Annotated in this window: 61 protein-coding genes and 1 pseudogene (1 of these 62 cut by a window edge); 13 read left to right on the plus strand and 49 right to left on the minus strand. The window is 42.8% G+C overall.

Annotated features, from left to right (window positions below; all coding sequences use genetic code 11):
• The 16 genes from SGLY_RS09640 to SGLY_RS09715 form a co-directional block, all read right to left on the minus strand.
• Positions 1 to 31, minus strand: partial view of a hypothetical protein gene (locus SGLY_RS09640; protein ID WP_013625102.1) — the start only. The gene continues 512 nt to the left of window position 1, outside the view; 31 of the gene's 543 nt are visible here — the first part of the coding sequence; its start codon is at positions 29 to 31; its stop codon lies beyond the left edge, outside the window.
• Positions 28 to 1,173, minus strand: coding sequence for a type IV pilus biogenesis protein PilM (gene pilM / locus SGLY_RS09645; protein ID WP_013625103.1), 1,146 nt, complete (start codon positions 1,171 to 1,173; stop codon positions 28 to 30). The genes SGLY_RS09640 and pilM overlap by 4 nt, the downstream gene beginning before the upstream one ends.
• 44 nt (positions 1,174 to 1,217) lie before the next feature.
• On the minus strand, positions 1,218 to 1,514 hold the full coding sequence (locus SGLY_RS09650; protein ID WP_013625104.1) for a DUF4911 domain-containing protein: 297 nt from the start codon (positions 1,512 to 1,514) through the stop codon (positions 1,218 to 1,220).
• 3 nt (positions 1,515 to 1,517) lie between these two features.
• A complete protein-coding gene (locus SGLY_RS09655) occupies positions 1,518 to 2,768 on the minus strand; it encodes a peptidase U32 family protein (protein ID WP_013625105.1) in 1,251 nt (416 codons plus the stop codon).
• 20 nt (positions 2,769 to 2,788) lie between these two features.
• The gene (mltG, locus tag SGLY_RS09660) at positions 2,789 to 3,817 is read right to left on the minus strand and encodes an endolytic transglycosylase MltG (RefSeq protein WP_041444769.1); all 1,029 of its coding nucleotides are present in this window, start codon (positions 3,815 to 3,817) and stop codon (positions 2,789 to 2,791) included.
• Positions 3,818 to 3,996: 179 nt separating this feature from the next.
• Positions 3,997 to 4,308 (minus strand): DUF1292 domain-containing protein, encoded by a 312-nt coding sequence (locus tag SGLY_RS09665; RefSeq protein ID WP_013625107.1) that lies wholly within the window; start codon positions 4,306 to 4,308, stop codon positions 3,997 to 3,999.
• 80 nt (positions 4,309 to 4,388) lie between these two features.
• Positions 4,389 to 4,793 carry a Holliday junction resolvase RuvX gene (gene ruvX / locus SGLY_RS09670; protein WP_013625108.1) on the minus strand — a complete coding sequence of 135 codons (405 nt, stop codon included), beginning with the start codon at positions 4,791 to 4,793 and terminating at the stop codon, positions 4,389 to 4,391.
• A gap of 38 nt (positions 4,794 to 4,831) precedes the next feature.
• Entirely contained in the window at positions 4,832 to 5,776 is a 945-nt protein-coding gene (locus tag SGLY_RS09675; protein ID WP_013625109.1) for an aldo/keto reductase, read from the minus strand.
• 68 nt (positions 5,777 to 5,844) lie between these two features.
• Positions 5,845 to 6,099, minus strand: a complete 255-nt coding sequence (locus tag SGLY_RS09680) for an IreB family regulatory phosphoprotein (protein WP_013625110.1) — start codon at positions 6,097 to 6,099, stop codon at positions 5,845 to 5,847.
• A gap of 158 nt (positions 6,100 to 6,257) precedes the next feature.
• Positions 6,258 to 8,885 (minus strand): alanine--tRNA ligase, encoded by a 2,628-nt coding sequence (gene alaS / locus SGLY_RS09685; RefSeq protein WP_013625111.1) that lies wholly within the window; start codon positions 8,883 to 8,885, stop codon positions 6,258 to 6,260.
• A gap of 125 nt (positions 8,886 to 9,010) precedes the next feature.
• A complete protein-coding gene (locus SGLY_RS09690; RefSeq protein ID WP_013625112.1) occupies positions 9,011 to 10,060 on the minus strand; it encodes an AI-2E family transporter in 1,050 nt (349 codons plus the stop codon).
• 90 nt (positions 10,061 to 10,150) lie between these two features.
• On the minus strand, positions 10,151 to 10,360 hold the full coding sequence (locus SGLY_RS09695; RefSeq protein ID WP_013625113.1) for a hypothetical protein: 210 nt from the start codon (positions 10,358 to 10,360) through the stop codon (positions 10,151 to 10,153).
• Between the two features lie 5 nt (positions 10,361 to 10,365).
• On the minus strand, positions 10,366 to 10,821 hold the full coding sequence (locus tag SGLY_RS09700) for a PRC-barrel domain-containing protein (RefSeq protein ID WP_013625114.1): 456 nt from the start codon (positions 10,819 to 10,821) through the stop codon (positions 10,366 to 10,368).
• Between the two features lie 71 nt (positions 10,822 to 10,892).
• Complete coding sequence (gene nifU, locus SGLY_RS09705) at positions 10,893 to 11,267, minus strand: Fe-S cluster assembly scaffold protein NifU (RefSeq protein ID WP_013625115.1); 375 nt, start codon at positions 11,265 to 11,267, stop codon at positions 10,893 to 10,895.
• Positions 11,268 to 11,362: 95 nt separating this feature from the next.
• Positions 11,363 to 12,532, minus strand: a complete 1,170-nt coding sequence (gene nifS / locus SGLY_RS09710; RefSeq protein WP_013625116.1) for a cysteine desulfurase NifS — start codon at positions 12,530 to 12,532, stop codon at positions 11,363 to 11,365.
• 16 nt (positions 12,533 to 12,548) lie between these two features.
• Positions 12,549 to 13,046 carry an RrF2 family transcriptional regulator gene (locus SGLY_RS09715; protein ID WP_013625117.1) on the minus strand — a complete coding sequence of 166 codons (498 nt, stop codon included), beginning with the start codon at positions 13,044 to 13,046 and terminating at the stop codon, positions 12,549 to 12,551.
• A 170-nt stretch (positions 13,047 to 13,216) separates the two neighbouring features.
• Here SGLY_RS09715 and SGLY_RS09720 point away from each other — a divergent pair, with 170 nt between their 5' ends.
• On the plus strand, positions 13,217 to 14,521 hold the full coding sequence (locus SGLY_RS09720; RefSeq protein WP_013625118.1) for a replication-associated recombination protein A: 1,305 nt from the start codon (positions 13,217 to 13,219) through the stop codon (positions 14,519 to 14,521).
• 180 nt (positions 14,522 to 14,701) lie between these two features.
• Here the strand turns inward: SGLY_RS09720 and SGLY_RS09725 are convergent, their stop codons facing one another.
• The 3 genes from SGLY_RS09725 to SGLY_RS09735 all read right to left on the minus strand — a co-directional run bounded on the left by SGLY_RS09725 (position 14,702) and on the right by SGLY_RS09735 (position 16,353).
• Positions 14,702 to 15,388, minus strand: coding sequence for a DUF2103 domain-containing protein (locus SGLY_RS09725; protein WP_013625119.1), 687 nt, complete (start codon positions 15,386 to 15,388; stop codon positions 14,702 to 14,704).
• A gap of 6 nt (positions 15,389 to 15,394) precedes the next feature.
• Entirely contained in the window at positions 15,395 to 15,904 is a 510-nt protein-coding gene (locus SGLY_RS09730) for a metallophosphoesterase family protein (RefSeq protein WP_013625120.1), read from the minus strand.
• 98 nt (positions 15,905 to 16,002) lie between these two features.
• Positions 16,003 to 16,353: a hypothetical protein gene (locus SGLY_RS09735; RefSeq protein WP_013625121.1), complete on the minus strand. Its 351-nt coding sequence runs from the start codon at positions 16,351 to 16,353 to the stop codon at positions 16,003 to 16,005.
• A 162-nt stretch (positions 16,354 to 16,515) separates the two neighbouring features.
• Here SGLY_RS09735 and SGLY_RS09740 point away from each other — a divergent pair, with 162 nt between their 5' ends.
• Positions 16,516 to 16,959 (plus strand): DMT family transporter, encoded by a 444-nt coding sequence (locus SGLY_RS09740; RefSeq protein ID WP_013625122.1) that lies wholly within the window; start codon positions 16,516 to 16,518, stop codon positions 16,957 to 16,959.
• On the opposite strand, the gene SGLY_RS09745 is transcribed toward SGLY_RS09740, so the two are convergent.
• Positions 16,956 to 17,450 (minus strand): hypothetical protein, encoded by a 495-nt coding sequence (locus SGLY_RS09745; RefSeq protein ID WP_013625123.1) that lies wholly within the window; start codon positions 17,448 to 17,450, stop codon positions 16,956 to 16,958. The genes SGLY_RS09740 and SGLY_RS09745 overlap by 4 nt on opposite strands.
• A gap of 158 nt (positions 17,451 to 17,608) precedes the next feature.
• Here SGLY_RS09745 and uvrC point away from each other — a divergent pair, with 158 nt between their 5' ends.
• The 3 genes from uvrC (at position 17,609) to SGLY_RS09760 (ending at position 20,815) form a co-directional block, all read left to right on the plus strand.
• On the plus strand, positions 17,609 to 19,372 hold the full coding sequence (uvrC, locus tag SGLY_RS09750) for an excinuclease ABC subunit UvrC (protein WP_013625124.1): 1,764 nt from the start codon (positions 17,609 to 17,611) through the stop codon (positions 19,370 to 19,372).
• Between the two features lie 73 nt (positions 19,373 to 19,445).
• Positions 19,446 to 20,360, plus strand: coding sequence for a M23 family metallopeptidase (locus SGLY_RS09755; protein ID WP_013625125.1), 915 nt, complete (start codon positions 19,446 to 19,448; stop codon positions 20,358 to 20,360).
• Positions 20,361 to 20,362: 2 nt separating this feature from the next.
• Complete coding sequence (locus SGLY_RS09760; protein ID WP_013625126.1) at positions 20,363 to 20,815, plus strand: bactofilin family protein; 453 nt, start codon at positions 20,363 to 20,365, stop codon at positions 20,813 to 20,815.
• Positions 20,816 to 20,882: 67 nt separating this feature from the next.
• On the opposite strand, the gene SGLY_RS09765 is transcribed toward SGLY_RS09760, so the two are convergent.
• From SGLY_RS09765 to thrC, 5 genes are all read right to left on the minus strand, one after another.
• On the minus strand, positions 20,883 to 22,133 hold the full coding sequence (locus SGLY_RS09765; protein ID WP_013625127.1) for an adenosylhomocysteinase: 1,251 nt from the start codon (positions 22,131 to 22,133) through the stop codon (positions 20,883 to 20,885).
• A gap of 88 nt (positions 22,134 to 22,221) precedes the next feature.
• Positions 22,222 to 23,064 (minus strand): Mrp/NBP35 family ATP-binding protein, encoded by an 843-nt coding sequence (locus SGLY_RS09770; protein ID WP_013625128.1) that lies wholly within the window; start codon positions 23,062 to 23,064, stop codon positions 22,222 to 22,224.
• 110 nt (positions 23,065 to 23,174) lie between these two features.
• A complete protein-coding gene (gene pepF / locus SGLY_RS09775) occupies positions 23,175 to 24,977 on the minus strand; it encodes an oligoendopeptidase F (protein WP_013625129.1) in 1,803 nt (600 codons plus the stop codon).
• Positions 24,978 to 25,034: 57 nt separating this feature from the next.
• A complete protein-coding gene (locus tag SGLY_RS09780) occupies positions 25,035 to 25,607 on the minus strand; it encodes a CYTH domain-containing protein (protein WP_242822943.1) in 573 nt (190 codons plus the stop codon).
• A 110-nt stretch (positions 25,608 to 25,717) separates the two neighbouring features.
• A complete protein-coding gene (gene thrC, locus SGLY_RS09785; RefSeq protein ID WP_013625131.1) occupies positions 25,718 to 27,205 on the minus strand; it encodes a threonine synthase in 1,488 nt (495 codons plus the stop codon).
• Between the two features lie 171 nt (positions 27,206 to 27,376).
• On the opposite strand from thrC, the pseudogene SGLY_RS09790 reads away from it, so the two are divergent.
• Positions 27,377 to 28,777, plus strand: a pseudogene (locus SGLY_RS09790) (uridine kinase family protein).
• A 28-nt stretch (positions 28,778 to 28,805) separates the two neighbouring features.
• Positions 28,806 to 29,435 (plus strand): endonuclease III, encoded by a 630-nt coding sequence (gene nth, locus SGLY_RS09795; protein WP_013625132.1) that lies wholly within the window; start codon positions 28,806 to 28,808, stop codon positions 29,433 to 29,435.
• Between the two features lie 10 nt (positions 29,436 to 29,445).
• On the opposite strand, the gene SGLY_RS09800 is transcribed toward nth, so the two are convergent.
• Positions 29,446 to 29,907 carry a hypothetical protein gene (locus SGLY_RS09800; RefSeq protein WP_013625133.1) on the minus strand — a complete coding sequence of 154 codons (462 nt, stop codon included), beginning with the start codon at positions 29,905 to 29,907 and terminating at the stop codon, positions 29,446 to 29,448.
• 394 nt (positions 29,908 to 30,301) lie between these two features.
• Here SGLY_RS09800 and SGLY_RS09810 point away from each other — a divergent pair, with 394 nt between their 5' ends.
• Entirely contained in the window at positions 30,302 to 31,093 is a 792-nt protein-coding gene (locus SGLY_RS09810; protein ID WP_013625134.1) for a C40 family peptidase, read from the plus strand.
• A gap of 220 nt (positions 31,094 to 31,313) precedes the next feature.
• Here SGLY_RS09810 and SGLY_RS09815 read toward each other — a convergent pair whose 3' ends face one another.
• The 7 genes from SGLY_RS09815 to tnpA form a co-directional block, all read right to left on the minus strand.
• Positions 31,314 to 33,374 carry an LTA synthase family protein gene (locus SGLY_RS09815; RefSeq protein WP_013625135.1) on the minus strand — a complete coding sequence of 687 codons (2,061 nt, stop codon included), beginning with the start codon at positions 33,372 to 33,374 and terminating at the stop codon, positions 31,314 to 31,316.
• 539 nt (positions 33,375 to 33,913) lie between these two features.
• Positions 33,914 to 35,068 carry a glycosyltransferase family 4 protein gene (locus SGLY_RS09820; RefSeq protein WP_013625136.1) on the minus strand — a complete coding sequence of 385 codons (1,155 nt, stop codon included), beginning with the start codon at positions 35,066 to 35,068 and terminating at the stop codon, positions 33,914 to 33,916.
• A complete protein-coding gene (locus tag SGLY_RS09825; RefSeq protein ID WP_013625137.1) occupies positions 35,016 to 35,651 on the minus strand; it encodes a zinc dependent phospholipase C family protein in 636 nt (211 codons plus the stop codon). The genes SGLY_RS09820 and SGLY_RS09825 overlap by 53 nt, the downstream gene beginning before the upstream one ends.
• 4 nt (positions 35,652 to 35,655) lie before the next feature.
• Positions 35,656 to 35,838: a hypothetical protein gene (locus SGLY_RS09830; RefSeq protein ID WP_013625138.1), complete on the minus strand. Its 183-nt coding sequence runs from the start codon at positions 35,836 to 35,838 to the stop codon at positions 35,656 to 35,658.
• On the minus strand, positions 35,817 to 36,023 hold the full coding sequence (locus tag SGLY_RS17575; protein ID WP_083811224.1) for a hypothetical protein: 207 nt from the start codon (positions 36,021 to 36,023) through the stop codon (positions 35,817 to 35,819). The genes SGLY_RS09830 and SGLY_RS17575 overlap by 22 nt, the downstream gene beginning before the upstream one ends.
• 35 nt (positions 36,024 to 36,058) lie before the next feature.
• On the minus strand, positions 36,059 to 36,175 hold the full coding sequence (gene tnpB, locus SGLY_RS18645; protein WP_083811225.1) for an IS66 family insertion sequence element accessory protein TnpB: 117 nt from the start codon (positions 36,173 to 36,175) through the stop codon (positions 36,059 to 36,061).
• A 189-nt stretch (positions 36,176 to 36,364) separates the two neighbouring features.
• Positions 36,365 to 36,535, minus strand: coding sequence for an IS66 family insertion sequence element accessory protein TnpA (gene tnpA / locus SGLY_RS18650; protein WP_427916597.1), 171 nt, complete (start codon positions 36,533 to 36,535; stop codon positions 36,365 to 36,367).
• On the opposite strand from tnpA, the gene SGLY_RS18155 reads away from it, so the two are divergent.
• Entirely contained in the window at positions 36,513 to 36,737 is a 225-nt protein-coding gene (locus SGLY_RS18155; RefSeq protein WP_169312024.1) for a hypothetical protein, read from the plus strand. The two genes, tnpA and SGLY_RS18155, sit on opposite strands and share 23 nt — an antisense overlap.
• A gap of 73 nt (positions 36,738 to 36,810) precedes the next feature.
• Here SGLY_RS18155 and SGLY_RS09845 read toward each other — a convergent pair whose 3' ends face one another.
• From SGLY_RS09845 to SGLY_RS09910, 14 genes are all read right to left on the minus strand, one after another.
• Positions 36,811 to 38,001: an IS256 family transposase gene (locus SGLY_RS09845; protein WP_013623695.1), complete on the minus strand. Its 1,191-nt coding sequence runs from the start codon at positions 37,999 to 38,001 to the stop codon at positions 36,811 to 36,813.
• A gap of 632 nt (positions 38,002 to 38,633) precedes the next feature.
• Positions 38,634 to 39,356, minus strand: coding sequence for a hypothetical protein (locus SGLY_RS09855; RefSeq protein ID WP_013625140.1), 723 nt, complete (start codon positions 39,354 to 39,356; stop codon positions 38,634 to 38,636).
• Positions 39,357 to 39,740: 384 nt separating this feature from the next.
• Positions 39,741 to 40,199, minus strand: coding sequence for a DUF6544 family protein (locus tag SGLY_RS09860; protein ID WP_013625141.1), 459 nt, complete (start codon positions 40,197 to 40,199; stop codon positions 39,741 to 39,743).
• A gap of 48 nt (positions 40,200 to 40,247) precedes the next feature.
• Entirely contained in the window at positions 40,248 to 40,661 is a 414-nt protein-coding gene (locus SGLY_RS09865; RefSeq protein WP_013625142.1) for a MerR family transcriptional regulator, read from the minus strand.
• 65 nt (positions 40,662 to 40,726) lie between these two features.
• Positions 40,727 to 41,860, minus strand: a complete 1,134-nt coding sequence (locus SGLY_RS09870) for an aldo/keto reductase (RefSeq protein ID WP_013625143.1) — start codon at positions 41,858 to 41,860, stop codon at positions 40,727 to 40,729.
• Positions 41,861 to 42,046: 186 nt separating this feature from the next.
• Positions 42,047 to 43,531: a DUF4153 domain-containing protein gene (locus SGLY_RS09875; RefSeq protein ID WP_013625144.1), complete on the minus strand. Its 1,485-nt coding sequence runs from the start codon at positions 43,529 to 43,531 to the stop codon at positions 42,047 to 42,049.
• Positions 43,528 to 43,743: a helix-turn-helix domain-containing protein gene (locus tag SGLY_RS09880; protein WP_013625145.1), complete on the minus strand. Its 216-nt coding sequence runs from the start codon at positions 43,741 to 43,743 to the stop codon at positions 43,528 to 43,530. The genes SGLY_RS09875 and SGLY_RS09880 overlap by 4 nt, the downstream gene beginning before the upstream one ends.
• A 13-nt stretch (positions 43,744 to 43,756) precedes the next feature.
• Positions 43,757 to 44,203, minus strand: coding sequence for a DUF2975 domain-containing protein (locus SGLY_RS09885; protein WP_013625146.1), 447 nt, complete (start codon positions 44,201 to 44,203; stop codon positions 43,757 to 43,759).
• A 477-nt stretch (positions 44,204 to 44,680) separates the two neighbouring features.
• The gene (locus SGLY_RS09890) at positions 44,681 to 44,944 is read right to left on the minus strand and encodes a metal-sensing transcriptional repressor (RefSeq protein ID WP_013625147.1); all 264 of its coding nucleotides are present in this window, start codon (positions 44,942 to 44,944) and stop codon (positions 44,681 to 44,683) included.
• A gap of 31 nt (positions 44,945 to 44,975) precedes the next feature.
• Positions 44,976 to 45,203 (minus strand): heavy-metal-associated domain-containing protein, encoded by a 228-nt coding sequence (locus SGLY_RS18565; RefSeq protein WP_013625148.1) that lies wholly within the window; start codon positions 45,201 to 45,203, stop codon positions 44,976 to 44,978.
• Between the two features lie 26 nt (positions 45,204 to 45,229).
• Complete coding sequence (locus tag SGLY_RS09895) at positions 45,230 to 47,560, minus strand: heavy metal translocating P-type ATPase (RefSeq protein ID WP_013625149.1); 2,331 nt, start codon at positions 47,558 to 47,560, stop codon at positions 45,230 to 45,232.
• 104 nt (positions 47,561 to 47,664) lie between these two features.
• The gene (gene abc-f / locus SGLY_RS09900; protein WP_013625150.1) at positions 47,665 to 49,143 is read right to left on the minus strand and encodes a ribosomal protection-like ABC-F family protein; all 1,479 of its coding nucleotides are present in this window, start codon (positions 49,141 to 49,143) and stop codon (positions 47,665 to 47,667) included.
• Between the two features lie 282 nt (positions 49,144 to 49,425).
• Positions 49,426 to 50,307 carry a GNAT family N-acetyltransferase gene (locus SGLY_RS09905; protein ID WP_041445321.1) on the minus strand — a complete coding sequence of 294 codons (882 nt, stop codon included), beginning with the start codon at positions 50,305 to 50,307 and terminating at the stop codon, positions 49,426 to 49,428.
• A gap of 38 nt (positions 50,308 to 50,345) precedes the next feature.
• Positions 50,346 to 51,248, minus strand: coding sequence for a DUF2156 domain-containing protein (locus SGLY_RS09910; RefSeq protein ID WP_013625152.1), 903 nt, complete (start codon positions 51,246 to 51,248; stop codon positions 50,346 to 50,348).
• A 348-nt stretch (positions 51,249 to 51,596) separates the two neighbouring features.
• Here SGLY_RS09910 and SGLY_RS09915 point away from each other — a divergent pair, with 348 nt between their 5' ends.
• The gene (locus SGLY_RS09915; RefSeq protein WP_041444773.1) at positions 51,597 to 52,037 is read left to right on the plus strand and encodes a CHAP domain-containing protein; all 441 of its coding nucleotides are present in this window, start codon (positions 51,597 to 51,599) and stop codon (positions 52,035 to 52,037) included.
• 265 nt (positions 52,038 to 52,302) lie between these two features.
• Here SGLY_RS09915 and SGLY_RS09920 read toward each other — a convergent pair whose 3' ends face one another.
• Entirely contained in the window at positions 52,303 to 52,584 is a 282-nt protein-coding gene (locus SGLY_RS09920; RefSeq protein WP_013625153.1) for a GlsB/YeaQ/YmgE family stress response membrane protein, read from the minus strand.
• 257 nt (positions 52,585 to 52,841) lie between these two features.
• On the opposite strand from SGLY_RS09920, the gene SGLY_RS09925 reads away from it, so the two are divergent.
• From SGLY_RS09925 to SGLY_RS09935, 3 genes are read left to right on the plus strand one after another with little or no spacing between them, the layout of a single operon-like run.
• Positions 52,842 to 53,765 carry an efflux RND transporter periplasmic adaptor subunit gene (locus SGLY_RS09925; RefSeq protein WP_013625154.1) on the plus strand — a complete coding sequence of 308 codons (924 nt, stop codon included), beginning with the start codon at positions 52,842 to 52,844 and terminating at the stop codon, positions 53,763 to 53,765.
• On the plus strand, positions 53,749 to 54,429 hold the full coding sequence (locus tag SGLY_RS09930; RefSeq protein WP_013625155.1) for an ABC transporter ATP-binding protein: 681 nt from the start codon (positions 53,749 to 53,751) through the stop codon (positions 54,427 to 54,429). Before SGLY_RS09925 ends, SGLY_RS09930 begins: the two co-directional genes overlap by 17 nt.
• Positions 54,430 to 54,432: 3 nt before the next feature.
• The gene (locus SGLY_RS09935; protein ID WP_013625156.1) at positions 54,433 to 55,605 is read left to right on the plus strand and encodes an ABC transporter permease; all 1,173 of its coding nucleotides are present in this window, start codon (positions 54,433 to 54,435) and stop codon (positions 55,603 to 55,605) included.
• Here SGLY_RS09935 and SGLY_RS09940 read toward each other — a convergent pair.
• Entirely contained in the window at positions 55,600 to 57,447 is a 1,848-nt protein-coding gene (locus tag SGLY_RS09940) for an EAL domain-containing protein (RefSeq protein WP_013625157.1), read from the minus strand. The genes SGLY_RS09935 and SGLY_RS09940 overlap by 6 nt on opposite strands.
• Positions 57,448 to 57,671: the final 224 nt, after the last annotated feature.

The raw sequence follows: 57,671 nt of genomic DNA on the forward strand, positions 1-57,671 counted from the left end.
CAGCGAAATTAAAATTGACTTTCCTGTTCATTTCATCCCCCTCAACGCCAAACCGCACAGCCCGGTGAAGCTGAGCCAGTCCTTTTCCCACAACAGGCTTGGTTCCCTGAATTCCGGCTTCCATTTACCCGGATAACCTAAAACTGTACTAACTTGGAGCTCCTTGTGGATCAACCCCTGGAATCCGGGAAAATCCGCATATTCCCCAAGCAAGTAGACCTTTTTAATTTGCTGTCCGCCATGATTGGTCCTAAACGTGTTCAATGCTGCCGACAACTCTTCGATTACGGCAGTGAAAGCACTCTCATATTGCTGAGCAGAAGGAAAATAAGGGATAAACAGCTCTTCCAAAATAAATTCGTGTTCCTGTCTTTTCCTTTTTATTTGTAAGTTCCCTTTGGGGATCATCCCCCGAAATGCATATTCTGCCGACCCTTCAGGAGGTGTATCCGGTTCTTTCGGACAAGCAGCGGCGGCGGTTTCCTCAGCTGTCTTGCTGATTTGAGGCAAATGAACCGCTACAGAGGAATAATGATCCAACTGCCCTTCGGCAAGCACAATGAAGTCTGCCTTATCGTGCCTGAAATCAACGATGACAATATGATCGGGAGAATGACCTTCTTCACTGATCAAAGCCTGGCTGTTGATTTTGGCTTCCCTCTCAAACAAGACCTTAAACAGCCGGATGATACAATCCAGCCCCAAATCAATTGTTTGCGGCTGAATGCCCGCCTCTTTCCAGAGTTTATTTACGTTTTCCACATCAGAGCGGGGAACCGCAGCCAGAAGAATGCTGATTCTCTCTTGTCCCAGAGTTTTAAATCTGCGGATCATTCGATAATCGATCAGATAATCTGTCAAATCAAAAGAGAAGCATTGGTCAAATTCATGATAAATAAATTGATCAAGACTACCGGAACTCATTTTCGGTACCGAGACCATTCTGAACATTACCCCGGGACAAACCAGGCTGATTTTAAGGTTTTTTGTTGTCAGCTTTTCTCTCTTAACCAGTTCACGCAGTTTTTCGGCAATATCCTGCTGATCACCATTGGGGATATGGATCTGCTCAATCTTATTCATGATGATCCTGAGGTCCTTTTTCTTTTCCCATACGACCTCAGCCAAGATCATTTTATGGTGATTTATTTCCGCTAACCAACCCTTTTTCATAAAGCTTTCTCCCCGGTTCAGATAGAAATAAAATATTCTTTGTTTTAGATTTGCTGATTCAGGATTTTAATATTGATCGGCATCTTCTCCAGGAGAACCTTTAATTCCGGCCAGAGGTATTTCGTTGTCTGGATCACGACCCTGCCCTCAAGCTTGTCTATGGTGGTGACCACTCCCAGGTGTCCCAGACCCTCCACAAATTTAGCCAATAACTGGATCTCCGGTCTTGCTACCTGAGCCTGCACCAGAAAGTCGGCCTCTGCATATTCTTCCCGACTTGGCATTTTTTCTTTCCAGTCCTTTCCGTCTTGACTTATTCCTTTATTATTCTTTGATTTCATTCATTATTCCTGCTTTTGCGGTTTTCTGAGAATGCTGAACGGTTCCATGGGCCTGGGGAGTTCTAACTTGAGCAATTGTTTGGCATGTCTGGCCACATCCAATTTCCGGCCATCCGCATCATAAATACCCCTGACCGGGAAAGTCCAGGGATCACCTTCAGGTGTCAGCACCTCCAGTTTATCCCCTTGTTTAAAATAATTGCGCTGTTCAATCCAATATCCCTGATCTGCTTCTCCGGCGGCGGGACATTCCTCTGTGGTTAAGACTTTTCCGATAAAGCTGTATTCGCGGATATAATCGGAGCTTTCTGTATTCTGGGATTCTGCTCCCGGGTTACCCAGAAAAAAACCCGGAGAATAATGACGGTGACTGACCTTATCCATCTCTTCCAGCCAGGACCCTAATTTATTTTGAAATTCCATTTGGTCTTTTTCCCACAACGTATCAATAGCCTGCCGGTATACTTTGACCGTGCTGGCAACATAATGAGCGCTTTTCATGCGTCCTTCAATTTTCCAGCTCTCAATTCCCAGGTCTTTCAGCTGAGGAAGGTAAGGAAGGATACAAAGATCATGAGAGTTGAACAGATAAGTCCCTCTTTCGTCCTCTTCAATGGGAAAATAACGGTCGGGTCTGTTTTCGACCACCAGGGAATACCCCCAGCGGCAAGGCTGGGTACATTGACCGCGGTTGGCATCCCGTCCGGTCAGGTAATTGCTTAATAGACAGCGTCCGGAATATGACATGCACATGGCGCCATGGATAAATATTTCCAGCTCAACTCCTGTCTTTTTCCGAATCTCCGCTATTTCATTGATCGCCAGTTCTCTTGCCAGAATGACCCTCTTGGCTCCCTGCTCACGCCAAAAAACAGCACTTTCCGAATTTGTGCAGTTGGCCTGAGTGCTGATATGAATATCCATATCAGGGATCACCCGCCGGGCTACCCGGAAAATACCGGGATCTGAAACAATAATGCCGTCTACACCCAAATCCTGAAGAACCTGAAGGTACTCGGGCAATAAGGAAAAATCCTGCTCGTGCGCAAAAATATTTACTGTAACATAGAGCCTGCGTTTCCGTTCATGCGCAAACATTAAACCCTCCCGCAGCTCATCTTCGTCGAGATTTCCGGCATAAGCCCGCAAACCGAACATGGTCCCTCCCACATAGACGGCATCCGCTCCATAAGCAAGGGCAAATTTAAGTTTTTCCAGGTCTCCGGCGGGAGCCAGGAGTTCAGGTTTTGACATAGTATCCCCCTTGGTACGCTCTACTGATATTTCCGGATATTCTGCATATGCTCTTCATTCGTTTTGGCAAAAGCATGGCTTCCGTCGCTTTTGGCAACAAAATACAGGTACTCTGTCTTTTCATGATCAAGTACTGCTTGCAATGAAGCTCTTCCCGGATTGGCAATCGGTCCCGGCGGAAGACCGGTGTGCTTGTAAGTATTGTACGGAGAGTCGATCTCTAAATCTTTGAGGCTCAACACTCTTTTATTTTCTTTGAGTAAATATTGGATCGTTGCACAGGATTGCAAGGGCATCCCGATTTGAAGGCGTTTTTCAAATATGGCTGCGATAACCGGCCTATCTTCACTTTTGGCCGCTTCTCTTTCGACCAGCGATCCCATCGTTACCCATTGAAAAACGCTCAGATTTTTCTCAGCTAATCTGGTCCTGACCTCAGTCGTCAGTTCGACGGAGAATCTTTGCAGCATTCGGTTAATGATGCTGTGTTCACCTTCCTCGACACTAAAATAATAAGTGTCAGGAAACAAAAATCCTTCCAGTCTGTTCTCTCCATTAGGAATATCATTTAAAAACGAGTATTGAGCTGAAGTAAAGCTTTGCATTTCCGCATTGAAGCGTTCCCTGGTTCCGAAACCGTTCTTGACTAAAACATCAATAATTTGACTGGTATGATATCCTTCGGGAATCGTGATCTTTTTTTCGTCCTTTTCCGGACCCTGCAAAAGTTTTTCAATCATCTGCTCAGGAGTCATGGATGGAGAAAAATAATAAATTCCGGCTTTGAGTTTTGCTTCCACTCCTTTGATTCTGCACAAAAGAGTAAAAATACTGTCCTCACGGATCAGTCCGCTGCTCTCCAGCTGCTTGGCCAATTGTTTAGCGGAAGTCCCCTGCTCAATAACAAAAGGCGCCTTTTCCTGGGAAGCGGAAACAGGCCTCAAATTGCTGATCCACCATGAGATGGAGGTAAGTGCTGCCACCAACAAAATCAGGACCAGGATTTTATTATTTTTTTTTCGGAAAAGATTCATTCTTTTTCTCGCCATATTTTTCGTTGTTTCCTTATCTCTTCATTCAGCCGAAGCGGTTTTTTGACCTGTTCTGCTTCTTGCGCAAAATTTATTTTTTCCGCTAACATTATATCCTTTTTTAGAAAATAAAGAAACTCACGATTTCGTGAGTTTCCGGAAAACACTTGGTCCTTGCTCTGATCACTGTGTAATTACTATTCTTCGTCTTCCTCTATTTCTTCCCAGGCATCAGCAACCTTTTCCCACTCTTCATCATCTTCGATGTCAAAGAGCATATCTTCACCGTTTTCATCCTTGCCAAGCTTCAGGATTATTGCTTCTGCTTCTTCCTCATCTTCGTCCTCCGCTTCATCAACAGGCAACAGGACATAGTAGGTATTTCCGTCAACTTCAAGGGATGCCAGGTGCATAAATTCGTGTTCTTTACCCTCATCATCGTTCAGGACGACAATGTCAAAGGTCTCTTCTTCCTCAACTGCCTCAGTTACCTTGATCTCATCTGTCATTTATGGATCACCTCATTTCATGTTCGTTCCAAGGCTAATGTAATAATTTTACCTGCCAAGGTAATGATTGTCAAACAACTTCAGTGTTTACTGTCAAGGAAACCTTGCAAAATAAAGACCGCAGCCATTTTATCAATCACTTTTTTCCTTTTTGCTCTGGATACGTCAGCCTGGATCAGGGATTTTTGCGCGGCTACCGTACTTAAACGTTCATCCCAGAGCTTAATGGGGAGTCGAAAAGCCGCCTGCAATTCTTGAGCAAAGGCTTCGGTGGCCAAAGCCCTTTCCCCAATCGTTCCATTCATATTCTTAGGATAGCCTACCACAATTGTATCGACTTCATACTCTTTTATGATCCCTGCCAGCTCTTCTTGCTCTTTTTCGGAGCGTTTAATCACCAACAAAGGCTGGGCGGTTAACATGAGCAGATCACTGACCGCAACCCCTATTGTCTTTTCCCCCAAATCAAGTCCCATCACCCTCAAAGCCTCACCCCTTAATATGATCTCTAAAAATATCTTTTTTAAACGATTTTCAGACAAAAGTGCGGGCAGCTTCTGCCGCAATATCCGCACAGGATGCATCTTTCCCTGATCACCTCAGCAATGTTTTTCTTGAGATACAACGCCTTTTGGGAGCATTTTTCAACACATTGACCACAGCCCTGGCACCAGTCCGCAATATACAGCTTGCGTTTTATTGTGCTGATGCTTCGGGCAAGTTCCGGACAGGGTTCTTTCCCTGCCAGAACCATCAAGTTATAATCGATTTCAGCCTTCGATGACATCCCCAAAGCCATGGCCTGAACAGTCGGCAGTTTTTGAATGAATCTCAGGGCCTTGACCGGATCTGTTCCCAGATGGCCCCCGCCAAAAACCTTCATCGCATAGATCCCGATTCCCAAACTGGAAGCAAAATTCAGGGCTGCCAGCATCTCCGCCAAGGTACCGTCTATTATGCCCAAGCCCGCATAATTAATCAGGGGATGAATAATATCCAGCCCCGGCTGCAATGCTCCGTCCCTGACTCCGCGCACGGCATGAGTTGAAATGCCGATATAATTGACGATACCCTTCTCTTTGGCCTTTCTCAACGCATCCCAGGCTTCAGCATGTCCCTTTAAGGTCAGTCCGCTCTCCTGCTCATGTAAAAGAAAAAAGTCAATCATATCCCGGCCTAAAGCCCGCCGGGCCTTTTCGATACTCTTGTCCATCTGTTCTGCCGTAACAGCATAGCTTTTCGAAACAACCCTGACATGATGATTCTCTTTTAGTACCGGAGCAATCTGCTCATAGTTATCGTATATCTCGGCCGTATCCACCCAATCAATCCCGCTGGCGACCGCGTAGCGCAGGACTTCTGTTCCTTCGGACATGCTGACCCGCCCCTGAAGGGGAGATACAGCCAAGCTGCCAAAACAGATCTCCGATACCTCAGGTCCCAAAAGACCAAGCTTGATTTTGCGCACAGGCTGCTCTCCCCTCCAGGAAATCATACAAAAACAAACCCCCACCTGATGTGAGGGTGTTGTTCAAATCATTCTTTTTCATCTAAATATGACCGTACAAGCTCTTCCAACAGTTCATGACGTTCTATTTTCCGGATTTTTGTTCTGGCCTGGTTATGACTTGTGATATAAACCGGGTCCCCTGACATCAGGTACCCTACGAGCTGATTGATCGGGTCGTATCCCTTCTCCTGCAATGCGGTATAAACCTGTTGTAAAATCTCATGTGCAGAAACCTCCCCTACTTGAGATTTAAACATCATAGTTTCTTCCATTTTATCCAAGGTCAACCCTCCTTTCGAAACGGTCCGATGCCATTATTATATTTAATCTTCGGGGAATTTTACAGTCATTCTTCGTTTTTTTCTAAAAAAACTTTAAATGTTTCCGATATCCCCAGATGATTACCGGGAAATGCTCCAACATGACGAGGAAAAAGTTTTCAGCCCAGCATGCCTTTAATGATCGCAGGCACCTTAGCCAAAGCCTCTTCAATCTTGGAAGGGTCCTTTCCGCCCGCTTGCGCCATATCGGGGCGTCCGCCACCGCTGCCGCCGGTAAAGGCAGCCACCTCTTTAATAATTTTACCTGCATGAAGCCCATTTAAACCTGAAGGACTGACAACACTGACAAAATGAACTTTACCTTCGGCAGAAGCGCCCAGAATAATCACTCCTTCTTTCAGCCTGTCCTTTAACGTATCAGACATTTTCCTCAGGGCATCCATGTCCGGAGCCTGAACTTTGGCTGCTAAGACTTTGACCCCTTGAATCTCCTGAACTTTGTCCAAAATATTTTCTGCTTCGTATTTTGACAGGCGGGCATTTAATTTTTCAATTTCTCTTTCCGCATCTTTCAGCTGGCCAGCCATTTGCCCAGCCTTCTTTAGAGACTCCCCGGGAGCCGCTTTCAGAATAACCGCGATTTCTTCCAAACTCTCTTCCAGGGAATGGATATAGGCCAGAGCCTGCTTGCCGGCAACCGCCTCAATCCTTCTTAAACCGGCGCCAATCCCGCTTTCGGATAATATTTTCACGATCCCTATTTCCCCTGTATTTTGCACGTGTGTCCCTCCGCAGAGTTCCGTGCTGAACTCTCCCATCCGGACTACCCGCACCTCATCGCCGTATTTCTCCCCAAACAGGGCGATGGCTCCCTGGGCTTTAGCGTCTTCCATGCACATCTCAGCAATATTTACGGACAGGGCACCCCTGATCTGCCGGTTAATCTCCTCTTCCACTGTGTTTAATTCTTCGGTCGACATGGCCGAGAAATGAGAAAAGTCAAACCTTAGCCTCTCTTCAGAAACCAGAGAACCGGCTTGTTGGACATGCTGACCAAGAACCTTGCGCAAGGCGGTATGCAAAAGATGGGTTGAGCTGTGATGAGCGGCAATACTTTTTCTGATTTCCCCGTCTACTTCAGCGACAACCGTATCCTGAACCTTTAATACCCCACTGGTAATCCTTAACCTGTGGCAGAAGCTGCCGTCAGGAAGCTTGCGTACCTCCATGACCTGGGCTTCCGCTCTCTCCGACCGGATCCACCCTTTATCCGCAACCTGACCACCGCTTTCCGCATAAAATGGCGTACGCGGGAGCAAACACAGTACTTCTTCCCCTTCACCGGCACTGGCCACCTCTTCCTCGCCGCTGAAAAGGGCCGCAACAAATGTTTCCGTACTCAGTTGGCGATAGCCGACAAATTCTGTTTTGCCCAGTTCTCTCGCTTTGTTGATCAGGGCCATGTTCTCCGCGGAAGAGACCATTTGGCGTGATTGCTCCTTGGCAGCCTTCCGGTGTTCTTCAAAAGCCAGCTGATAATTTTCCATGTCCACGGTGATCCCCTCTTCAGCCAGGATTTCCTCGGTCAGTTCGACAGGGAAGCCGTAGGTCTCATAGAGATGAAAAGCATCTGTTCCGTTTATTTCTTGAAGGCCCTGCTTTTTCAGGCTCTCCACTTTATCCTGGAGAATTTGGGTACCCTGCTCCAAGGTGGCCTGAAAATTCTTCTCTTCAAGCTTCAAATGATTGAGAATAAAATTTTCATTCTCTTTTAATTCCGGATAAGCATGAGCATATTTACTCTGAATCACTGCAAAAATCTGCTCCAGGAATGGCTTTTCAATCCCGATCAAACGGGCATATCTGACCGCCCGGCGCAAAATCCGGCGCAGGACATAGCCCCGGCCGTCGCTGCTTGGACGGATTCCATCACCCAGCATAAAGGCAATCGCCCGGGTATGATCGGAAATCACTTTGAGGGCAGTATCCTTTTTAGGGTCGTCTTTATAGTTAATCCCTGCGATCTCAGCGATCTTATTAATAATCGGTATAAATAAATCTGTATCAAAATTCGAAACGACACCTTGCATGACTGAGGTAATCCGCTCTAATCCCATACCTGTATCAATATTTTGTCTGGGCAGAGGAGTAAGTGTTCCACTTTCGTCCCGGGTATATTGCATAAATACCAGGTTCCAGATCTCCAGAAAGCGGTCACAGTCACAGCCTATGGCGCAATCCGGCTTACCGCAGCCCCTGGCTTCGCCAAGATCAACGTAAATCTCCGAGCAAGGCCCACAGGGTCCAACCGGTCCGGCAGCCCAGAAGTTTTCTTCATCATCTAACAGCCTGTCCGGTGAGACTCCGGCCTTATTGATCCAGATTTCTCTGGCTTCATGATCTTCCGGGTGAACAGTTATCCATAATTGGTCCGCAGGAAGCTTGATGACCTCGGTAACATATTCCCAGGCCCAGGTTATGGCTTCTTCCTTAAAATAATCTCCAAAGGAGAAGTTACCCAGCATTTCAAAAAAAGTATGATGCCGGGCTGTCTTACCCACACGTTCCAAATCAGGTGTCCGTACACATTTTTGGCAAGTGGTGGCCCGTGGAAAAGGCGGTTCAACCTGCCGCATAAAATATGGTTTAAAAGGAACCATCCCTGCCACGGTCAGGAGCAGAGTAGGATCGTTTTTCGGAATTAAAGAAGCGCTGGCCTGCAAACGATGTCCTTTTTCCTGAAAAAAATTCAGGAACATTTCACGAAGTTGGTCTCCGGTATACATTTTCTTCCTCCTCGATCATTAAGGTTCAATAAAATAAGTAATTCAATTGGAATAAAAAACCATGAAATAAAAAATAAACATACTTCTTTAGTATATCTGTTTCCAAACTTTACTGTCAATAAAACTCATCTTTGCGAACTGTCAGGAAGCTCCGGCGCGACCAGGAACAAATATGTTTTTAACAGGACATTTTTCATAATGGCCGTCAGGGGAATGGCAACCAGCATTCCCAGCAAGCCGGCAAGCTTTTCCCCTGCCAGCAGAGAAAAGACAACTGTCAGTGGACGCAGCCCGACCTTATCGCTCATCAGCTTAGGATTAATGAGATTTCCGTCAATTTGTTGGACAATGAGGATCAGGACCAGGATCTTTACCGCCATTATTGGCGAATTGCTTAAGGCCAGCATCAAAGAAGGAACCGCTCCGATTAAAGGGCCAAAATAAGGAATAATATTGGTAATCCCGCAAATGATGCCGATGAGAAGCGCATATTCCGTCCCCAGCAAAGCAGCCCCTATCCCGATGATCACACCGACCAGGACAGCATCAATGAGATTACCGTGAATATAATTGACAATAATCAAATTGATCTCTTTTAAGAGATGGCGCCAGCTGTTTCGGTATTTTCTTGGGACCAGCCAAATCATGGTTTGCGTCATTCTTCTCCAGTCTGCCAGGAAATAAATCGCCAGAACCGGAGAAAGGACAAGGTAGGTCAGGGAAACAAGTATTCCCGGAATATCATTTAAAAAATTCACCAGCCATCTGGTGGCAAAACCCTGAGCATAAATGATTTTTTCATCATAAAGCTTAATGACCTCCCCAGGAAGGCCTGCCTGCAAAAAACTCAGCTTGATGCTCTCCATATATTTGAATAAATTGTCCATCATCTTGGGAAGCATAGCCGATAGTCTGCTCAATTCCAGGTATAACGCGGGCAATAAAACGAAAAAAACGAAAGCAAAAAAAACAATGATCGCGATAAAGACCAAAGCAATAGCATACTTTCGTCCAATTTTCTTTGCTTCCAGCCAGCATACCAGCGGGTTCAACAGGTAAGCCAAAACAAGGCCCAAAATAAACGGCCACATCATCTCCGTAAGCTGACTAAAAAGATATATCCCTAAAAACAACGTGAGAAGGATGAAAATCAGACGAATTCTTTTTCTGCGCATTGTTCCTCCCAATAAAAAAAGGTTGGTGTTATAATTACCCAACCTTTTGCACAATATCCCACTTGTTTTGAAAATCTATCCGGATCTGTTCTATTCCGCCGTAGTCTGCACTGTCCGATCAAGATATGCGTCATTTTCAAGATAAAAATCTTCCCAAGCCACAAGGCCGCCTTCCTCGTCCAAGTCATACACTACGATTTTGTCTGTATGGCTGTTAAATTCCACACAACAATTCCAGCAGTAGTACTGATCGACACCCACTTTTCCTATGGAACGGCCTCCACAAACAGGACAAGTCATTGGGCTTACCCCCCTTCAATGACGATGACATCCTTTCCTTCCAGTAAAATATTCTTTTCTAAAATCGCTTGTCTGCCATTAAGTAAATCGGCAAATAACCCGTCGGAGAGCTCATAGCCAAGGATTTCCTGCCAGCCTTCATCCAAAAAAACATCAACGATACAGCCCTTGACCGTGCCATCACAGTTATATACTGTGCCACCGGATTTTTCCAACCAGCTGTTTCCTCTCAATTCCGGTGAGCCGGAGCAATCGGCGACAATGAAGTCGTCATTAATCTGAACCAGATCCTGCCTGAGAATACCTGGAGAACCTCCGCTAAACAGAGAATCTGTTTCCAAGATTATGCCGATCAATCTGTTGGCCTGGTCATCTATGATGAGATCCTTGACATGTCCCATTTGAGCCCCGGTTTTCTGATTTAAGACTGGTGTCCCCATAATTTCACGGATTCTACGCATAATCATCCTGCCTAAAATATTCACTACAAGATAATTTTCCCAATTGGACGGTTTTTATTCATCAGATACCTTTATACTTTGGTTTTTTTTTCATAGTAATCTTTAATCGCCGCATGAACAGCATCTGCCGCCAGATTGGAGCAGTGCATTTTTACTGGCGGCAGGCCGTCCAATGCTTCGGCAACAGCCGCATTTGTAACGTTCATCGCTTCTTCAACTGTTTTTCCTTTTACCATTTCCGTCACCATACTGCTGGTGGCGACCGCAGCACCACAACCAAAAGTTTTAAATTTAACATCCTTAATAATATCGTCCTCAATGTCCAGAAAAATCTGCATGATATCTCCACATTTGGCATTACCGACTGTGCCTACACCATTGGCATTTTCCAGTTCACCGACATTTCTGGGATTGCTAAAATGATCCAATACTTTATCAGAATACATATGATTATCGCTCCTTATTCCATTATCCAATATTATGATTTGAATATACTTTGAAAATATGAATCTTAAAAAAAATTTTTATATCCCGATCCAAATCAGTTGGCCTGATTAAAGAGAGGGGACATCTGCCTCAACCGATTGACAATTTTAGGCAATTCCGCAATCAAATAATCAATTTCTTCTTCCGTATTTTGCCTTCCCAGGGAAAATCTCAGTGATCCATGGGCAATTTCATGGGATAAACCCATGGCCAGCAAAACATGAGAAGGATCCAGGGAGCCGGATGTACAGGCTGAACCGCTGGAAGCGGCAATCCCCAGCATATCCAGACTAAGCAAGAGGGATTCCCCTTCAACAAAAAAGATACTGACATTGACATTATGGGGCAGGCGTCTTTCCCCTATGGGACCATTCACTTTTACATCAGGAATCGTTGAAGTAATCCCTGCTAAAAGCTTGTCCCTGAGATAAACCATCCTGTCATGTTCTTCCTTCATCCTTAAACCGGCCAATTCGCAGGCTTTGCCAAAACCGACAATACCGGGAGCGTTTTCTGTTCCCGAGCGGATTTTTCTTTCCTGCCCTCCACCCAAAACCAGTGGAGAAATTCTTATTCCTTTCCGAATATAAAGAGCCCCAACACCCTTCGGACCATAAATTTTGTGGCTGGAAATCGTCAGTAAGTCAATGTTCATTTCCTTGACATTGATCGGAACTTTACCTAAAGATTGTACGGCGTCAACGTGGAAGAGAATATCTTTCTCCCTGGCTATTTGACCGATCTCAGAAATAGGCTGGATCGTACCGACTTCGTTATTGGCATGCATTATACTGATCAGAATCGTATCCGGCCTTATGGCTTCAGATACAGCCTCAACGGAAACAAATCCTTCAGAATCGACAGGGATAATCGTAAGCTCAAAACCATTTTTAGCCAGGTGTTCGCAGGTATCCAAAACTGCGTGGTGTTCAACGGCGGAAGTAATGATATGCCTGCCTTTATTGGAACGGGTCTTTGCCGCCCCCTGAATCGCCAGATTGTCCGCCTCCGTACCGCCGCTGGTAAAAATTATTTCTTTGAAGTCTGCCCCGACCAAAGCGGCTACCTGGTTTCTGGCCTCTTCAATCCCTTTCCGAACCTCCCGGCCAAAAGAATGGACACTGGAAGGATTCCCATAGTATTCTACATAATACTTCATCATCAGTTCTGCTACTTCAGGATCCGTTGGCGTGGTTGCGCTGTGATCCAGATATATTCTATTCATCCGTCAATACCTCCATTTATTTTTTGCTGTCTTTATCCTTTATCTTATAATCTTGATTGGCTTCTATTTTAAAGATCTCGTCCAGATTGGCCATCGATCCCTTTTCAGCTTCCTGCACCAAATCAGCAAGGGAAATGGAATCAACCAAGTCATTGATTGAATCACTGACTCTTACCCATACTTCTCTGGTCAGACAGAAATTGGTTTTTTCACAGCAGTTCTCGGTTTTTTGGCCGGAACATTCCACTGGGGCAATAGGCCCTTCCAGTGCCCTGATGATATCTCCGACTATGATATCTTCAGTTTTTTTAGCCAGAATATAACCTCCCTGCGCACCGCGGATACTTTTTACCATACCTGCTTTACGCAGATCAGGAACCAACTGTTCTAAGTAATGTTCAGATAACTTCTGTCTGTCTGCTACGCTTTTTAAGGAGATCGGCTCATTGTTGGAGTGTAAGGCCAAATCGACCATTAACTGAACTCCATAGCGGCCTCTTGTCGAAAATCTCACCCTTTTCTTCACCCCGCTCCCATCTGAATAAACTGCCTTTGCCGCAAATCTAATTATATCCTACTAAACCAATCGGAATTTGTCAATAAACTTCTTTAACGTAAACTTTCTTCAACATGTCCTTCTTCTTTGGTATAATATCATTACTTCAAATAAATGAGGGATATCTAATGGATTTATTTTCAGCATCTTTTGATTCAGGTAAAATAGCCCCCCTGGCTGAACGTATGCGTCCACAAGGCTTTGCGGACTTTATCGGTCAGGAAGAAATATTGGGCCCGGGCAAGCTTCTCCGCCGGGCTATCGAGGCCGACCGCATAGGTTCCATTATCCTGTTCGGCCCTCCGGGATCAGGCAAAACATCCATAGCCCAGATCATTGCCAATCATACTTCATCCGATTTTGTCAGAATTAATGCCGTCTCGGCAGGGGCAAAAGAGCTGCGGGCGATCATCGACCAGGCCGAGGAAAAGCTTAAGCTTTACGGTCAGAAGACACTGGTGTTCTGCGACGAAGTTCACCGTTTTAATAAAGGACAGCAGGATATTCTGCTCCCTGCTGTGGAAAAGGGTCTCATCAATTTCATTGGCGCGACTACCGAAAATCCTTATTTCGAGCTGAATTCCGCTCTCCTCAGCCGCTCATCCCTGTTCCGGCTTCGGTCCCTGAATGAGGAGGATATAAAAAGAGGCATTTCCCAGGCCCTGAATGATCCGGTAAAGGGGCTGGGAAACTACAAAACAAATGTCAGTCCGGAAGCACTGGCTTTTTGGGCGGGTTTTGCCAACGGGGATTTGCGCAGGGCCTTAAATGCTTTGGAATTAGCCGTCCTCACAACTCAGCCTGTTGAAGGTATCCGAACAGTAGATTTAGAAACAGCCAAAGAATCGATTCAAGAAAGAGCCTGCCTTTATGATAAAAAAGGCGATAATCATTATGATATGATCTCGGCAATGATCAAAAGCATGCGCGGCTCCGATCCTGATGCCGCCTTATACTGGTTTGCCCTGATCCTGGAATCGGGCGAAGACCCCCGCTTCGTCATGCGCAGAATCATCATCCATGCTTCAGAGGATGTCGGCCTGGCTGATCCGATGGTCATGCTCCAGGCTCACGCTGCGGCCAACGCCCTGGAATGGATCGGTATGCCTGAAGCCAGGATTCCCATGGTTCAGGCTGTTTTAGCAATCGCCAATGCCCCCAAGAGCAATTCCGTCGTCACCGCAATGCATAAGGTCTTTGCTTATGCCAAAGCCAATCCCCAGGCCCAGGTCCCTCTCCATTTAAGGGATTCTCACTATCCTGGGGCTTCCCAGCTTGGTCACGGCACCGGCTATCTTTATCCCCACTCTTATCCGGGCAGCTGGGTAGAACAAGCCTATCTGCCTGAAAGCCATCAACATGTCCAATTTTATGAGCCAACGGGAAAAGGCGCTGATCATAACCGGGGACGGGCAGAGAAAGAGAAGAAATAGAAACTGGTTTTATTCTAAATTACAGGTATCTTTGTTTAACAGCTCTGGTAAACAATCATTCTTATTGTAAGGATATGACGGCATTATCCCTTACGGTGCTTTCAGGAGTAAATCTTTATTCTTTTCTGTTGGTTGAGTGCATATGTCCGACATGCTAACGACCAAACAAGCTGTGATAAACTAACGTTTCTTTTTCTTTTCCGGCTTGCCGCCGGACTCGAGCTTGATCTTTAGCTGATCTAAAGCCTGGAGCTCCGAGCTGTTGAGCGTTTCTTCCAATTTTGGCCCATCCAGATCTGCCATGCTGGCCAAACTTTCCACATAAGAATCTCTCAGACGGGGGTTTATTTCCACTAGCTGATAGCTATCCTTTATTCCGGTACGCAGTTGATCTCTTTTGACCAGGATGTCTTGTTCGTCCTCTTGATTCCTTTGAACAGTATTTTGGGGACTGCCTTTTCCTGAATTTTTTATTTGTCCCGGTTGAGACTTCTTCTTTTGTAAGTGTTTTTTCTTTAAGTCTTCTTGATCATCCAGCTCACTTTTTTCTTTCATCAGTTTTTTGTCGTGAATTAACTCGCTTTTTCTCGGATTAGATCCTCTGGTCTCAATCCACTTTTTTATAGCCTTGGGATTCTTGGTCACGATGAACGCTTCCTGAACAGAACCTCCGCTTTTCAGAAGGATTTTACAGCCGGTTGCGGTTTCATATTTATAGACCGGACCACTTTCCGAAGAATGGGTCACATCAATCACCCCGGGAATAATATCGGTTACTTCCGGCAGCTTGCTTAACTCCTCCAGCCATTCCAGAGCCTTTTCCAAAATGCCATGCTCTCTTTTGACTTTGTTGCGCCTGAATTTCATACACAATTAACCCCGTCCAAAGAAAATATGGTTCATCCGGATCGCTTTTTCTTTATTTTCAGCTTCTTCATTGATGGTTAATATTCCTATGGAATAATACTCTTGTCCCCTTTTTTGGGTAGGGGAACCCGGATTGAAAAGGATCACTCCATTGCGGACTTCCTGATAGGGAATGTGGCTGTGTCCAAAAACAATGATATCCACCTGGTCGCCGTCAAATAGATGATAGGCACGATCAGGGGTGTCTTTTCCTGCACCCAAATGTCCGTGGGTTAAACCGATTTTAAATTTTCCACAACACAGAACGCGCTTGGATGGCAGTCCCTCTATATTCCGGTCACAATTGCCCAGGACGGCATATACTGGGGCAATTAAAGCTAAGTCGCGTAATAAGTCCTCAGTCAAAATATCTCCGGCATGAAGAATGATCTCCGTATCCGCAAGGCTTTCCCAGACCTGGCGCGGTAATATCCCGCCCGCGGACAAATGTGTATCAGATAAAATACCGATCTTCATCTTGTCCCCTGCCTTATTTTTTTATTCACTTACAAAATATTAACATATTTTTTTGTTTTTTTGGAAAAATAAAAACAGGGCGGCTATCCCCTGTTTTTTTAACGATATTGAAATCTAATCGATTTTCTGATTTCATTGGCTACCCGCCACGTCTCCTGTAAGTGAGGGGTCAACAACTCAACTTTGCCACTGTTGCGATCCACTAAAATATCCGGTGAACCGGTATTGTCTATTTTTTTGTTGACATGTCGAATATCTATCGCTATTTTATCCTCATCAAACAATGGCGGTGAAAAATAATTCAGGACTTCTTCGGTGGCCTCAATCAATTCTATAACCTCATCTTCAGGATAACCATCCCTCAGCAATATTTCCTTAACCTGAGACAAAGAATGATCTAACGTGAGAAGCATTTGGGCACGTTGGATCAATTCTGGATTGATATCCATTGTCACACCTCTTTTCAGACTTCTTTACATTTTGACATTTGTTCTATTTCTTTGTTAAGTTATTTTCATTTTCCCCTATTTGTTCCTGTGCGATACTGATACTTTTTTACTTACTTGGTGTTCTTGCCCATAATATATTCTATATTCATCAAAGAGGTTATTATGGAAAAAATATTTCAGCTGCCCTTTATCCTCGCTGCCTTATCCGGAGCCATCATGGCCGGACAAGGCACCTTAAATTCTCAGCTCAGCCAAAAGACATCCCTTATTTCTTCGACTTTGGCGATTCATCTCGTTGGCACAATCGGGATATTAATCGCAGTTCTTTTGCTTAAAGAACCGGTACTGACGCATCACTGGCGGCAGATCCCCTGGTACCTCTATCTCGGCGGGATCCTCGGCATCTGTATCATTGTTTTAGTATCTGTCTCAATCTCTAAAATGGGGGTCTGCAATGCGACAACGGCAATTATTATCGGGCAGGTAAGCACTGCGGTAATCATTGACCATCTCGGGCTATTCGGTACGCATAAAATCCCCTGGAGTCCCTGGCAGCTTGCGGGCTTAGCTCTTTTTGCCTTGGGAGCTAAATTACTTTTTCGTTAAATCGATCCCCCGCCCGCATTAATTGTATTTAAATTACTGATGATTGCAAAAACTTCATTACTGACGACATATTTGTGAACTTTACCATTTTCAGCGATAATAATAGTAGCTTTCTTTTCATTTTGTTGATCATTCGCTATAATTTTCATTAGAAAGGTGTATGTTTCCAAAGACATTTTTAGTTGTTTGAATTCTCCGTCGGCGACAAACACCACCCAATAGCCTTCTGTAAATTCACTTTCTCCGTAAACAGAACTGTAGACGTCCGGTAATTGTGGGGTTGTCGGTTCTGTCACTGTTGATGTCGGAAGCGATATTTCGTTGACATCAGCAGACTCTTTTATTGGGCTCGTCAAGGCAGAATAAATGCTTTGGTATAAACTGGGGAACAAAAGATAGCCCACTACTCCCACGATGACTACCCAAATTGCTACCGCCTGGATATCGGTCCATATTTCATTACGTGGGGGACGTCCCCATGAGTTCCGCATTTCACCCACCTCATAGTATTTATACGTGGATATTCAGATGAATATGATGAATAATTGTTTTGTGCGGGCTAAGTTTAATCAGGTTGAAAATGCGATGAGTCACCATTAACAGACTATACTGATGTGTGATTTTTAGATAAAGATCTTTGAGGTGTTTAATGGAACAGATAAAAAACAAGCTCGGACTTCTTCCTGCCAAACCTGGTGTTTACCTCATGAAGAACAACAAAAACAGAATCATTTATGTAGGGAAAGCCAAGATTTTAAAAAACAGAGTAAAATCGTATTTTCACGGTTCCCATGACCAAAAAACCCAACAGCTTGTCAGCCAAATCGCTGATTTTGAATATATTGTCACTTCTTCCGAATTGGAAGCGTTAGTCCTGGAATGCAACCTGATCAAAAAATATTATCCCCGCTATAACATCATGTTAAAAGATGATAAGACCTATCCTTATCTCCTTTTAACTTCTGAGAAACATCCCCGCATTCTTGTGACAAGGAATGTCAACCGTAAAATGGGCAAGTACTTCGGCCCCTATCCCAATGCTACGGCAGCGAAAGAAACTGCCCGTCTTTTGAACAGAGTATTCCCCTTACGCAAATGTACCCATATCCCCCATGAACCTTGTCTCTATTTTCATATCGGCCAATGCCTGGGTCCTTGTATAAATCAGCTCAATCCCGAACAATATCAGGATGTTCTGGATAAGATTACCTCTTTTCTCAAAGGGAACCAGAAAGATATCATTCGCTGGCTGGAAGAAAAAATGAATTCAGCCTCAGCAAACCTGCAATTTGAGAACGCCAAGGAATACCGGGATCTGATTCAGGCCATCCAAACCATTAGTGAAAAACAAAATATCACCTTAAATGATTTTCGAAACAGAGACTTTGTTTCCTATCGTTTTTCTGATGAACTGCTCTGTATTCAAATTTTCTATTTTCGGCAAGGTAAGCTTGTCGCCAGAGATAACTTCCTGTTCCCCTATTATGAAGAACCGGAGGAGGCCTTCGTTTCTTTTCTCCTGCAGTATTATGACAATAAGAATAAAATACCTGATGAAATCTGTCTTCCGGAAAACAAATCTCCTCTTCTCAACCATTTGCTTCCGGTCACTGTCCCTAAAAGAGGAAAGACTCTGGAAATCATCAAACTGGCCACGAATAACGCTGAAACGGTCCTTCAGGAAAGAACCTCTTTAGAAAAAATAAAAACTGAAAAGACATTGCTTGCCTTACAAGGTCTGGGAGAGCTGCTGGATATTGATCCCCCTCAAATCATCGAAGCTTTTGATATTTCTTCCATATCCGGGACAAATATCGTTGGGGGCATGGTACGGTTTGTTCAAGGTAAACCCTGTCGTTCCCATTACCGTAAGTTTAATATTGACTCCTCTTCTGTCAATGATGATACATCGAGTATGAAACAGGTGGTATTCAGAAGATATGACAGGCTTTTAAGCGAAAATCACCAGATCCCGGACCTCATTCTTCTTGACGGAGGAAAAGGACAAATCACGGCGGCCCTGAACAGTCTTGATGTTCTTGGTTTATCCATTCCGCTTGCCGGTATGGTCAAAAACGAGGAGCATACAACCAGAACCCTCATCAATGCTGATGGCGCGGAAATTGATCTGGCCAAATATCCGGATGCCTTTCGTCTGATCCAGCAAATCCAGGAAGAGGTCCACCGTTTTGCCATAACCTTTCACCGGCAAAAAAGAATTAAAGATCTTACCAGTTCTGAGCTGGATTTGATTCCTGGCGTAGGACCGAAACGCAAACGGGATCTTCTGTTAAATTTAGGGTCACTGGCAAACATAAAACAATCTTCAGTCGAGGACTTCAGGAAAATCGGCTTGCCGGAGAATATCGCTCTTGCCATATACAGCTATTTTCATGGTGAAACTGGATCATAAGAGTTTTCAAATTCAGTTTTTTGTCAAAACTTGATATAATATACAAGGATTTAATCTATTCAGGAGTGATTTTTTGAAAAACAAGTATTCAATTATCATTGTTCCACCCGACCACAACAAGCCCACTCGTCAGATCCAGTTTACTTTGCAGGGAAAGAAGAAAGTCGTTTCCGGTCTGATTGCGGCAGGACTCCTGCTTTGCGGTTTAATTGGTCATGATCTTTATCAGTCTGGTTACATCCATAAATATCAGGATAAGTATGCCTATGTTCAACAACTGGAAGCTGAACTTGAACGAAAAGATACGGAAATAGCCAGCCTGAATCAGCAGACTGAAATGATCAATCACAACCTTGAGATCATATCTTCCTTAGAAAATAAAATAGCCGCTGTTCTTAAATTCAGCGGTCAAGGCGATCTGCCCTCAACAGACAAAGGGTCTGCCGCTCTACAGTCCTTCAGCACAGCGGAAACCCTTTCTGATGCCGCTCAAATGTTGGATTCTAAAAAAAATATTTTACAGGAATACTATAATTCCACGTTAACCAATGGGGACAAGGTTGACCATACCCCCAGCCTGCTGCCGGTAGAAGGTGAGATTACCTCCCCTTTCGGCTACCGGAACAATCCCTTTGGCGGGCAGTCTATTGAATTCCACAACGGAATAGATATCGCCTGTAACTATGGCACTCCTGTTCTGGCAACAGCTGACGGAATAGTAACCTATACCGGCTGGGATGTCACATATGGCCGAAAGGTAGACATCAGCCACGGGTTTGGGATCGTAACCTTTTATGGCCATAATTCCAAGCTGGCGGTGAATATAGGGGATCAGATCAAAAAAGGTCAGATTATTGCTTACAGCGGAAACAGCGGCCGCAGTACAGGCTGCCACCTGCATTACGGTGCCTATCTGAACGGTAAGAGTGTAGATCCGCTTATTTTTACCGATTTAAATATTGATTCAAATGATAATAAGGAGCAGTAAATATGTTTGGTTTAAAAGATTCTTCCGGACCCAAAAATGAAACAAAGCATTCGCTGAAAAACTCCAGCTTAAACATTACCGTATTGGCCGAAGAATGTGAACTTAAGGGCAGCATAACCTGTAAAGGAAGTGTACGAATAGACGGTAAGGTGGAGGGAGGTCTCAGCATTGCCGGGGATCTGATTATTGGCCCCACCGCAAATCTCCAAGCCGATATCGAAGCACGTAATGTCAGTATTGCCGGGGAGGTTCAGGGAAATATCAAAGTCTCGGAGCTTTTGGAATTAAGCTCGACAGCCCGGATTCACGGGGATGTTACAGCAAAAAGCTTAAAGATTGAAGAAGGGGCCCGTTTCAATGGACGCAGCACGATCATAGAAGGCACGGGAACATCAGAAGATAGCCGGATAAAGAATACCCCTGAAAAAACAGCTAAAGGGACGCCGCGAAATTAAAGTTTCGTTGCGTCCCTTTCCTTTTTCATTTCATCCGCCGATGTCTTATTGTTTATTCCGACCAGCGTTATTCCTGCCAGTCCGCCAGATATTTTTCCTGTTCCTCGGTTAAGCTGTCGATTTGCAGTCCCAGTGAAGTCAGACGCATCAGGGAAACCTCGTCATCAATCACATCCGGGACTTTATAAAGATGCTTTTTTAAGTCCTTGTTTTTTGTCAGGTATTCCACCATTAGAGCCTGCAAGCCAAATGACATATCCATGACTTCAGCGGGATGCCCGTCACCGGCGGCAAGATTAACAAGCCTGCCTTCGGCCATCAGATAGACTTTCACACCGTTTTCCAGTGTGAATTCTTCAATATTGGACCGTACGGTCCTTCTGCTTACCGCCAGTTCTGCCAGATCCTGTTTGTTGATCTCCACATCGAAATGCCCGGCATTGGCTAATATTGCTCCATTTTTCATTAATGGAAAATGGTTTTTGTTGATCACATTGATATTCCCTGTGACAGTAATAAAATAATCTGCTTCGGGAGCCGCGGCCCTAAGCGTACGTACTTCAAATCCATCCATCCAGGCTTCATTGGCCTTAACCGGGTCAACTTCGCAAATGATCAGTTTGGCGCCAAGACCTCTGGCCCTGAGGGCAACCCCCCGGCCGCACCAGCCATAACCGACAACACATACTGTTTTTCCGGCAACGACCAGATTTGTTGACCGCATAATCCCGTCCCAGACGGATTGGCCGGTCCCATACCTGTTATCAAAGAGGAATTTACTTCTGGCATCATTGACGGCGATCATGGGGAAGGGTAAAAGTCCCTCCTTATCCATGGCTCTCAGTCTTTTGACGCCGGTAGTCGTTTCTTCCGCGCCGCCTTTAACTTTGGAAATGAGCTCTCTTCGGTCTCTGATGATGGTTGAAACCAGATCCCCCCCATCATCAATGATATAATCAGGTTCAAAGTCCAAGGCCTCGTGAAGATGAGCGGTATATTCCTCTTCTGTCGCCCCATACCAGGCATGGGCCCGTACTCCCTGGTCAACTAACGCGGCTACAATATCATCCTGGGTGGATAGTGGATTGCTGGCCACTACCGCCACCTCTGCCCCTCCGGCTTTGACTGTTAAGGCCAGGTAAGCGGTCTTGGCTTCTAAATGGAGGCATAACAAGATCCGCAGGCCTTTAAAAGGCTGCTCTTTACTGAATCTTTCGTGAATGCAATTCAGTACAGGCATATTCGGTTTGACCCAGTCTATTTTCAGCTTACCGCTGGGAGCAAGAGCGATATCTTTTAATGAAGAACAATTTTTCATATGGCACCACCTTCATCAATTTCTCCGGCTCTGAAACCAATCCCTGAAATTGTCTTATTCTTTCAGGGCTCTGCTCTCTTTCCTTTTTTCAGGACTCTATAGCTTCCCGGCTTTTCTGGACAACTTTATCTGCAATTGCCGCGAATCGATCAGATTGATAATCTTCAATTCTGCCGGCATCGGACAATTCTGTCAGAACAGGTTCAATCGGAAGTTCCCCCAGGAAAGGAATTTCATTGAATTCAGCCTCTTCTTTTCCCCTGGCTTTTCCGAATAACTCAATTCTTTTCCCGCAATCCGGACATTCTACAAAAGCAAAGTTTTCCACCATCCCGTAAAAATTCACATCATACATTTGCGCCATTTTGATCGCTTTACGGACGACCATATTCGCTAACTGCTGAGGCGTTGTGACGATCACCACGCCATCAACGGGAATTGACTGAAATACGGAGATCGGCACATCTCCTGTTCCCGGCGGAAGGTCGATCAGCAAATAGTCCAACTCGCCCCAAATCACATCGGTCCAGAATTGCTTTACAAGCTGGGAAATAATCGGCCCCCTCCAGACAACCGGATCATCTTCCTTGGCAATCATGAGATTCAGGGAAATAACCTTGATCCCCGTTGATGTTTCTACTGGAATGATCCCGGTTTCATTGGCATCCGCCATGTTTTTCAAACCAAAAACCTTGGGTATGCTTGGCCCTGTGATATCGGCGTCAAGTATTCCCACTTTATATCCTTTACGCTGTAAGCTCACGGCCAGCATTCCGGTTACTGAAGACTTCCCTACTCCTCCCTTACCACTCATAATCGCAATAACTTTTTTAACGTTACTGGCTTTCTGAGCTTCGGTCATTTCCGGAACAGTAGGGCAACTGCCTGAGCAATCGCTTGCCGAAGAACAGCCACTACAGGGACTCCCCATTTTCGTTACCTCCGTTGTATTTTCTTTTTTCCCAAATACCAGGTAAGAATAATTTCTGGCAAATAATATAGTATCAGGGATCAATCAATTCCGCAAACTCAAAATACCCGTTAATGATTTTCCAGCAAACTTTCCAATTCATTGACCATTGAGGCAAACACCTGCAAGCCTTGTTTGACCGGCTCGGGCTTTTCCATATCTACCCCGGCTTTACGCAGCAATTCAATCGGGTAATCCGATCCGCCGCTCCCCAGAAAATCGAGGTACCTCCTGACTGCAGGCTCTCCTTCGTTTAAAATCTGCTGGGCCAAAGCAGTGGCTGCCGAGAAACCTGTGGCATATTTATAGACATAAAAAGCATTATAAAAATGCGGGATTCTGGACCATTCCATAGCGATTTGCTCGTCGGAGACCACATCCGGTCCATAATATTTTTTATTCAGTTCAAAATACATACCAGAAAGATACTCTGCCGTAAGAGCTTCGTTTTTCTCAACCGCGGCATGAATATCTCTTTCAAATTCCGCAAACATGGTCTGTCTGAAAACCGTACCGCGGAACTGTTCTAAATAATGGTTGATCAGATATGCTTTCATCTTATTGTCGTTCGTGTGCTCGATGAGGTATTTTATTAATAAAGATTCATTCAGGGTAGAGGCAACCTCAGCGACAAAAATCTTATATCCGGCATACAAATGGCTTTGCTTTTGGTTGGAAAAATAGCTGTGTAACGCGTGGCCCATTTCATGGGTAAGGGTAAATACAGAGTCCAAGGTCTCTTGATAATTGAGCAGGACGTAAGGATGGGAACTGTATGTTCCCCAGGAATACGCTCCGCTGGTTTTGCCCAGATTCTCATAAGTATCTATCCATCCGGAGGAATATGCCGAATCCAGGACTTTCAGGTACCCTTCTCCCAGAGGCTGCAGACTTTTATTCACCATATCTCTGGCTTCTGCAAAGTCAATCTTGGTCTCAATCTCCGCCACCATCGGAACATAAATGTCATACATGTGAAGCTCAGACAATTGAAGAACTTTCTTCCGTAATTTTGTATAACGGTACATTTCCGGTAAAAAATCATGTACAGAGCTGATCAGGGAATCATAAACGGAAAGTGGAACCTTATCATCATCTAAGGCGGCCTGGCGCGCCGAATCATAATGTCTGATCCGGGCAAAGAAACAATCCGCTTTGACACTGGCATTGAGCATAGCCGCCCAGGAGTTGATTTGCCGGCCATATGCCGAATAAAGTGTATTGAAAGCATCCTGCCGTACAGCCCGGTCCTTACTCTCCATATATTTTACAAAATTTCCTTTGGTCAGTTCCTGTTCCCTGCCCTCTTCATCCTTAATCCTGCCCAGTTTTAAATCCGCATCATTAGCCATGGAAAAAATTGTGCTGGGCGCATCTGCCATTTCACTGGCTTCAGCCAAAAGCTTTTCCTCGGCCAAAGAGAGAACATGTTCTTTACGGCGCAAAATATGATCAAAATAGTGATCGTAAAGCTCCAGCCTGGAATCTTGGCGCAGTTCCGCAAATCTGTCGTCCGGGATGCTCATCAGTTCGGGAATAAAGAAAGACAAAGCACTTCCCGCTTGAACCGAAAGGGTAGCGGCCCGGTCCGTCATTGCCTGGTAAATGGATACCCTATTATCCTCATCCCGGCGCATTTTGGCATAGGTATAGATATTTTCCACACCAAGGCTTAACTCATCGGTCCATTGCAGGCACTCCACAAGAAGGTCCGCACTTTCGGCAATTTTACCGGCATACTTTTCAGCCTGAGCGATTTTCTTCTCCGTCTCTTTGTATGTCGTTTCCCAATCGTCATCACTTGGGAAAATATCCTCCAGCTTCCATTTGTCTCCCTGAGCAATCTCATCTCTGGTTTTGAGTACCTCAGTCAAATTAATCCCTCCCGGATTTTCTGTTTCCTTTATTATACACACGACCAACTTAAATTTCTAATCGGACCATTGGGAATAAGGGCTTGCCCCCAGATTTTGATTTGAATACTTTTTCTCAAAAGTAATTTCCTGATTTGCATCTACCCAGGACGGGAAGCTCAATGGATAATCCATAGATGGTAATTCCACATCCACGGTGATCAATCCTTCATTTTCCCCACCGTAAACATCAATTTCCCAAATCAGTCCTTTAAATTCAAGACAATATCTGGTTTTCACAACAGGCGCAACGATGGCCAACATCATTAGTTTGGCTTTTTCTTCTTCCGTTATACCGTTTTTTTCTGTTTCTAATTCAAAGCGGCTGCCATTATGATAATATTCCTTAACTGTAAGATAGACGTTTTCTCCAATAATTCTAAAACGGACCGAAGGATCAAGACTGAAATATCCCTGATAAATTGTTGTTCCTCCGCGCAAAGGGGGCAACCGGTCTTTATGGACCAAAAACTTTCTTTCAATTTCCAGACCCATGATCCCTCTCCTTTCTCTGATGGAATGATCGATTAGCCTGATTTTATTATATCTAAAAGCAGGTGGCAAAAGCAAAGCAGGCAGCGTACGTTCCACTGCCTGCTTCGTCCACCTTGTCCACCTTTTCTCCCAGGAAGGTTCCCCATCCTTCCAAAAGATATTTTACTTGATCAAAAAGTCAAATGCAAGTAACCTTTCTAAAAGATTTATAAAAATTTCTTTTTCAACAGATCATTTGTAATCAAGCCGTTGATTTCTTCCGGTGAGCACAATATCTTTTCCCTGATTGCTTTTTCAAACAAATTCTCCAAACAATCCGGTATTTCCCATCCGGTCGTATCCTTCAACCGCTCAACCGCCTCCCCGGCTTTCCCGCTAAAACTTTTTTCCGTCAGGGCTTCCAAAACGCTTTGCGCAAATTTAAAAGGACTGGCCGTGGAAACAATCACAGTAAAAGCGGGATCTCCGGTCTTTTCTCGATAGTCCTGGTACACTTTCATCGCCACTGCGGTATGGGAATCAAGCAAATAAGAAGAATCTGCATAAACCTTTTTTATCGTACTTTTTACAGCCTGCTGGTCGCACCATCCGGCCCACATCCCGTCTCTGCAGGCGGTCAAAACCTCCCTGTCCACCTCGAACCTGCCGGATGAAGCTAACTGTTCATACCATTGCCTGACCTTTTTCCCGTTTCTTCCGGATGCCTCGTAGAGGTATCTTTCAAAATTACTTGATATTAAGATATCCATAGAGGGTGAACTGGTCAAATAGAATGGCCTGTTGCTGTCGTAAATCCCTGTTTGGAAAAAATCAGCCAAAACTTTATTGTCATTGGAAGCGCAAATCAGATTGGCGATTGGCAGCCCCATTTCCCGGGCATAATAAGCTGCCAGGATATTGCCGAAGTTCCCGGTAGGCACAACAATATTGAGTTTTTCGTTTTCTTTGATTTTGCCTTGTTTGAACGCCTGAATATAAGCCCAAAAATAGTAAACAATTTGCGGCAGCAATCTTCCCCAGTTTATGGAATTGGCCGAAGAGAAAACCATTTTATGCTCCAATAACTCATTTCTCAGCTGTTCTGAGGAAAAAATATCTTTAACGGCATTCTGGCACTGGTCAAAGTTCCCTTTAACAGCCACTACTGTTGTATTTTGCGCCTTTGTGGTCAGCATTTGTCTTTCCTGGACCGGACTGACACCGCCTTCCGGGTAGAAAACAATGATCCTTGTCCCCGGGACGTCTTTGAAGCCTTCCAGGGCCGCCTTGCCCGTATCTCCCGAAGTAGCCGTCAGAATAATTACTTCTTGTTCTGTGCCAAGTGTTTTGATACTGGAAGACAACAGATAAGGTAAAACCTGAAGGGCCATGTCTTTAAAGGCTGCTGTCGGGCCATGCCAAAGCTCGAGGACGGAACAATCCGCCAATCCGACAAGCGGGACGGGATTAGCAGATGAAAACCTGCCGTCTTCATATACCTTTACTGCTTTTTCGATATCTGCTGAGGGAATATCCGTTAAAAACAGATTCATCAAGGCTGCTGCCAATTGAGAGTATGTGCTGTTCTGATAATCCTGCCATCTGGCCTTGGGCAGAGCTGTCGGGACAAAAAGCCCTCCCTGTGGCACCATGCCCAAGGCAATCACTTCAGCGGCACTTTTAGTTGAAAAATTTCCCCGCGTACTTTCGTACAAATGATCTCCTCCTATTTATGAAGCAACATTTATGGAGCAACATAAACTAATTTTAAATTATTTATTTTTGAGGTTCAAGTATGACAGGAAATATTGTGATAATTGTTGAATTTTAAGAGATTAAGTATTTGTCATTAATCACTTTACGATAAGCATTAAAGGTGGGTAAACATGGACGAAATTTTATTTACAGACGATAAGTACAGACGCCAATACAGGCAGACTCTCCAATTGGGACTGATTAAAATTGTTCAGGACCTCTTTCCTTTAGAAAAGCTGAAAATACCCTATTCGATTCTGGACGGCATCTACTGTGAATTATCAGAATCCCTCGTTTCCAGCCGGGAAGTAAAACTGATTGAAGAAACTTTAAAAAGATGGGTTTCCGAAGATCATCCTATTGAGTTTATCCGAATCATTAATTGATATTATGAATATCAGGTGGGCGATACCTTAATTCAAAGCATTCACCCTGCTTTTGACCATTCTTCCATCATTAAAAATTTTGAATTAATCCATTTCCCTCCCGGCTTTATTCTGCATTTTTCTGAAAAACCAACCAAGCATCCCTCTTTCCTGCTGCCGGAAAAATTATCAGCTACTTATGCCGAATCCCAGCGCTGGCTGGAAAATATCAATTTAGACGGGGTCAATGACGTCAATAATTATATCTCTTACGGGAGGTCTCTGGAACTGATCAGCATCGCTGAAGCCCTGCATGAAAAAAAGATCTCCAAAATCGCCGATATGATCTATGAACAAAAAAAAGCGATAAAAGTTGTTCTTATCTCAGGTCCTTCCTCATCCGGCAAAACTACTTTTACCCAGCGCCTCTCTACCCAATTGAGGGTGAATGGGCTAAAGCCCGTCTCACTTTCTCTTGACGACTATTTTTTAAACAGAGAGGATACTCCCAGAGACCCTTCCGGTCAATATGATTTTGACGCTTTAGAAGCACTGGATCTGGAGCTCCTCAATAAACAGCTTGAAAAACTGATCAACGGTAAGATTGTCGAAATTCCCATCTTTAACTTTTTAACCGGCAAACGTTCTCCCAAAGGAAGATTCCTGCAGCTGGGGAAAAACGAAATATTACTGGTAGAGGGCATCCATGCCCTAAATCCCAACCTTCTTTCCTTTGAAAAAAAGGATCATTTCTTTAAAATTTATCTGAGTGCCCTCTTTCTTCTGAATATTGACGGCTTGAACCGTGTCCCAACCACAGAGGCCCGTCTGATCAGGCGCATCGTCAGGGACGATAAATTCCGGTCATTCTCTCCGGAACGGACCTTAAAACAATGGGCCAGTGTAAGGCGAGGGGAGAATAACAGTGTGTTCAAATACCAGGAGGAAGCGGATATCATGTTTAATTCCAGTATTCTGTATGAGCTCAATGCCCTCCGTCCTACAGCGGAAGTTCTTTTGCGAAATGTTCCTGAGGATGATGAATATTATGATACGGCAATCAGACTGCTCAATTTGCTTTCCTTTTTCAAGCCCATGGAATTGTCCCAGATCCCGAGCAATTCTATTCTCTGTGAATTTATTGGCGGCAGCATTTACTCAACCTGATTAATGATTAATAACTGGAGATGAATTAATGGATCAGCCCAATGCAAGAACAGCCGAGATCATCACTATTCTGGCTCAAACCTATCCGAAAGCCGGATGCGAGTTAAATTTTTCCAATCCATACCAGCTTCTGATCGCGACAATTCTAAGTGCCCAATGTACCGATATTAAGGTCAATGCTGTGACAAAAAGTTTGTTTGCCGATTATCCTTCAGCTCAGGAAATCATCAAGCTTTCTCAGACAGAGCTTGAAAATATTATCCGTCCCTTGGGTCTGTTTCACAATAAAGCCAGAAATATTCTAAGTACCAGTCAGATCTTATTGGATAGATATCAGGGAGAAGTCCCTTCCGATATGGCAAGCCTGGTCTCTCTTCCAGGTGTTGGGCGCAAAACAGCCAATGTCATCCTGAGCAATGCCTTCAACTTTCCGGCTTTAGCTGTTGATACTCATGTATTTCGGGTATCCAGACGCTTGGACCTGACAAGGGGAAAAACGCCGCATCAGGTGGAGCTTGATTTAACAGCGCAAATCCCCCGGGATTTATGGAGTAAGACCCACCATTTGCTGATTTGGCATGGGAGAAGGATTTGCAAAGCACAAAAACCTGCCTGTCCCAGTTGTCCTTTACTTGACCTGTGTCCGTCTGCGCAATGAATACCCTGGCCTAAATCATTTTCCTTTTCCCCAAATATTTCCAAATGGAAAAACCTTTTTTTACGTACCTTCCAAAAGTTGTGGCTGCTGCAACGGGGTGTCCATCTGTCTTTTGATCAATGATTTCAGCAAACTCAGCCTTAATGTTCTCTGTAATCATTCTTGTATTAAATACCGTGTCTTTCAAATCATCCGCGATATCGGGTAAATTTTCATTTACCGTGTCTAAAGCCTGGTCAATTTTGTTCAGGGTTTCTTCAGCGTGAACGAAAGTCTCCCCGGCCCGAGCAACGGCATCATTGGCAAGGATGATCGCTTTATTGGCCTGTTCTGCAATTTTGCTTGCCTCATGAACGACTTCGTCAAGACGTATAAGGTTTTTGGATACACGATTGAGAAACACAGCAACATAGATACTAAACATGGTCACGACAACCGATATGACTATTGTGCAGACTGATAAAACATCCAAGATTTTCACTCCTTCCGGAAACATTTATTTAGCCGATGCTGCTTTAGCGGAACTTGGCGCAGAATCTTTATTTTGTTTTTCCTTTATTTCTACAAAATTTTGTTTAATTCCTTCCCGCCCGTTTGACTTCTTGATCTGACCATAGTTTCTCCGGACAAAGAGTCAGGCATTCAATTTATTCGCTTTTCTTTCTGTACAACCTGAAACATCATTGAATCATGCCGAAAAAGTATGCATTTTTTATTATATCCTTAATAAACCCCTCTTATCTTATTTTTCCAACCCTGATTACTACATACTTGCAGTGACATTGTCTTCCTTAAACGATATAATAGTGACAACTTGCTTTTGCTTTGAGATTGTTTGTAAAGCGAAGAAGAAAGGACCGTGTCTAATGAACAAACCATTATACATGCTGCTTACTCCTTTTTTAGGCTTAATTTTGCTCGTAAGCATCAATACTGCGACCGCTTATGAAATTCCCAATAATCCCTACCAACAAAAAGATCTTCAAAGTTATTCCGTCTCACAGGTGGCGGACTGGGGACTAACCAGTCAACAAATTGCAGATTCCAATTCCACCGAGACAATTGATCCCACTAAGGCCAAAACCGCGAATAAGACTGAAACAAAAACCGGCAATACAACGGAGAGCAAAGAATCAGCAGAGATCAAAACGGCTTCTTCCCAAAGGGCTACTCCATTATCGACCGCTTCCCGCGGAGAAAGCGATTCCAGAACAACCAAAGCCGCAAAGACTTCCAGTAAGGCTTCCGTTTCGGCTAAAGCCTCTCAAAGCAGTACTACAGTCAAATCTGCGGACCAAAACAAAGTCGACGCGATCATCGGGACAGCAAAAAAATACCTTGGAGTGCCTTATTTATATGGGGGGACTACCCCTTCAGGATTTGACTGTTCAGGATATGTAAGATATGTTTTCAATCAAAACGGCTTATCCTTGCCAAGAACAGCCCGGGAACAATATACCGTCGGGAGCAAAGTCTCCTCCCTTCAGGCCGGAGACCTTGTATTTTTCTCGACCAACAGTAACGGAAAAATCGACCATGTCGGGATTTATTTAGGAGGAGGAAACTTTATCAATTCCACCTCATCCCGCGGAGTAATCATTTCCTCCCTTAACTCATACTGGCAGCCACGTTATGTTGGGGCCAAAAGAGTTCTATAACAAGCACACCACAAAAAACAGCCCCGTTAGGCAGTCCTTAGTAAAACAGTATTTGAACGAAGTATAGCGTAGCATAAAAAGCTACGCTCTTTCTTCATCTATTGGGTTATTCAGTTCTGGCAAAATCCCCACCAAAATCAGAGGGAAATCTGAATAGATTTCATTGTTCTTTCTATGGCTGCCGTTAAAACATCTTTTAATAAGATTATAGCAAAATACATTAATTCTTATAAATATTAGATTTGGAAATTACTTTATTCATGCTATCAGTGAGCTTGACTTGGATCTCTATATTTTCTATCCTCTTCGGCAGGTCAATCCTTAACATGTCCGGACTAGAATACGTCGTATTGACTTCTTTGCCATTGAGATAAACCTTGTCATTTTCCACAAAGCTACTTCCTTGTATGATCAATGAGTTTTCGGAAGACAAAACGCTCGAAATCACCGGCAAGGCATCACCTTGAATATAGTTTACGTTTTGAGATGGTTTATGATCCGGTTCAAGATTATAGCTATATTCTTTACCGAACAGCAAATCATATTGAAGCAATTCATAATCGCTAAACGTATTCTCTGGTATGTTGGCCGCATTCCAGTGATCTTTGCTGATTATCACCTCATTACCCTTTTGCATAAGATTGGAAAGAAGATCGGTGATGGGACTACCCGACTTTTGAGCGGTTTGAAGGGCGTAAGTACCCATGAAATTGGCCGATAATTTAAGATCGTGTTTTACAGTTGTTGAGAAATTGTTCCATGTTACAAAGGGAACACTATGCAAGTTTAAATAATCTTGATAAGAATTTCCATCCTGCTCAATAAATCCTGCCTCTTTATAAACGCTGTAATTATCTCCTAACATCGGTAAGTGATCGCCATAAAAGATTACCAAGGTAGGTTCATTAATATTTTTTAAGCCATCAATCAGTTGCTGAAGAGATTTATCAACATCATTGATTGTATTGGCGTAATTATCCAAAATAGCCTGAGATTGTGAACTTAATTCAGAGTCGGTTGCCTTGATCACATTTTGCGGGTTTTCCGTTGTTGAATAAGGGCCATGCCCTTCCATGGAAACAGCATAGATAAAATCCGGCTCGCTCGTCTTTTTAACCTGATTGAGAATTTGATTTGTCAGCTCTGTATCACTAATATACTGACCGTAATATTGGGGCGAATTGAGAAACTCTTTACTGATGAATTTATCGAATCCCAACTCCTGATAAACTTTTTGCCGGCCATAAAACCAATTGTCGTAAGTATGGATAGCCGAAGTGGCATAACCTTGTTGGCCGAGAATTGCCGGCAAAGCTTCAATCGGCCGATTAATATATTGATCATAGGCAATAGCGCCATTAAGTAAAAACTGTGTTGAGAACCCAGTCAAGGCCTCAAATTCGGTATTGGCGGTACCCCCGCCATACACGGGAGAAAGCATGATACCGCTTGACTGAGATTTTTGAAGAGAATGAAAGAATGGAATGGGATCTTGATTAAATGAAACGTCTTTCATTAAAGTGGGGTCCCAAAAGGCCTCACTCATGACCAAAATAATATTAGGTTTGAGATCGGCATCAACCGGATAAGAAGGAGTACTGTTATTTTGAACAATCTTATTGATCCCATCCTCCTGATAGTTATCCGGTTCGGAAACCTTAAGATATTCCGAATCCATAAGGAAACCAAGCATTGTTCCGTTTTGATCATAATTTAGAGATTGACTATAACTAATTAGTTGAAGGGCAAAAGTATTTTGGATAGGAGCTAAGTAAGAATAAAAAGCAAATACGACTAAGAATGAACAAACAAATACCACAGTCCGATAACGCTGCTTTCTTTGCTTAAAAATATGTTTAAATATCAACGTAATCAGAGCAATCGTGATGATAATAAAAATCCCGATGAAAATAAAAACATTTTGGAAATGGCCTGAAATCCCAAAAGCCTCTTTCGCTAAAAGAAAATCTGTTGGCAGTAAGGGTTCTCCTTTAACTTTCAATTTTTGGTGACTAATAAATCCCAAACAAGAAAATAGAGATAGAAAAATAGTGCTGGTGACTAAGTAAGCCCTTTTAGGCAAGACATAAAATATATTTATGATTCCAAACATTAGAATATAGTTAAGAAAAAACTCCGCTGGGTAGCTTCTAATCCATGTTATCACTTCTTTTAAGTTTCCGTCTGAAAAGCCCTCCAAGGCCAGTATCGCTAATATAGGAACAATAAGAACAAACAGCAGCAGATTTCTAGTTATCCCATCCAGTTTTCGATCAAACACAATTACTCCTCCGTTTAACTAAGATACTGATTTCAATAAGCAATATAGGTCAACTGCCGATTTCCAGCAACCCACGATTTCATATTTAGTAAAAAAATTATTAAGCTAAAGGCTGATTAAGCTTTAGCTTATTCTAAATTGAGTTCAAAGCTTTGACAAACTATACTTTATTCCTTAATACTTATAATTAACTTTGAAAATTGCCTATTGCCTATTTCTAGGAGCGCCTGAAATAAGTAACCTCGTTTTTGGAGGCAAGAAACGATCATTCACAGTTAGTAACAAGGGATTATTACATCATTATCAGCGGCCAGCAGATCTCATTGACTAGCCCGGTCCCCGCTTACTAATTCGCTGTGTATTTTGATATATTCTATATTTTTTCACTGTTTTCCTCTAAATAAATAGAAAAACCCCTTTCCTTATTCTAAAAGGAAAAAGGGTTAACCATTTCTTCATCCTTACTTTTCTACCAATGCCAAATATCTTAAACAATATTATATTTGTGTTTAAGCTCATTAAGAAAGTCCAAATCCTCCTCAGGCTGTTCTGGATAATTTATCCTGATATATTTGTAATACAGAAGAATAATCAGCTACCAATTGATCAAAGATGCTGCTCCAGGATTTCCCCTTAATGTGTTTCAGGGCATTATCCGCCAGAATTTTCAGGAGTATTTTATCTTCAATCAATGTGATTATCGCTTTAGCCAAATTTTCGCTATCCCGCGGGGAACACATCAAACCATTGTATGAATCAAGGACATTATCTTTAACTCCGCCCGCATTTACCGCAATCACCGGTAATCCTGAAGCCATAGCTTCAAGAACAACATTACCGAAAGTCTCTGTGCTGGACGGGAAGACAAAGGCATCACAGGAAGCATAAATCCTGGCTAATTCCTGGCCTTCTAAATAACCGGTTAAAAGGACATTCTTATCAGTGCGTTCCTTCAGAAGCTTGGCATAGGGACCTTCTCCAACAAGGATAAATTGGACCTTATCCGCATAGCTTACATTTACCCTTTCGATACCGGCGATCAGGATATCCAGATCCTTTTCAGCCGCAAGCCTGCCGACATAGAGAAAAGTTGTCTTATTTTCCATCTTAAACTGTTTCCTTATTTCTGAGTCCCGTAATTTCGGGCTAAATGTGTTCATATCAATCCCTCTGGACCATAAACGCAAATTCTTAATTCCCTTGTTTTCTAAAATCTTTAAGGTTTCAATTGAAGGACAAAAGTTTAAATCGCTGAATCGATGAAACCATTTAAAGAGACCCCAAACGACATTTTCTAAATACTCAAGATTGTAATACTTCAGATAATCATCAAAATTGGTATGGAATGAAGAAACGATGGGAATGCCCCTCTCCCTGGCATACCTTAAGCCCGCCAGCCCAATTCCCAAAGGATCTGTCAGATGAACAAGATCCGGCGCGAATTGATCGGCCAGGCGAGACAAGTTCGCATAGAGCGGAAAGGAAAGACGGCACTCCGGATAAAACGGAACACTGATACTTTTAAACCTCACGACAGGAGATGGAACTTGGCTCCTCTCTATTTCCTCATATTGCGGAGCAAAGACCATGTGTTTTATTTCTTTTTCCGCGAGATATTCTCCCAGTCTTTTCAGGGTATTGCTAACTCCATTGATTTGCGGAAGGTAGGTATCGGTAAAATAAGCTATTCTCATCCCACTCACTCCAATCAATCCCTTGATCAAAATATAAAGATAAAATTGAAACACAGACGAGGATATTGACTCCCACTGCATGGACAATATCCTCTTCAAAAGGTGCAGAATCCTCGGTGATCAGATCCAAGTATCTTTCATGCCTCTCAACAATATAGTCCAGTATTTTAGTTGGAGATGTTAATAACTCAGAATGATGAACATTTTGTGTCTTCAGCCTCTTCTTCTTTTTCCAAAAATGGGACATCAGACGGAACTCATAAAGGTAGTGCTCTACGATTTCATCCCGAAAAAATTCCGAGTGAGCATAACAAAAAAAATCTGAAAGATAGTGAGTGATCACACCCATCCTTTCAGATAACTGTTTTGACCATCGCCCGGTTTCCTGATGCTCGGAAAGTTTTTCAATCTCTCCTCGGACAAACTCTACTGCAGCATGTTTATAGTGAGGAACGGAACCAGGCTGTAAATCAGGTTTAATATTTCCGTATAGAAAGCTGATTTTATTGATGTGAATATTAAGTTCTTTTTCAATGGACTTGCAGATTACTCGTGCCAATTGCCAATGCATTAATATATTCATCACTTCACATCCCTACATAAAGGCTAGCATTTGCACAAAAAAAATTTAACACTTCCTTGTAAAGTAAGCGTTTGAATTGAGTAAAGGCAAAATTAAATTTTTCAGGATCTATGATTTGCTCTGTCTGTTTGAGAAAAACCTCATATACAGGCAGCGGAATTTCAATCATTTTCTCTTGTTTTTCCATGCTCTAATCACACCTGAAACCCGCATGAAATCTAGAAAGATCGGCATTTTACCCCAGATATTTTGCGAGATTTTGCGCTCGAAAACTTCGCTGCCTTTGAGCTTTTTTCCAGCCGCGCGATCAATCAGGCAGGATAATTCCTCGCCATTTATACCATTGTGGCTTCGCCGTCCGATTTTGGCCAACGGAAACGCCCGCGCTCCAGCCTTTTAAAATACAGTCAGAGACCGTCTCCGTCCCATTCGAGAATTTTCTGACGGTCGCGGTTTTTTCTGCAGAATACAAACAGGGCGTCGGCGAACGGGTCCAGGGAAAAGCTTTGCTGTACGAGCGCCATTAAGTCCGTTGATCGATTTTCTCATATCCGTGTGTCCGCACAGATACACGGGTTTGTCGCCGAATCGCATCATAGCGACTTGAGGACGCGGCAGACCTTCGCCAGCAGTTTAGGGTCAGTCTCAGCATTCACGTTGATATGACAGCCGCCGGCCTCGATGGTTAGGGTATGCTCGGCGGACTAATAGGCTCAGTCCTTAAGCTGCTCCCATCCGCTTGGCACAAGATTCTCCCCGAGGCTTTGTGTTCTTATAAGCTCGGCACAGGCCGCTTCACGCACTTTCTTCTGTCTGTAATAGTAAGTAGTTTCACTGATTCCCTTTTCTGCGCAGAAGGCGTTGACTGTTAGTCCGCTGGCCATTCGTTCTTTTCCGGCCTCGCCCAGTCCGACAGCCGAAACTGCGTTACGATTTTTTGTCCGTGGTAGTGTCAATGATCTTTCGCAAATTTCTGCTTGGCAGGTTGTTTTCTATTTTGACCCCAGAGCAAGACTTGATATGGGGGTGCTGGATGCTACCCTTAAGATCGGGATGGGGCTTACTCCAAAAGAAGACATCATTTGAGCCACATCCCGCGACCCATTGAAGCATCCGGCGCAGGGTCCCATGTCAAGTCTACCCCAGAGATGATTTGTTTTTATCCGACCACAAGATTGTTGTCTTTATTCATTTCCTCCAGATGTTTCATACTCATATACATCTTGGTTCCCCAGGTTTTACTTGCTACATGCCTAAGCCGGGCGCAAACCAGCATCAGTGCCGAGTTGCCGTCTGGGAAGGCCCCCACAACACGGGTTCTGCGTCTGATCTCCCGATTCAGTCTTTCAATAACATTATTGCTCCGGAGTTTTGACCAGTGCACCTGCGGGAAATCCATGTAAGTCAGGGTTTCCTGGATACTGTCTTCAATCTTCTTGGCTGCTTCTTTCAGCTTCATGTCCCGCAGTTTATTAACGACAGCAACTGCTTTTTCTTTGGCTGCTGCTTTGTCTTCTTGGGCATGGATTGCCTTGAGCATAGCCGCGACTTCTTTCATCTTCGAACGCGGTGTAACGGAGAATACATTTCGGTAAAAATGTACGCTGCAGCGCTGAAATTTGGCGTTAGGGAAGGTTTCATTGACGGCTTCCATCAGCCCCAGGCATTTGTCCCCGATGAATAGCTGCGTTCCAGTGAGTCCTCGTTCTTTTAAGCTTTTCAGGAATTCCTGCCAACTTGCTTTGTCTTCTTTCATGCCTTCGCCGGCGCCGATGACTTCTCTGTATCCGTCTTCGTTAACGGCCATGGCAATAAGTATTGCCACGTTCTCATATTCGCCGCCCCAGTTTCGTTTGAGGTAAATTCCGTCGACGTATACATACGGATATTTGCTCTGCAGAGGTCGGCTGCGCCAAGTATCGATGTGTCCGTATACTTTTTTGTTCAGATTGCTCACGGTCCCGGCCGACACTTTGGTTCCCCATAACGCTTCGGTGATGTCCTCTACCCGGCGAACCGAAACACCGGCTAAGTACATTTCGATCAGGGCTTCTTCCACGGAGCTTTCCCGCCGCCGATAGCGTTCGATGATGGCTGTTTCAAAAGCTACGCCTTTTAGCTTCGGCACTTTTAGCTTCACCTCTCCAGAAGTGGTGATCAGGTTTCTCTGATAGTGGCCAGACCTGTATCCTTTTCGTTCTTCCGAACGTTCATACCGCCCGGCCTCAATCAGCGCGGCGGCTTCCTGGTCGAGCAAGTCGTTCAATGTTTCTTCCACACTATGGCGTACTAATTCCTTCAATTCCTGCTTTATTGCACCTTCGTTTAAGTGTATAATTTTCTCAGACATATTCGCAATTCCTCCTTGGTAGATTTGGTGTGGTAACTTTATCTTACCAAGCAGTTGCGTTTATGTCTTTATTCATAAACACTCATTTTCAATTTGCGAAATTAATTATACCTTATCGACGCTTACGACTAAACCAACGAGAACGCAAAGAAAAAACACACCGACTTATTCAAGTAGGTGCATTCAAGGAATTAAGGATCTAAGACAGAATGAAAAGGGGCAATAAATATCTTTAATAGACAAAATAGTGCGTATCTTTGATTCAACTCGATAGACCATTCCGCAGAGGTTGCTGTGTCCCATAACCGTAGATTCCACTAAAGTATTCTGACTAAAAAAATTACATTTTTGATTTAATAATTTTAATTAAAAATGTAATAATTATTACACCAAATACAATACCATACATAATCATTGCCCTATCAAACATTTGACTAGATATTTTATTTCTGAATGAAACTGTAAGGAGTATAATAGCTATTAAGATACCACCTAGTATGTTATAAAAGAATATTGTCGTGTTTTTCATTTATTACTCCTTAATATTAATTAAACCTCATAATAAGATTAATGATTTTAGAATCCTATTATGAGGTTTTTCTAAGATCATGTATTTTTATTTCACTGATCTATTAATTATTTACGTGAAATTTAAGAGTATAGCCCCTTGTTATAGGTGAAGCCATTGCAACTGGGATAAATGATCCTGAAACCCCTCCATGGTTTGAGGCATACCAAAAATATGCTGAACCTAATCCCATTACGCCCATTGCGATAGTAGATGCAACAGCTACTGGCATTCCAACGCCCGTTAATCCTAATATACCTGCAAGGGTGGCCGCAGAGATTGATCCTCCTGCTAAAATTGCTGCAATATCACTACATTCACTTGCAGACCACCAAAAGTCCCAGCCATACCATCTTGGAGTAACCAAATTTGGTGAAATTTGTCCACTTGTTCCTGAATAATTTTTTGCAACATTGGTAGTATATGCTTCTGTATTTTTATTTGATTGTATATCATAGGTGCCATTCTTGGTTTCTACAATAGATAAACTCTTATTTTGTACCATTTTATTCATTTCAGTATAAGTATTTTTTAAGTTATTAATTTGATCATTTGACAAGCCTACTTTTGACGCTTTATCTACATCAAATATGATTTGAGAATCTGTAATTATAAGGCACTGAGTAATCTTGTCATTCATTGCTTTAACATCAGATACTTGTGCTTTTATTATTGACGCTGAAGGTTGCTCTATAACAGTAGCATTAGCTGGTATAACTCCTCCAGTAACTAGGATAGTCATCATTAATAAAACACATGAAATTACTTTTTTAAATTTATTTTTCATTATTAAATTAACTCCTTTACTACCTTTAATTTTGGTTTTTAATAATACTCGATGGAAAGGACTAAAGTTAGGAAATTGTAACCCAGGGTAACTGTTCTTAACCATATGACCTGTATACTGAATAATATATAACCACAGCCATTGGTCATTTGTTTTTGATCTCACAAACCCAACTTCAAACGCCTTAATTAATAAATTATCCCTATATTAATTTTTTTTCCACCTTTCATGTTAAACCCAAAAGGTGGAATGTTAACAATTCCCCAAAATAGATTATTATTGTATATATTATATATCTTTCTATTTATTCCTTTTCATGGGATATTATTTGTGGTTTTCCGACATTTTTTTATTTTCTTTTGAATCCTCTTTTTTAATGTTTGATCAAAAAAATAAAAGGGTAAAAGTTTTGGCGATGACGCCTCTCATAGAGCCTGAACCCTGCAGAAAACTATCAAAGCCCTGAAAAGGCACCCCATAAATGGAACTGTCTATAAAGGCGATACGATTGGGTATCTTGACCAAGTTGTATTGCATATAGTCTATCTTGAGCGTGTTCTTATTCAGCCCGGTGGAAAACGGAATATCTTTTTCAAATACTGTTTTCATCCAGGACATTTTCGGGGTGCCCAGATAACCGCAGCGAAAAAAACACTTTTGTACTGGAGGGGGCAATTCGGCAATATCCGCCTGGGAAAACACTCCTGTTTCCGACTGGGTTTCAGCAATCATCCAGGCGGATGTTTGCTGAAAATCCGACTTCAAAGGTGAGTATGGTTGAATAAAATAAATAACAATCAGCAAAATAGCTACTGCCATAATACCAATCATGATGCTGAACATATCTATTCTTTACTCCCCCATTTCTTTCTTCTAAAAAGTTTAATCCTGTTATTTTGCTTCCTTTTTTTTATTATCCATTTCTCTGCTTCCCTTTAACTCATTTTCTTTTGGAACCACTGCCTGTTCATAGCTTTCGATCTTAAAGTTCAGCCGCTCCATGGTTTCTTGCATATCTTCCATTTTTGCGATCAGCTGATTACGCTGTTCGGTTAAAAGCTCCTTGCGCGCTTGTATGGTTTCATCGCCCTGTTGAAACAGCAAAACATATTCAATCAATACTTCAATCGGCAGACCGGCGTTTCTCATGCATTTGATAAATTCAATCCACTTGCAGTCTTCTTCGGTGTAATCCCTCATTCCGCTTTTATTGCGGCTGATACGGGGAATCAATCCGATTCGTTCATAATAGCGGAGTGTATCCTGGGAAATATCAAATCTTTTACTCACTTCCGCAATGCTCATTTGAAAATTCATTCCTTTCCGAGGCCAAAAATGCATGCAGGGAACCTTTTACAGCCCCTTTCAGACTATTTTGAGGAAACGGATTCAAACGTATTCGTTACCTCTTTCAAGTATTGAATAATCTCAATATGCTGGGGACAATGCCTTTCACATTGCTTACACTCTATACACTCAGATGCCTTTCCATAAGTTTTCGTATAATTATCATAATATACCCTTTGTATCGAAAACCCGGTCGGCAAGGATTGTTTTTCCGCATTATATAAAGCAAAATACTTGGAAATCGCTATATGTTTCGGACACCCTTCCAGGCAGTACCGGCAGGCTGTACATGGGATGGCAATTGCCTGATTGATCATCTCCACAGCTTGTTCAACAATATTGTATTCATCCTGCACAAATTCTTTAAACTCTTGCATATAGCTTGTATTATCCAGTAACTGCTTCATATCGGTCATCCCGCTTAGGACCATCATCACCCCTTCAAGACTTGCCGCATAACGGATAGCCCATGATGTTACGGACATATCCGGATGGCGGTCCTGAAATAATTTTTCGGCCTGCTCAGGCACTTCAGCCAGTGCCCCGCCCTTGACAGGTTCCATAACAATAATAGGCACATTATATTTTTTTGCCGTTTCGTAACACTTCCGGGACTGAATGCTTTCATTCTCCCAGTCGAGATAATTGATCTGAAGCTGGACAAAATCAATTTCAGGGTGAGCAGCCAGAATTTCTTCTAATAAATCCGCATGATCATGGTAAGAAAAACCGGCCTGTCTGATTTTCCCCTGTTTTTTCTTCTGCTGAATAAATGCGAAACTGTCCAATCTTTTGGCTGTTTTATAGTTCTCTGCGCCGAGGTTATGAAGAAGATAATAATCGAAATAATCCACACCGCATTTTTCTAGCTGCTCCTTAAAAATTCTCTCCTGGTCTTCTCTTGTTTTTAAATACATTGTTGGTAATTTTGTCGCTAAAACGAAGCTGTCTCTTTTGTGACGCTTTACTAAAGATTCTTTTATCGCGATCTCACTTTTACCTGAATGATACATATATGCCGTATCAAAATAGGTAAACCCTTTTTCCAGAAAACTATCCACCATTTGATTTAAGGTATCCAGATCAATGCTTGCCTGATCATTCTGATTTTTTAACGGTAACCGCATAAATCCAAACCCCAGCTTTTTCATTCCCATAGATATCCCTCCGTCTGAGCAAGCTCCATTTTATTCTCTTGCCTAAACTTTAACACTTGAAGTTTACTCTAAGTCAAGAAATTTTATGAAAATTCATTCCAAAATTTCATCTGATCCTGTTCTTTGGGGCGAATCCTGATATATCTGTCCATAATCAGGATAAAATATTGTCTTAACTGCTCGGTTTCAGAGCATGTTTCTGATGCTTTGCGCGTTATGACTCTGAAAATTGAAATCTCGGAATGTGTTTTGCTTTGACACACTATCCTCATCTTCCGGTGTTTTCTCAATAGCCTCTTTAAGCTGAGCCTTCAGACTCTGATCCGCCGTAACCTGATATAAATCATACATATACGGGACTGCCGCATCGGACAGGCCGGATAAAGCCTCGACATCAAGCTTTTCCAAGGTTCCATCTTGATACCTGTCAATATTATAGGCTGCGATGCGCCCGTCAACATTTCCATAACTCAGGATCAGGAATAAGATCACAAATCCCCCAATCATAACCCTGGCTGCATTGAATTTTTTGAACTGCCTGACAGCTGTCACCGTAAAGATTAAGAACAACACAACCATAAACCAGGTCGTATAAACACGCATTTGGGTCAAGCCATAGTAATTGATGTACATCATCATTTTGCTGATGGCCGTGATGATCAACATTAAAGTGAAAAGACATAACGCTGCTGTTTCTATGCCCAGGACTCTCACCTTTTCTCTTTTTACAATGAGATGGGCCAGCATGATCACGGCTAGGTTGATCCCGGCTACCGCACAAAGTTCAAAAAAACCTCTCCGGGCATACTCCGCATACGTCATGAGTTCCGGAAGACGATTATTGAATGCTGAGAAAAGATAGCTGATCTGGGAAAGGAAGAAGAGAATAAAGACAAGATTTAAGGCAGTCAAAGCCGAATATACCGTCACTCCCGGGGCGAAACGGAAGGCTGCCGCCATTTTATCTACCGACTCGATGGTCACTGACCCTGTATTTTTTCCATAACGGTCGCCGTAGATCAAACCGTACAGGTAGCAGGCAACTGGAATACCTAAGATGATTTGGACAATGATATCCATTGACACGTTAAAATGCAGGTCAGCGACGACTCCTGCAAAAGCCGCATCAGCTTTTATTAAAAGATTAACGACGGCAGCCAGGACCGGAATAATCACAAGAATACCGAGCATGCCGGCCAAAAGTGATTTCCCCTTCTGGTTTCCGGAAATAAAGAATTTAAGCGAGCCAAAGCAACTAGAAAAATTCCTGAACGGGATAACCAGTGCCTGGTGATAGAAATCACCCAGAATATAGACGGAAATCTTTTTTTCCAGGGTTCTCCCCGTGGACAGACTGATCCAATAGATTACGGCGATCGTAAGAAAAAGAAAATTCAATCCTTTGATCAGGATATTATCAAAGGCCAGGAAAACCAGAGCAGACATGATAACGACAGCCAAACCCAACAGGCTTCTTCTCGTTTGCTGAATTCCCCCGGGTTTCAGATAAATGACGGTACTCAGGCAGAATATAGAAGCAAATAAAGTTACACCTGCCCCAAGCGCAGGCAGCCGGATCAAATTCCAGTATAAAAAGCCGCAGGCCAGCATGGCCAGGGCAAAAATAATATCGTTTCTGGTATACCTTGTATTATCCGCTCCATTATTCATCTTTTCTCTTCTCCTTCCAGGTATTCTAAAATATCTCCGGGCTGACAGTTTAGAACCTTGCATATTTCTTCCAGGGTCGAAAAACGAATGGCTTTGGCCTTGTTATTTTTCAAAATCGATAGATTGGCCGGAGTGATTCCAATTTTCTCCGCCAGCTCGCCGGCGGAAATTTTTCTTTTTGCCATAATGACGTCCAGATTAACGACAATCAATGAGAATTCCCCCCTAAATCGTGAAATCATTTTCCTGTTTAATGACAATCGCTTGTTCAAAAACATTTTTGATCACACGCAGGATTAACCCTAAAAAAGCAGCGCAGATGGCAATCATCACGAAAAGAATATAGTAAAATCCTGAGATAAATAAAATGGCGGAGACAATGAAACTGCACCATGACAATACCCGTAAAAGCCTGACATTTTTTTCTGCGAAAACCTCTCCCTGTCTGATGTTGGCAAGCAATCTGTTCAGGCAGATCAAAGACAGCAATCCCGGCAAAGCACAGGCATACACCGTCAGGAGTAAAGGACGGATAATTTCAGGATCCTTTCCGGCGAAATTCACATATGTAGGGACCAAATGCGGCATAGCAAAAGCAGTCAAGATAACCAGGACAATCGCTGCCTTTGTACAGATAGAAGACAATATTACGGATTTATTGGGATTCCACATCGTATCATTCCTTTCTCTTATGCTGATTCAATTTTATGAGGATTATTATTATTTGTCAATATAATTTTATTGTTTTTCGATATATTTATATTGTTTATTGATAATAATACTTTGGCTATTACTTTGGCTATTCGTTTTATAAACTAGTCGGTAGTAAGTTGAAAGGCGAGATGCCATTTTGTAGACTGAAAAGCAATCTTTGTAACTGACAACTGAATATTTGAAAACGAAACGCAGTATTTGTATTCGGAATGCATGCTCTGAAAACGAAATGCAACTTTAATAACCGACTTGCAGTTTGATTTATTTATTAGTCGTTTGATAATCGGAAAATCCACCCCTTATTTTTGCGGATAAGAAAATGGTTGGCGGCAATGACAAAAGCTGAACATTTCGTAGAGGCTACGATTGTTCAGCTTTTTCTTTTATGGGAATTGATCTAATCCATCATTTTGACTAACCAATATCCAGCAGCCTCTATTTTGTCAGCTTATCCATAATTTCCATGATCTCCTCTATTTTTTGGCGTTGATCCCCTTTTGCAAAGGCTTCCTGGACACAGCCGTCCAAATGGGCATGCAGAACTTCTTTGTTTACATTACGCAAGATAGCCTGGGTGGCCATCAGCTGGTTGGATATCTCGATACAATAACGGTCTTCCTCGACCATTTTCAGCAGGCCGTCCAGTTGTCCCCTTGCTGTTTTTAAAAGACGGGTAACCTTCGCTTTATCTGCTCTCATAGACTTGTCCTCCGGATGAGATCATTTGGTTTTACCCAAACAGGCCTTTCTTTTCCGTGATGGAAACCGCTTCAAAACCCACTTCGCTCAGAGCATCCTTAAACACCTGGTCATCAACTTCTTGGCTTAAATGAACGATAGCCTGGTTCTTCTCCAAATTGACCTTAGCCTCTACGCCGTGAATTGCATTCAGGGCTTTTTCTGCCGTAGCCTGACAATGCTCGCAATGCAGTCCGTCAATTTTAATTACCTTTTTCATTGTTTTACACTCCTTACTATAGATGATTAATGGTGGGTCATGATATTATCGTTTACCGCGGAAAACCGGGGCTTAAAGAACTTCAGTCGCAGTGAATTGGATACCACGCAAACCGAACTCATACTCATCGCCGCCGCTGCAAACATCGGACTCAGCTTCCAGCCGAGCAAGAAGTAAAATGTTCCGGCCGCCAGCGGAATTCCAATGACATTATAGAAGAATGCCCAAAACAGGTTCTGCTTGATGTTCCTCATGGTAGCCTTGCTCAATTGAATAGCTGTGACAACATCAAGCAGGTCGCTTTTCATCAGGACAATATCCGCCGACTCAATGGCAATATCGGTCCCTGCCCCGATCGCAATCCCCACATCCGCTCTGACCAGAGCTGGGGCATCATTGATCCCGTCCCCAACCATAGCAACTTTTTTATTCTTACTCTGGATTGTTTGGATTTCATTCTCTTTGTCCTGAGGCAGAACTTCAGCCACTGCTTTGTCAATATTAAGCTGCCTTCTGATCGCTTCAGCCGTTCTTTTGTGATCACCGGTCAGCATCACTACCTCAATGCCCATTGCTTTGAACTGTTCGATCGCTTTGTGACTGGTCGGTTTGACCACATCAGCTACGGCGATAACTCCCAAAAGCTCTCGGTCATCAGCAAAATAAAGCGGTGTTTTGCCGTTTTCCGCCAATGTTTCGGAAGTTTCCCTGAGCGCAGTGACATCAATTTGTCTTTCTTCCATCATGGCGATATTGCCGGCCATGTATTGTTTTCCCCCAACGGCGGCTACAATCCCTTTCCCGGCTATGGCAGTAAAGCTCTCGACATTTTCCAGCTCCAAGCCCCTCTTGATCGCCTCCTCCACAATTGCTTCCGCTAAAGGATGCTCGGAGGGCTTTTCAATGGAAGCGGCAATCTCCAAGAGCTGCTGTTCGGATATCCTACCGGTTACAGCGATATCGGTCAATTTAGGTCTGCCTTCCGTAATGGTCCCCGTCTTGTCCAACACCACGGTATCAATGCTATGGGCAGTCTGTAAAGCTTCGGCCGATTTAATTAATATGCCATTGCTCGCCCCTTTGCCTGTCCCAACCATAATCGCTACCGGAGTAGCCAGACCAAGGGCGCAGGGACAGGAGATAACCAATACCGCAACCCCAATTGACAGTGCAAATTCAACGGATTGTCCCAAAAGCAGCCAAACAGCTGCCGCGATAATGGCAATACAGATGACCACGGGAACAAAGATTCCACTGATTTTATCCGCTAGCTTGGCGATAGGCGCTTTGGAGGAACTTGCCTCCTCAACCAGTTCAATAATCTTGGCCAGGCTGGTATCATCCCCCACTTTTTCCGCTCTAAATTTGAAAAAGCCGGTCTTATTGATCGTTGCCGCAATTACTTTATCCCCAACCTGTTTCTCCACTGGAATGCTTTCACCTGTCAAGGCCGACTGGTCGATAGCCGAGCTGCCTTCAATAATCACTCCGTCTACCGGAATACTCTGTCCCGGTTTGACGATAAGCAAATCACCAACAATAACATCTTCTACCGGAATTTCAATTTCCTTCCCCTCCCGGACAACAACAGCGGTCTTAGGCGCCAGGTCCATCAATTTCGTGATGGCCTCCGAAGTCTTTCCTTTGGATCTCGCCTCAAAGAATTTGCCCAGAGTAATCAAGGTGAGGATTGTTCCCGCCGACTCAAAGTAAATATCCATCAGATAATGATCCAGTGTGTGCATATCGCCATGGCCCAGACTGTAGCCGATCTTGAAAATCGCCAGTATCCCGTAAACAATGGCCGCAGCCGATCCTATGGCGATCAGAGAGTCCATATTGGGTGACCTTTTGATCAGGGCCTTAAAGCCGATCCGGAAATATTTCCGGTTGACGTACACTATAGGTAAAAGCAACAAAAACTGAGTGAAGGCAAATGTGACCCCATTGGCATGACCATGAAAGGCAATCATGATAAATTCCGGGATCGGCAGGCCGAACCAGTCATTCAACATGTGATTCATTGCCAGGTACATCAACGGCAGCCAGAAAAGGAACGACACAATAAGCCGGTATTTCATCTCTTTCATTTCATTTTCCAGTGCGTCGGCAGCTTTCTCACCTTTGGCCGGGGTCTCGGCTTTGCGTACAAACATCGAGGCCTGATATCCGGCATCTACTACAGCCTGAACAATTTTCGCACTGTCGGTTACGGACTCATCATATTCTACTCCCATACTGTTGGTGAGCAAATTAACATTGACAGCCCGGACCCCTTCGACTTTTTTAACAGCCTTGTCCACTCTGGCTGAGCAAGCAGAGCAAGTCATCCCTGTTACCTGAAATTTTTGATTCATATATCCACCTTCTTACCTCCCACCCCCGGAGGGGTGTTTATGATGTAACTATAGAGATTTTCCAATCTGTTGTCAATAGCCTTTCCGTTGACGCAAAAAAAAAATCAGATATTGACCTCCTTTGTTGCAATATTGTCACTGAACCTCCTCTCATGCTCTACAAACAAAATCGTAGGCTTGTACTCAAGCAATACTTCTTCAATTTGGACCCGGGAAATGACATCGATATAGTTAAGTGGTTCATCCCAAATATACAGATGAGCTCGTTCAGCCAAGCTTTTGGCGATCAAAACTTTTTTCTTCTGACCGCTGCTGAATGTTGATATCTCTTTTTCAAACTGAACTCTGGAAAAATCAAGCTTCCTTAATATTGTTTTAAAAAGGCTTTCATTCACATTGTTTTTTGCGGCATAGTCGGTTAAATTTCCCTGAAGATGGGATGTGTCCTGCGGAACATAGGATAATTTAAGCTGGCTCCCTCTCATGAAGCTACCTGTATAGCTTATCTTCTCACCGCAGATGAGTTTAAGAATACTTGATTTTCCTGAACCGTTTTTTCCCATAAGAACAATACGGTCTCCCTGCTCTATCCTGAAATTGATATCTTTGCAGATCATCTTATCCTGGTAAAAAATCGAAATATTTTGCAGTTCAGCAAGCCGGCTTTGAACATAACAAAGCTGAGTAATTTTCAGGTTTTCTGTGTCTTCAATATTTTTGAGCAGTTTGGATTTTTCACGGATAGCAGATTGTTGTCTGTTTTCCATTGATTTGGAGCGTTTCATCATTTTAGCCGCTTTATGGCCAATATACCCTTTATCTGCCTTCGAACCAGAATGTTTTGTTCCGTATTTTGTCTTTTCCACTTCATTTGACCAGCCGCCCGTTCGTTTAGCTGCCTCAGCTAAATGAAAAATATCTTTTTTTAGTTTTTCATTTTCTGCAAGTTCAAAGTTATCCTGTCTTTTTTTATTTTCCCACCAGCTGGAGAAATTACCTTTTTGAATATCGATATTTGTTTTATTAATTGAAAGAATATGATCAATACAGCTATCCAAAAACGATCTGTCATGGGACACCAGAATAAAGCCGCTTTTGCTGTTAAGGTAATTCCCGACAAGCTTTCTTGCAGTCATATCGAGGTGATTGGTCGGTTCATCGATCAACAAAAAGCTGTTTTCCTTAAGAAACAAGGTTGCAAGCAGTACTTTGGTCTGTTCTCCGTTAGATAATGTCCGAAATGGCCGGTACAAGGCCTCTTCAGAAACGTCCAGCAATGACAGTTCCCTCAGCAGTTTCCAGTGAACATAGTCAGGGAAAAGTTCGCCGACTGCATCCAGAGTGGCGATTTCCTGATTTGCCACAACGAATGGGAAATACTCAAAGCTGACATTTGTGGAAATATTGCCTTTATATTCATGTTTGCCAAGCAGCAAATTGAGAAGTGTTGTTTTACCTCTGCCGTTTCTTCCCGTAAAACCCAATTTCCAATCGCTATCTATTTGAAAACTCACATTTTCAAATAGATTGTCATAACTTCCTTCATAGGCAAAGGTCAGATTTGTCACATTGATTAAAGACATCCGTTATCCTCCTGTGCAAAAAAATATGAGCTGCAAGAAAGTTCATTCCTGCAGCTCGAAAATACACAGTAAAACCAAATCCTAAGGACATGATCATGTATAATTTGACTGAAAAGAAATCAGCAACTTTCTTGCCTGAGCACAACAAAAAGCAAATTCTGCAGCAGAATTTTTCGTTTTATTATGCTTAAAATCATTAGCAAGAAAATTTGCGCATCTTTTCATCTCCAATCTCTGATTGCTGATTAAATTCTAACCGATAACGATAAAAAATACCACCCTTTAATCAAAAGCCAGTCCCAAATAACCAAAATCCTCAGGTGTCGTTTCCAAATCGGTTTCCCGGGTCGGCCTGATCATGCCATAGGGGCGGATGACGCCCCCCAATTTTTTGCCTATAAATGCCGGTGTTCGTAACAGATATTCCTTGCCCGGAAATAATTGCATAATGGCTTTAACGGCCCGGGGAAGCCATTCCTCTGAAATAAGAAGTTCTTTAATCACTGCTTTATGGGAACCGGGCATTTCAATGATGCAGCAGCCCTGTTCCCCTTCCGCTTCCAGCCCATAAATATCCGCCCCGGACCACTGGGACAACCTTTTCTGGTAAGCGATATCTTCATTGGTATATGCTGTATATCGTTTACCTTTAAGCTGTTTAGCTCTTCTCAGATTATATTCCCGGGGAGAGATACTTTTTATGATACAGGACGAAGCGCCCTCTGAAAGCAAGTCTGCAAACCGGTCCAGCCATACCTCTCGAATATGGAAACCTTCCCGAAAACCTCGATGGCGATAAAAATCAAAAAGCTGTTCATCAGCTGGAACGAGAACAGCGCAATCCTTCCCGTTTTTTGCCAGGTATTGGTGAGCAAACTCCAATATTTGAGCCCCATACCCTCTGTTCCGGTATTGCGGGTGAGTGGCGAGCGCGTACAGCATACAGGAATTTAGGCTTTGCTGATCAGGGGTAATGATTTTGACCGGCAGCATTGTCAGCATCGACAAAATTTCCTTGTCTTCCAGCAGCAGCAGGGTTTCATTTTCTTTGTAACGATTGGCAAAATAAAAATCAATATACCGTTCACTGTCCCCAAAGCAAAGTTTCCACAATTCTTTTTGCCGGGTTATCTCACCTTTTTGCGCCGGTCTGATTTCATTCACCTGAATTTCACACCCCTTCCACTGAATCATGGCTTCACTTAACCTGCAAATTTACCCCAGGATTTTTCCTCCATTCTGACCGGATGATAAGACAACTTGGCCTTTCTCAGTCCTTCCTGACCCATATCCTCCTCCCGATTGACATAGATCAGTTCAGGATGATTTTCCTGAATAAAAATCGCAAACTCATGGTTGATGATTTGATAGGCGCCCTGTATTTCATCAAATGCTTTTTCAATGTGGATGTCATAAGTATCCGAATTCAGTTTTTCTCCCATAGTATAAGCAATTACTCTTCCTCCGGACCGGATAAGGCCGCCTTCTAAGCCTAACTCGAAAAAATGGTCAAAACATTGGCGTACCGCACAACTTTCATTCTCAAGCTGGATATCATACTGACATTTGCGTCTGTTACACCATTCAACGGTCATTTCCCAGCACTCGCCGATATTCTCGGAAGATACCTGCTCAAAGGCCCAGTTGTTATCCCGCTTGAAATGGTTGATATGGTTGCGTTTGGCGCTGAGATTTCTGCCGGATAATGTTACAAGCTTGTCCAATAAGTAAACATAATCATAGCTGTCCCGCACCTTGGCATATTCAAATTTATCCGGGAACAAGGTGTTGATTTCCGCAATATTCTCATCCGACAGTCCTGCCAGCCTGAATTCATTTCCGGAGCTTGCTGCATCTTCGACCATTGCCTCTAAGACTTTTGGATAGTCCCCCTCGCCTGCCGGATATAAATAATACGGCACTCCTTCCAGGCTCCAACCTTTAACCACCAGGCAATTTTCCAGCTTGGCCACACGATATTGATAGATATTCCCCCAGGCAAACATATTTGTAAAATTGTAATGGCAGCCTGGCCTGTCGGCGGCATTAAGAATAGCATCTATCCACCCTTTATCACTGATCTCTATTTCCTTGAACGTTATCATCTTTACTCTCCTCTTGATCATATAAAAGAAAAAGCCGTATCTTCATGCGGCCGGGTACATCCTGAACATCCCAAACATGCTTATTAAGTTTCCCTCTGTTATTTTAGAATAATCTTTTGATTAGTTCAATTGTAAAATGTCTTGGAGTCTAAAATCTTACACCTCATCATTTTGTTATGGACTTATCATTCGCGTTTTTTTTCTCGCAGATGGTTCCTTTCTTTGTCCCTGCCATATGATAACATAAGCAAAAAAACGCTTATCGAATAATTTCATTTTTTGCAAGCTTCTCGTTCCGTTCGCTCACGGAGAGATAAAGCTGAATATGAAATTCAAGGGGGTAGAAAAATGCCAGGTTGGGCCGATTTAGTCGGTACAAAAGTAAAAGGTTATTCCAGTTTTTCAACACCGGTTGGCAACAGAAGCTTTAAAAAAGCCCAATGTACATGGTATTGTTGGAACAGGGCAAGTTATCAGGCAGGAAAAAAGCTGAGCTTTCATTCCAGCGCCAACGCCTATCAATGGCTGGATGCCGTTGATCAGGCAAACTGTCAGGCCATCAAGGGGAAAATAACTCCTGTTCGCAATTCTATTGCGGTCTATAAAGGTGGCAGTCAAGGGCTAGGCCACCTGTTATATATTGAAGCAGTCGATAATGGCAGAGTCTATTTTAGTGAATCGAATTATACTAAAGGCCGGGATGGAATGTACCAAACTGTAAAAACAGCAGATTTCCTTGGAGAATGGAGAACTCCGCACGTCGAATTGCTAGGTTATATTATTTTATAAGGTGTTTTCTTTGTTTGAATATGTCTCTAATGTAAATTGCCAGGATCATAACACCTTATTGGAACGGTATTGATATGACCCATCGGGCTTTAATTCTTTATCTCTTTAGCAAAATTTACTTCTTTTTTGTATTATTCTCCTGAAATATCTCATCTCCTTCTATATTTTAACACAACAAATGAGGCTGCCTTTGGCCTCCTCATTTGTATTATTACGAATTAGATTTTTAAAACAGCTGCCGTTTTAACCGATTAATACTTTTTATCTAAGTATTAGCCCGATACCGTTTCTTTCCTGTAAAAGCATTGACAATGACAAGGAGGATGACCGCACCGGCCAAAGCGACCAGGAAACTCCAGATATTAAATCCACTGACACCCATTGCCCCAAATAGACTTAAAATCCATCCTCCTATGAAAGCACCTATGATGCCGACTAAGATATTCATTCCTACACCCATTGAAGCATCATTGCCGGTTATTTTACTTGCGACCCATCCTGCAAGACCTCCTAAGATAAGCCAACCGATAATACCCATTGTATTCATCAGGTTCTCCCTCCTTTGTTTGAGAAGTTGTTTTATTAATATAATTTACCCTAAAATTTAAATATTATTTTATAGAAGTTCTCTCAGTTTTTTGAAGGTGCCTTTTTCCTTGTTTTCACCAGTCAACTGAAACAAAAATAATTGTTCAATTCAGAACCTGATATCGGTTATCCCAGCATAAGATCATCCAATTCAGCCATAATACATAACAGCAAGATGTTTATTGGAGGAATCAATATGGTTCTTAGGAGGGATTCATGATGGGTACAAAAAAAAGATCCAGGATAAGAAAATGGATACCTTTGATTATTCTAATCGTGATCCTCTTAGGAATTATTGCGGCCCTGCTTCTGCGTAAAACATCTGTTTCTTATGAAAATGCCCAGGCAAAAGCTGGGGATATCACAACTTACTATTCTTTCTCCGGCAATATCGACACCAAAAACCGTCAGACTGTCTTGGCGGGAAAAATTATGCAGATTTCGGAAATCAGCGTGACAAAAGGCCAAAGCGTAGAAAAGGATGCCCTCCTCCTGAAATCAACTGCCGGAGATCAAATCAAGGCAAAGATCAGCGGTGAAATCGTCAGTATAGATGTTCAAGAAAATGAACAAGTCATGGCCGGCACCAAATTAATGGAGCTTGTAGATTATCACCATTTAGAAGTTGCTGTAAAAGTTGATGAATATGATATTGCAGCTTTAAAAACAGGTCAACAGGCAACGGTTAAAATCGGTGCCGGCAACAAAGAACTTCAGGGCAAAATCGACAGCATATCTCGAGAAGGTCAGATTGCAGACGGAGTGACTTATTTTATGGCGACAATTGTCCTGCCTGAAGATTCAAGTATTAGGATCGGGATGACCGCAGAAGTAAAACTTATCCGCGATCAGGCTAAAGGAGTTGTGACCCTGCCCATGGTTGCCATTCAGTTTGATGAAAACAATAAGCCCTATATCCTCAAAGGAAACGAAACCGAACAGCCTGTCAAAACTGAAATAACTTTAGGAATTAATGATGGGACAACTGTGGAAATTCAGAGTGGCGTTACTGCCGGAGAGACTGTTCTTTATCATCAAACTGCCTTAACAGAGAATACAGGATTTTTAAGGGACAGCGATAATTCCGGCGGCGGAAATATCAATCCTGACGGAGGCAACGGCAATGCCCGAAATACTTAATATGCAAAAGATCTGTAAAAGCTACTATATGGGCGAAGAAGAACTGGAAGTCCTGCATGATATCAATCTAACCATTTGTCATGGCGAATTTTTGTCCGTTCTCGGTCCTTCAGGTTCAGGAAAATCGACATTAATGAATATTATCGGCTGTCTTGATATCCCAACCAAGGGAATATACGTTCTTGCCGGGAATAACATTGATGATCTTGATGAAATTGAACTTGCCCGGGTTCGCAATAAAGAAATAGGTTTTGTCTTTCAAAGCTTTCAGTTGCTGCCCCGTCTGACAGCATTGGAAAATGTGGAGCTTCCCTTAATTTACAAAGGACTGCCCGCTTCAGAACGCAAGAGATTGGTCAAGCAAATTTTGGAACGGGTCGGACTTGCCGAAAAGACACATCATTTGCCTAATCAGTTATCCGGCGGTCAGCAGCAACGGGTAGCGATTGCCCGGGCTTTGGTCACTGGGCCTTCAATTGTCCTTGCCGACGAACCAACCGGGGCTTTGGATCAAAAAACCGGTGAACAGGTCATGGCGCTTTTTGAAGAGTTAAACCACGATGGGCGTACAATTATTATGATTACCCATGACAGCAATATTGCCCGTCATGCCACAAGAGTGGTTCATATTTTGGACGGATACCTGACTGAGTGGGAGGAATGATTTATGCTGTGGGAAAGTATTAAAATGTCCTGGGTAAATATTATTCACAATAAACTTCGTTCCTTTCTCACCATGCTCGGAATCGTGATTGGCGTAGCCTCAATTATTGCTCTGATTACTATAGTGAAAGGCGCCACCGATAGTATCGGCAATCAGGTAACCGAGCTGGGAGCCAATAAGATCATCATTACGGCAACCGGTACTCCGCTTAAACAAGGCCTTAGCCAGGATGATATTGCCAACCTTTCTCTTATCGAAAATATCAGCGGTATTTCTCCTTCGATTTCCGGGAAAACCGCTATTGAATATCATCAAACCGTACTTGATCACGTCACAGTTCAAGGTAAAAACGAGGTCTATTTTAAAACCGATACAAAGCTGCTGAACTCCGGCAGGCCAATCAATATTTTGGATTTGGAAAATAAAAACCGGGTTGTAATCCTCGGCAGCAATATTGTTCAAGAGCTTTTTTATGGGGCCAATCCTTTGGACAAAAATCTGACGATTAATGGGCTTGATTATACGATTATCGGAACACTGGCGGCCTCAAGCGGATTCAGTATGAACTCAACCAATGATCTGGTCATTATCCCTTATACTACCGCCCTGAGCACCCTGGGGGTCAAAAACATCACCAATCTCGATGTATTTTTAATTGATACCAATCTTGCCGATCAAACTGTACTTGACCTAAAAGGAGTACTTAATCCGGCTTTTAACTATAAAGATCAGGCCTACACAATATTTAATATGGGAGATATTATTCAATCCTTTCAATCCATGATGGCGATGATGTCCCTCCTATTGGCCGGGATTGCCGCCATTTCCCTAGTCGTCGGCGGTATTGGTATCATGAACATGATGCTTGTTTCAATCACAGAACGGACAACGGAGATCGGTTTGCGTAAGGCCTTAGGCGCAACCCCCAACCGGATTCAGCTGCAGTTTATTATTGAAGCAATCTTTCTTTCGGTTTTTGGCGGACTCGCAGGTTTAATTTTTGGTGCCCTGATTGCTTATTTTGCCACAGTTTTAATCGGAATAGACTTTACCCTCTCCCCTGCCACTATCTCCCTGGCAGTGGGCTTTTCAGCGGCTGTTGGTATTATCTTTGGGTATATGCCGGCCCGAAAAGCAAGCAGATTAAATCCAATTGATGCCTTAAGGAGCTTATGATACCGTCTTGTTTCTCCCACTGTTTTTAGCTCTATAAAGATTTTTATCCGCATTGTCAATCAATTGTTCATAAGTCATTTTTTCAGAATTTAAAGTATATGTGCCGAAACTTGCTGTAATACAGATATTCTTATTATTGTATCGTATCCTGGCTTTTTCAACAGCTTGTCTGACTTTTTCAGCGACTCTATAAGCGATATTCTCATTAGAATCCGAAAGGACGATTAAAAATTCTTCCCCCCCGTATCTGGCAATCCAATCAGTATTTTTTCTAATATGTTGTTTGATGATCTTGGCGAATTCTCTTAGTACATGATCTCCGGCTAAGTGTCCATAAGTATCATTAATTTTTTTAAAATAATCGATATCAGCCAAGATAACCGATATTGGTTCGTTTTGATTTGAAGCATTGAAAATATCAACAAGAAGTCTTTCTTCTATATAACGTCTGTTATAGGTGTTTGTCAGACTGTCTTTAAGCATTTCCTCGTTCATTTTATTTACTATTCTATTAATCTCCGTGATTGATTTTCCGTTAATACTAAAAATCAAGTCAGACCTGGTCATATCCTTCATCAAGTCGAGATCATAAGGATGAGTGTTCGTGTTAAAATCCATACATAATATATATTTTTTGTTTTCCATATTCGTAAAAACTTTAGAAATTGTTATACAGAGATTGCCCGTAGCCAAAGAAACATAAGGTTCCGTAATATATTTTTTCAATCCTGCCCCTGTCAGTGGATAATAGTATTTTTCCATGGAATGATCTGTTCCAATCATTGCCGAATAAAAGATCAGGTCATCTTTCACTTTATTCTTATCATAAAAACGAATCGTATTACTAATCTGAATTCCGTATTCGTCAAGGATGTACGCACATTCAATCACCTTATTGGCCCAGATAATTTTAAGAAGTCTATGATCAAACTCCTGACAAGACACTGGAACAAGCTCTTTAATTGATTTGTTAACGATCAAATTCAGATTCTTATTCTTTTGTTTTTCGTCCCTGATCTTGCTGCTCATGTATTGATTAAAGCTTCTGCTTAATATTTCAATTTTGTTATTACAAAAAATAGTTGATTCATTGTAGATCTCCTGTGGCTTTGCAAAGAAGTACCCCTGGATCATTTGCCCGCCAAGTCTCAGTATCTGGATCGCTTCTTCCTCTGTTTCAGCTCCTTCGGCAATAACCAGGGCCCCAATCTCATTGGCCAGGTTTACCAGGGATTTAAATACACCCTGTTTGTAATAATCATTATTGATATTTCTGACTAATGAAATATCGATCTTGATCATGTCCGGCTTGATGAGTAGTATCCTATCCATATTTGAAAATCCGGTACCGACATCGTCTATGGCGACCATAAAACCTAATTTACGATAGGTGTCCGTAAACTTTTTCAAAGCCGTATTATCTTGAACCTTTGTTTCATTAATTTCAATCACAATATTTCTTGGGTTTATTTCGTAAGTATTGACCTGGTTCCTTAAATAATTTGAACCTTCCACCTTATCCAATATGGAAGCATCTACATTGATAAACAATAATCTATCATGATTTTTTTGATATAATTCACGAAACGCTTTAATAACTTCTTCCCGGCAAATCCTGTCCAGTTCTAATGTAAGTCCCTCATCACAGGCAGCATTAAACAAAACAGCGGGAGAGATGATTTCATTCGTTCCTGTATTTATCCCGCGTATCAGCCCCTCTACTCCAATAACCATTTTCCTGCTTACTGAGACAACCGGCTGAAAGTGAACGATGACCCTTTTATTCGTTATGATCTCTCGTATATTTGAAATTTCTCGGTTCTTATTCAATAATGGCTGCATAAGGGCACCTCCCGCACATCCTTATCAAGAAAACAAAAACCTATAGAAAAAGTATGCTTCACTTTTTCTATAGGCTCCTTTGCCAAATAAATCTTAAATGATTTTATCTTTATTTACCATCATTATACAATATTCATTTTGATAAAACAATTTGCTCTTTCTGATTTTTATGATAACCCAGTTCGACCTGAGTTGATTAACCAAAAGCTCACTTTTAGCACAAT

This window comes from Syntrophobotulus glycolicus DSM 8271 (genome assembly GCF_000190635.1).
Lineage (GTDB): Bacteria > Bacillota > Desulfitobacteriia > Desulfitobacteriales > Syntrophobotulaceae > Syntrophobotulus > Syntrophobotulus glycolicus.

Bases quoted from the DNA above. Each gene is read 5' to 3' on its own strand.
- SGLY_RS09845 (WP_013623695.1), bottom strand. From the start codon at position 38,001: ATGTCTGAGAAAATTATACACTTAAACGAAGGTGCAATAAAGCAGGAA.
- SGLY_RS09855 (WP_013625140.1), bottom strand. From the start codon at position 39,356: ATGAAAAATAAATTTAAAAAAGTAATTTCATGTGTTTTATTAATGATG.
- SGLY_RS09860 (WP_013625141.1), bottom strand. From the start codon at position 40,199: ATGTTCAGCATCATGATTGGTATTATGGCAGTAGCTATTTTGCTGATT.
- SGLY_RS09655 (WP_013625105.1), bottom strand. From the start codon at position 2,768: ATGTCAAAACCTGAACTCCTGGCTCCCGCCGGAGACCTGGAAAAACTT.
- SGLY_RS09915 (WP_041444773.1), top strand. From the start codon at position 51,597: ATGCCAGGTTGGGCCGATTTAGTCGGTACAAAAGTAAAAGGTTATTCC.
- pilM (WP_013625103.1), bottom strand. From the start codon at position 1,173: ATGAAAAAGGGTTGGTTAGCGGAAATAAATCACCATAAAATGATCTTG.
- SGLY_RS09890 (WP_013625147.1), bottom strand. From the start codon at position 44,944: ATGAGAGCAGATAAAGCGAAGGTTACCCGTCTTTTAAAAACAGCAAGG.
- SGLY_RS09935 (WP_013625156.1), top strand. From the start codon at position 54,433: ATGCTGTGGGAAAGTATTAAAATGTCCTGGGTAAATATTATTCACAAT.
- nifU (WP_013625115.1), bottom strand. From the start codon at position 11,267: ATGTATTCTGATAAAGTATTGGATCATTTTAGCAATCCCAGAAATGTC.
- SGLY_RS09760 (WP_013625126.1), top strand. From the start codon at position 20,363: ATGTTTGGTTTAAAAGATTCTTCCGGACCCAAAAATGAAACAAAGCAT.
- SGLY_RS09770 (WP_013625128.1), bottom strand. From the start codon at position 23,064: ATGGGGAGTCCCTGTAGTGGCTGTTCTTCGGCAAGCGATTGCTCAGGC.
- tnpB (WP_083811225.1), bottom strand. From the start codon at position 36,175: ATGGCGCTCGTACAGCAAAGCTTTTCCCTGGACCCGTTCGCCGACGCC.
- SGLY_RS09730 (WP_013625120.1), bottom strand. From the start codon at position 15,904: ATGAAGATCGGTATTTTATCTGATACACATTTGTCCGCGGGCGGGATA.
- SGLY_RS09740 (WP_013625122.1), top strand. From the start codon at position 16,516: ATGGAAAAAATATTTCAGCTGCCCTTTATCCTCGCTGCCTTATCCGGA.
- SGLY_RS09865 (WP_013625142.1), bottom strand. From the start codon at position 40,661: ATGAGCATTGCGGAAGTGAGTAAAAGATTTGATATTTCCCAGGATACA.
- SGLY_RS09810 (WP_013625134.1), top strand. From the start codon at position 30,302: ATGAACAAACCATTATACATGCTGCTTACTCCTTTTTTAGGCTTAATT.
- SGLY_RS09695 (WP_013625113.1), bottom strand. From the start codon at position 10,360: ATGACTTGTCCTGTTTGTGGAGGCCGTTCCATAGGAAAAGTGGGTGTC.
- SGLY_RS09720 (WP_013625118.1), top strand. From the start codon at position 13,217: ATGGATTTATTTTCAGCATCTTTTGATTCAGGTAAAATAGCCCCCCTG.
- alaS (WP_013625111.1), bottom strand. From the start codon at position 8,885: ATGTATACCGGAGACCAACTTCGTGAAATGTTCCTGAATTTTTTTCAG.
- nth (WP_013625132.1), top strand. From the start codon at position 28,806: ATGGATCAGCCCAATGCAAGAACAGCCGAGATCATCACTATTCTGGCT.
- SGLY_RS09725 (WP_013625119.1), bottom strand. From the start codon at position 15,388: ATGAAATTCAGGCGCAACAAAGTCAAAAGAGAGCATGGCATTTTGGAA.
- SGLY_RS09875 (WP_013625144.1), bottom strand. From the start codon at position 43,531: ATGAATAATGGAGCGGATAATACAAGGTATACCAGAAACGATATTATT.
- tnpA (WP_427916597.1), bottom strand. From the start codon at position 36,535: ATGGCCAGCGGACTAACAGTCAACGCCTTCTGCGCAGAAAAGGGAATC.
- SGLY_RS09920 (WP_013625153.1), bottom strand. From the start codon at position 52,584: ATGAATACAATGGGTATTATCGGTTGGCTTATCTTAGGAGGTCTTGCA.
- SGLY_RS09765 (WP_013625127.1), bottom strand. From the start codon at position 22,133: ATGAAAAATTGTTCTTCATTAAAAGATATCGCTCTTGCTCCCAGCGGT.
- SGLY_RS09910 (WP_013625152.1), bottom strand. From the start codon at position 51,248: ATGATAACGTTCAAGGAAATAGAGATCAGTGATAAAGGGTGGATAGAT.
- nifS (WP_013625116.1), bottom strand. From the start codon at position 12,532: ATGAATAGAATATATCTGGATCACAGCGCAACCACGCCAACGGATCCT.
- SGLY_RS18565 (WP_013625148.1), bottom strand. From the start codon at position 45,203: ATGAAAAAGGTAATTAAAATTGACGGACTGCATTGCGAGCATTGTCAG.
- SGLY_RS09830 (WP_013625138.1), bottom strand. From the start codon at position 35,838: ATGGAAAAACAAGAGAAAATGATTGAAATTCCGCTGCCTGTATATGAG.
- mltG (WP_041444769.1), bottom strand. From the start codon at position 3,817: ATGGCGAGAAAAAGAATGAATCTTTTCCGAAAAAAAAATAATAAAATC.
- SGLY_RS09870 (WP_013625143.1), bottom strand. From the start codon at position 41,860: ATGGGAATGAAAAAGCTGGGGTTTGGATTTATGCGGTTACCGTTAAAA.
- SGLY_RS09825 (WP_013625137.1), bottom strand. From the start codon at position 35,651: ATGAATATATTAATGCATTGGCAATTGGCACGAGTAATCTGCAAGTCC.
- SGLY_RS09940 (WP_013625157.1), bottom strand. From the start codon at position 57,447: ATGCAGCCATTATTGAATAAGAACCGAGAAATTTCAAATATACGAGAG.
- SGLY_RS09690 (WP_013625112.1), bottom strand. From the start codon at position 10,060: ATGCGCAGAAAAAGAATTCGTCTGATTTTCATCCTTCTCACGTTGTTT.
- SGLY_RS09665 (WP_013625107.1), bottom strand. From the start codon at position 4,308: ATGACAGATGAGATCAAGGTAACTGAGGCAGTTGAGGAAGAAGAGACC.
- uvrC (WP_013625124.1), top strand. From the start codon at position 17,609: ATGGAACAGATAAAAAACAAGCTCGGACTTCTTCCTGCCAAACCTGGT.
- SGLY_RS09745 (WP_013625123.1), bottom strand. From the start codon at position 17,450: ATGCGGAACTCATGGGGACGTCCCCCACGTAATGAAATATGGACCGAT.
- abc-f (WP_013625150.1), bottom strand. From the start codon at position 49,143: ATGTCTTTAATCAATGTGACAAATCTGACCTTTGCCTATGAAGGAAGT.
- SGLY_RS09700 (WP_013625114.1), bottom strand. From the start codon at position 10,821: ATGCGTAGAATCCGTGAAATTATGGGGACACCAGTCTTAAATCAGAAA.
- SGLY_RS09930 (WP_013625155.1), top strand. From the start codon at position 53,749: ATGCCCGAAATACTTAATATGCAAAAGATCTGTAAAAGCTACTATATG.
- SGLY_RS09820 (WP_013625136.1), bottom strand. From the start codon at position 35,068: ATGAGAATAGCTTATTTTACCGATACCTACCTTCCGCAAATCAATGGA.
- SGLY_RS09650 (WP_013625104.1), bottom strand. From the start codon at position 1,514: ATGAAATCAAAGAATAATAAAGGAATAAGTCAAGACGGAAAGGACTGG.
- SGLY_RS09735 (WP_013625121.1), bottom strand. From the start codon at position 16,353: ATGGATATCAATCCAGAATTGATCCAACGTGCCCAAATGCTTCTCACG.
- SGLY_RS09895 (WP_013625149.1), bottom strand. From the start codon at position 47,560: ATGAATCAAAAATTTCAGGTAACAGGGATGACTTGCTCTGCTTGCTCA.
- SGLY_RS09885 (WP_013625146.1), bottom strand. From the start codon at position 44,203: ATGTGGAATCCCAATAAATCCGTAATATTGTCTTCTATCTGTACAAAG.
- SGLY_RS09925 (WP_013625154.1), top strand. From the start codon at position 52,842: ATGATGGGTACAAAAAAAAGATCCAGGATAAGAAAATGGATACCTTTG.